The 57,671-nt window shown below is 63.9% G+C and carries 47 protein-coding genes, 2 tRNA genes and 1 pseudogene (1 of these 50 running past the window's edge); 23 read left to right on the top strand and 27 right to left on the bottom strand.

Going from position 1 to position 57,671, the window contains the following annotated elements:
* Positions 1 to 651: 651 nt before the first annotated feature.
* The 12 genes from ABQJ54_RS18885 to ABQJ54_RS18830 all read right to left on the bottom strand — a co-directional run bounded on the left by ABQJ54_RS18885 (position 652) and on the right by ABQJ54_RS18830 (position 15,664).
* Entirely contained in the window at positions 652 to 1,899 is a 1,248-nt protein-coding gene (locus tag ABQJ54_RS18885; protein WP_367855878.1) for a two-partner secretion domain-containing protein, read from the bottom strand.
* A 297-nt stretch (positions 1,900 to 2,196) separates the two neighbouring features.
* Positions 2,197 to 3,339: an acyl-CoA dehydrogenase family protein gene (locus tag ABQJ54_RS18880; protein WP_367855877.1), complete on the bottom strand. Its 1,143-nt coding sequence runs from the start codon at positions 3,337 to 3,339 to the stop codon at positions 2,197 to 2,199.
* 117 nt (positions 3,340 to 3,456) lie between these two features.
* Positions 3,457 to 5,811 (bottom strand): TonB-dependent receptor, encoded by a 2,355-nt coding sequence (locus tag ABQJ54_RS18875; RefSeq protein WP_367855876.1) that lies wholly within the window; start codon positions 5,809 to 5,811, stop codon positions 3,457 to 3,459.
* Between the two features lie 110 nt (positions 5,812 to 5,921).
* Complete coding sequence (locus tag ABQJ54_RS18870) at positions 5,922 to 7,112, bottom strand: lipid-transfer protein (protein ID WP_367855875.1); 1,191 nt, start codon at positions 7,110 to 7,112, stop codon at positions 5,922 to 5,924.
* Positions 7,113 to 7,179: 67 nt separating this feature from the next.
* Positions 7,180 to 8,013 carry an SDR family NAD(P)-dependent oxidoreductase gene (locus ABQJ54_RS18865; RefSeq protein ID WP_367855874.1) on the bottom strand — a complete coding sequence of 278 codons (834 nt, stop codon included), beginning with the start codon at positions 8,011 to 8,013 and terminating at the stop codon, positions 7,180 to 7,182.
* A gap of 31 nt (positions 8,014 to 8,044) precedes the next feature.
* Complete coding sequence (locus ABQJ54_RS18860) at positions 8,045 to 8,464, bottom strand: MaoC/PaaZ C-terminal domain-containing protein (RefSeq protein ID WP_367855873.1); 420 nt, start codon at positions 8,462 to 8,464, stop codon at positions 8,045 to 8,047.
* A 23-nt stretch (positions 8,465 to 8,487) separates the two neighbouring features.
* Complete coding sequence (locus ABQJ54_RS18855) at positions 8,488 to 8,928, bottom strand: MaoC family dehydratase N-terminal domain-containing protein (protein ID WP_367855872.1); 441 nt, start codon at positions 8,926 to 8,928, stop codon at positions 8,488 to 8,490.
* A 52-nt stretch (positions 8,929 to 8,980) separates the two neighbouring features.
* Positions 8,981 to 10,453 carry an AMP-binding protein gene (locus ABQJ54_RS18850; RefSeq protein WP_367855871.1) on the bottom strand — a complete coding sequence of 491 codons (1,473 nt, stop codon included), beginning with the start codon at positions 10,451 to 10,453 and terminating at the stop codon, positions 8,981 to 8,983.
* Between the two features lie 30 nt (positions 10,454 to 10,483).
* Positions 10,484 to 11,740: an MFS transporter gene (locus ABQJ54_RS18845; RefSeq protein ID WP_367855870.1), complete on the bottom strand. Its 1,257-nt coding sequence runs from the start codon at positions 11,738 to 11,740 to the stop codon at positions 10,484 to 10,486.
* A 4-nt stretch (positions 11,741 to 11,744) separates the two neighbouring features.
* Positions 11,745 to 13,349: a serine hydrolase domain-containing protein gene (locus tag ABQJ54_RS18840; RefSeq protein ID WP_367855869.1), complete on the bottom strand. Its 1,605-nt coding sequence runs from the start codon at positions 13,347 to 13,349 to the stop codon at positions 11,745 to 11,747.
* A 189-nt stretch (positions 13,350 to 13,538) separates the two neighbouring features.
* Positions 13,539 to 14,966 carry an amidase gene (locus ABQJ54_RS18835; RefSeq protein ID WP_367855868.1) on the bottom strand — a complete coding sequence of 476 codons (1,428 nt, stop codon included), beginning with the start codon at positions 14,964 to 14,966 and terminating at the stop codon, positions 13,539 to 13,541.
* Positions 14,963 to 15,664, bottom strand: a complete 702-nt coding sequence (locus ABQJ54_RS18830) for a TetR/AcrR family transcriptional regulator (RefSeq protein ID WP_367855867.1) — start codon at positions 15,662 to 15,664, stop codon at positions 14,963 to 14,965. The genes ABQJ54_RS18835 and ABQJ54_RS18830 overlap by 4 nt, the downstream gene beginning before the upstream one ends.
* Positions 15,665 to 15,827: 163 nt before the next feature.
* Between ABQJ54_RS18830 and ABQJ54_RS18825 the strand changes: the two genes are divergently transcribed.
* From ABQJ54_RS18825 to ABQJ54_RS18815, 3 genes and pseudogenes are all read left to right on the top strand, one after another.
* A complete protein-coding gene (locus tag ABQJ54_RS18825) occupies positions 15,828 to 16,826 on the top strand; it encodes a dipeptide epimerase (RefSeq protein WP_367855866.1) in 999 nt (332 codons plus the stop codon).
* The gene (locus ABQJ54_RS18820) at positions 16,823 to 17,737 is read left to right on the top strand and encodes an alpha/beta fold hydrolase (protein ID WP_367855865.1); all 915 of its coding nucleotides are present in this window, start codon (positions 16,823 to 16,825) and stop codon (positions 17,735 to 17,737) included. Before ABQJ54_RS18825 ends, ABQJ54_RS18820 begins: the two co-directional genes overlap by 4 nt.
* 219 nt (positions 17,738 to 17,956) lie before the next feature.
* Positions 17,957 to 18,153: pseudogene (locus ABQJ54_RS18815) on the top strand (hypothetical protein); the annotation flags it as partial.
* Positions 18,154 to 18,768: 615 nt separating this feature from the next.
* On the opposite strand, the gene ABQJ54_RS18810 reads toward ABQJ54_RS18815, so the two are convergent.
* The 6 genes from ABQJ54_RS18810 to ABQJ54_RS18785 form a co-directional block, all read right to left on the bottom strand.
* Positions 18,769 to 20,799 carry an RHS repeat-associated core domain-containing protein gene (locus ABQJ54_RS18810; protein ID WP_367855864.1) on the bottom strand — a complete coding sequence of 677 codons (2,031 nt, stop codon included), beginning with the start codon at positions 20,797 to 20,799 and terminating at the stop codon, positions 18,769 to 18,771.
* A gap of 83 nt (positions 20,800 to 20,882) precedes the next feature.
* The gene (locus ABQJ54_RS18805) at positions 20,883 to 24,362 is read right to left on the bottom strand and encodes a DUF6531 domain-containing protein (protein ID WP_367855863.1); all 3,480 of its coding nucleotides are present in this window, start codon (positions 24,360 to 24,362) and stop codon (positions 20,883 to 20,885) included.
* Between the two features lie 699 nt (positions 24,363 to 25,061).
* Positions 25,062 to 25,817 carry a cold-shock protein gene (locus ABQJ54_RS18800; RefSeq protein ID WP_367855862.1) on the bottom strand — a complete coding sequence of 252 codons (756 nt, stop codon included), beginning with the start codon at positions 25,815 to 25,817 and terminating at the stop codon, positions 25,062 to 25,064.
* Positions 25,818 to 25,830: 13 nt separating this feature from the next.
* Positions 25,831 to 26,241, bottom strand: coding sequence for a hypothetical protein (locus tag ABQJ54_RS18795; protein WP_367855861.1), 411 nt, complete (start codon positions 26,239 to 26,241; stop codon positions 25,831 to 25,833).
* A 76-nt stretch (positions 26,242 to 26,317) separates the two neighbouring features.
* Entirely contained in the window at positions 26,318 to 26,554 is a 237-nt protein-coding gene (locus tag ABQJ54_RS18790; RefSeq protein WP_367855860.1) for a hypothetical protein, read from the bottom strand.
* Between the two features lie 525 nt (positions 26,555 to 27,079).
* Entirely contained in the window at positions 27,080 to 27,379 is a 300-nt protein-coding gene (locus ABQJ54_RS18785) for a hypothetical protein (protein ID WP_367855859.1), read from the bottom strand.
* A gap of 841 nt (positions 27,380 to 28,220) precedes the next feature.
* Here ABQJ54_RS18785 and ABQJ54_RS18780 point away from each other — a divergent pair.
* The 5 genes from ABQJ54_RS18780 to ABQJ54_RS18760 all read left to right on the top strand — a co-directional run bounded on the left by ABQJ54_RS18780 (position 28,221) and on the right by ABQJ54_RS18760 (position 30,846).
* Positions 28,221 to 28,589 carry a hypothetical protein gene (locus ABQJ54_RS18780; protein WP_367855858.1) on the top strand — a complete coding sequence of 123 codons (369 nt, stop codon included), beginning with the start codon at positions 28,221 to 28,223 and terminating at the stop codon, positions 28,587 to 28,589.
* Between the two features lie 46 nt (positions 28,590 to 28,635).
* Positions 28,636 to 28,935: a hypothetical protein gene (locus ABQJ54_RS18775; protein ID WP_367855857.1), complete on the top strand. Its 300-nt coding sequence runs from the start codon at positions 28,636 to 28,638 to the stop codon at positions 28,933 to 28,935.
* Positions 28,936 to 28,956: 21 nt separating this feature from the next.
* A complete protein-coding gene (locus ABQJ54_RS18770; protein WP_367855856.1) occupies positions 28,957 to 29,148 on the top strand; it encodes a hypothetical protein in 192 nt (63 codons plus the stop codon).
* A gap of 325 nt (positions 29,149 to 29,473) precedes the next feature.
* Entirely contained in the window at positions 29,474 to 29,809 is a 336-nt protein-coding gene (locus ABQJ54_RS18765) for a helix-turn-helix domain-containing protein (RefSeq protein ID WP_367855855.1), read from the top strand.
* Positions 29,810 to 29,850: 41 nt separating this feature from the next.
* Positions 29,851 to 30,846, top strand: a complete 996-nt coding sequence (locus tag ABQJ54_RS18760; protein WP_367855883.1) for a tyrosine-type recombinase/integrase — start codon at positions 29,851 to 29,853, stop codon at positions 30,844 to 30,846.
* On the opposite strand, the gene ABQJ54_RS18755 is transcribed toward ABQJ54_RS18760, so the two are convergent.
* Together ABQJ54_RS18755 and uvrB are read right to left on the bottom strand one after the other, a co-directional pair.
* Positions 30,797 to 30,871 (bottom strand) — tRNA-Val (locus tag ABQJ54_RS18755). The two genes, ABQJ54_RS18760 and ABQJ54_RS18755, sit on opposite strands and share 50 nt — an antisense overlap.
* 83 nt (positions 30,872 to 30,954) lie before the next feature.
* Complete coding sequence (gene uvrB / locus ABQJ54_RS18750) at positions 30,955 to 32,973, bottom strand: excinuclease ABC subunit UvrB (protein WP_367855854.1); 2,019 nt, start codon at positions 32,971 to 32,973, stop codon at positions 30,955 to 30,957.
* A 122-nt stretch (positions 32,974 to 33,095) separates the two neighbouring features.
* On the opposite strand from uvrB, the gene ABQJ54_RS18745 reads away from it, so the two are divergent.
* Positions 33,096 to 33,683, top strand: coding sequence for a GspH/FimT family pseudopilin (locus ABQJ54_RS18745; protein ID WP_367855853.1), 588 nt, complete (start codon positions 33,096 to 33,098; stop codon positions 33,681 to 33,683).
* A 62-nt stretch (positions 33,684 to 33,745) separates the two neighbouring features.
* Here the strand turns inward: ABQJ54_RS18745 and ABQJ54_RS18740 are convergent.
* The 7 genes from ABQJ54_RS18740 to grxD form a co-directional block, all read right to left on the bottom strand.
* Positions 33,746 to 33,822: transfer RNA gene (locus ABQJ54_RS18740), tRNA-Asn, on the bottom strand.
* 68 nt (positions 33,823 to 33,890) lie between these two features.
* On the bottom strand, positions 33,891 to 35,291 hold the full coding sequence (gene ppnN / locus ABQJ54_RS18735) for a nucleotide 5'-monophosphate nucleosidase PpnN (protein ID WP_367855852.1): 1,401 nt from the start codon (positions 35,289 to 35,291) through the stop codon (positions 33,891 to 33,893).
* Positions 35,292 to 35,466: 175 nt separating this feature from the next.
* Positions 35,467 to 38,829, bottom strand: coding sequence for a TonB-dependent receptor (locus ABQJ54_RS18730; RefSeq protein ID WP_367855851.1), 3,363 nt, complete (start codon positions 38,827 to 38,829; stop codon positions 35,467 to 35,469).
* A gap of 332 nt (positions 38,830 to 39,161) precedes the next feature.
* The gene (locus ABQJ54_RS18725) at positions 39,162 to 41,606 is read right to left on the bottom strand and encodes a TonB-dependent receptor (protein ID WP_367855850.1); all 2,445 of its coding nucleotides are present in this window, start codon (positions 41,604 to 41,606) and stop codon (positions 39,162 to 39,164) included.
* Between the two features lie 670 nt (positions 41,607 to 42,276).
* Positions 42,277 to 42,876: a YhgN family NAAT transporter gene (locus tag ABQJ54_RS18720; RefSeq protein WP_367855882.1), complete on the bottom strand. Its 600-nt coding sequence runs from the start codon at positions 42,874 to 42,876 to the stop codon at positions 42,277 to 42,279.
* 43 nt (positions 42,877 to 42,919) lie between these two features.
* Positions 42,920 to 43,690 (bottom strand): SDR family NAD(P)-dependent oxidoreductase, encoded by a 771-nt coding sequence (locus tag ABQJ54_RS18715; RefSeq protein WP_367855849.1) that lies wholly within the window; start codon positions 43,688 to 43,690, stop codon positions 42,920 to 42,922.
* The gene (grxD, locus tag ABQJ54_RS18710) at positions 43,687 to 44,013 is read right to left on the bottom strand and encodes a Grx4 family monothiol glutaredoxin (RefSeq protein ID WP_367844413.1); all 327 of its coding nucleotides are present in this window, start codon (positions 44,011 to 44,013) and stop codon (positions 43,687 to 43,689) included. The genes ABQJ54_RS18715 and grxD overlap by 4 nt, the downstream gene beginning before the upstream one ends.
* Positions 44,014 to 44,122: 109 nt before the next feature.
* Between grxD and sodB the strand changes: the two genes are divergently transcribed.
* The 14 genes from sodB to rnhB form a co-directional block, all read left to right on the top strand.
* Positions 44,123 to 44,701 (top strand): superoxide dismutase [Fe], encoded by a 579-nt coding sequence (gene sodB / locus ABQJ54_RS18705; protein ID WP_367855848.1) that lies wholly within the window; start codon positions 44,123 to 44,125, stop codon positions 44,699 to 44,701.
* A 134-nt stretch (positions 44,702 to 44,835) separates the two neighbouring features.
* Positions 44,836 to 45,555, top strand: a complete 720-nt coding sequence (gene pyrH / locus ABQJ54_RS18700) for a UMP kinase (protein ID WP_367855847.1) — start codon at positions 44,836 to 44,838, stop codon at positions 45,553 to 45,555.
* An 89-nt stretch (positions 45,556 to 45,644) separates the two neighbouring features.
* Positions 45,645 to 46,202, top strand: coding sequence for a ribosome recycling factor (frr, locus tag ABQJ54_RS18695; RefSeq protein WP_367855846.1), 558 nt, complete (start codon positions 45,645 to 45,647; stop codon positions 46,200 to 46,202).
* Between the two features lie 189 nt (positions 46,203 to 46,391).
* The gene (uppS, locus tag ABQJ54_RS18690; protein WP_367855845.1) at positions 46,392 to 47,129 is read left to right on the top strand and encodes a polyprenyl diphosphate synthase; all 738 of its coding nucleotides are present in this window, start codon (positions 46,392 to 46,394) and stop codon (positions 47,127 to 47,129) included.
* A 2-nt stretch (positions 47,130 to 47,131) separates the two neighbouring features.
* Positions 47,132 to 47,950, top strand: coding sequence for a phosphatidate cytidylyltransferase (locus tag ABQJ54_RS18685; protein WP_367855844.1), 819 nt, complete (start codon positions 47,132 to 47,134; stop codon positions 47,948 to 47,950).
* A gap of 15 nt (positions 47,951 to 47,965) precedes the next feature.
* Positions 47,966 to 49,141 carry a 1-deoxy-D-xylulose-5-phosphate reductoisomerase gene (locus ABQJ54_RS18680; protein ID WP_367855843.1) on the top strand — a complete coding sequence of 392 codons (1,176 nt, stop codon included), beginning with the start codon at positions 47,966 to 47,968 and terminating at the stop codon, positions 49,139 to 49,141.
* A 36-nt stretch (positions 49,142 to 49,177) separates the two neighbouring features.
* On the top strand, positions 49,178 to 50,524 hold the full coding sequence (rseP, locus tag ABQJ54_RS18675; RefSeq protein ID WP_367855842.1) for an RIP metalloprotease RseP: 1,347 nt from the start codon (positions 49,178 to 49,180) through the stop codon (positions 50,522 to 50,524).
* A 5-nt stretch (positions 50,525 to 50,529) separates the two neighbouring features.
* On the top strand, positions 50,530 to 50,685 hold the full coding sequence (locus ABQJ54_RS18670; protein ID WP_367855841.1) for a hypothetical protein: 156 nt from the start codon (positions 50,530 to 50,532) through the stop codon (positions 50,683 to 50,685).
* Positions 50,686 to 50,710: 25 nt separating this feature from the next.
* The gene (bamA, locus tag ABQJ54_RS18665) at positions 50,711 to 53,149 is read left to right on the top strand and encodes an outer membrane protein assembly factor BamA (RefSeq protein ID WP_367855840.1); all 2,439 of its coding nucleotides are present in this window, start codon (positions 50,711 to 50,713) and stop codon (positions 53,147 to 53,149) included.
* Between the two features lie 99 nt (positions 53,150 to 53,248).
* Positions 53,249 to 54,280, top strand: coding sequence for a UDP-3-O-(3-hydroxymyristoyl)glucosamine N-acyltransferase (gene lpxD / locus ABQJ54_RS18660; RefSeq protein ID WP_367855839.1), 1,032 nt, complete (start codon positions 53,249 to 53,251; stop codon positions 54,278 to 54,280).
* Complete coding sequence (fabZ, locus tag ABQJ54_RS18655) at positions 54,273 to 54,746, top strand: 3-hydroxyacyl-ACP dehydratase FabZ (protein ID WP_367855838.1); 474 nt, start codon at positions 54,273 to 54,275, stop codon at positions 54,744 to 54,746. Before lpxD ends, fabZ begins: the two co-directional genes overlap by 8 nt.
* Positions 54,743 to 55,516 carry an acyl-ACP--UDP-N-acetylglucosamine O-acyltransferase gene (gene lpxA, locus ABQJ54_RS18650; protein WP_367855837.1) on the top strand — a complete coding sequence of 258 codons (774 nt, stop codon included), beginning with the start codon at positions 54,743 to 54,745 and terminating at the stop codon, positions 55,514 to 55,516. Before fabZ ends, lpxA begins: the two co-directional genes overlap by 4 nt.
* Before the next feature lie 130 nt (positions 55,517 to 55,646).
* A complete protein-coding gene (gene lpxB / locus ABQJ54_RS18645) occupies positions 55,647 to 56,882 on the top strand; it encodes a lipid-A-disaccharide synthase (RefSeq protein ID WP_367855836.1) in 1,236 nt (411 codons plus the stop codon).
* Positions 56,883 to 57,102: 220 nt separating this feature from the next.
* A protein-coding gene (rnhB, locus tag ABQJ54_RS18640; protein ID WP_367855835.1) for a ribonuclease HII crosses the window boundary here: on the top strand, positions 57,103 to 57,671 show its 5' portion. The gene runs 40 nt beyond the window's last position; 569 of the gene's 609 nt are visible here — the first part of the coding sequence; the start codon lies at positions 57,103 to 57,105; its stop codon lies off the right edge, out of view.

Genomic DNA, 57,671 nt, shown 5'->3' with positions numbered 1-57,671 from the left:
AATTCGTTCTTATAGCGCATGACTCCGAGTGAGCTGCTCGATTGACCGCCTTAACAGGGTTGAATCAGGAGCCCTGACACTTGCTCTTCGCGGAGGTGACTTGCTGGTGACAAGTCCCCAGAGGGACAAGATATTCAAGAGATACGGTGACCACCCGCCCCTACGTCAATGGGGAATCTCAGGTCATCTGCTGATTCCAATTAACCATTATTCCCAGAACGGCTATAGATCTTCGCGATATTCCATTCCTGACGGCCAGCATATTCGTGCTCTGTTTCTCTAAACGATTGTGCATCCTGCAAGCATCCGCCTACTGGCTGCTTTGCAGCGTTTGCGTGGCTTCCAATGCGGCAGACATGCCTGATGGCTTCTCGAAAATCCGATTTGAGGGGAGGATTGTCGACCCGACATGCACCATCACGTCCTCGGCCGTCGCCGAGAACAAGATGAGCTTGCGGTGTGGGGCCGAGCATGGCGACGGGATGGCAAGCCTGACTGGTGCCCATGTCAGAGTCACGGCTATCGATGTGGGAACCCAAGATCGGGTGCTGCAGTATTTTTATGCGTATACAACAAAGGCTGTGCCCGGGAGCACACCGAAACTCGTTACGATCGACTACCCATGAGCGCTGCTCACGAAATGCAGTATCGTCATCTCATCCGTTCCATCCTCATTATCCCCTCACTGCCAAGCTTCACTAGCGTGAGCAAACCCGACGCGTTGACCGTCCCGTAGCCGGTGGTGGCCGATGACGCGGTGGTCTGGAGCGTGACGTTGTTGGTGAGAAGCCCGTTCTCGAGCGCCTGGGCGCCCGTGGTGTCCACCGTTAGGTCGTACGGATCGAGCAACCAGGTACCGGTCGCACCGTGCGCCGCCGTGATATCGGCCTTCGCACCGGAGAAGTCGAGCACGTCGCCCGAGGTTTCGATCAAGCCGCCATCACCGCCCAGCGCACCGCCCTTGGCCAGCGCCGTGCCGTGGAAGCTGGTGTTCGCGCTGTCGACGAGAATGTGGCCGCCGCTGCCGAAGCCGGTCCCGAAGGCGTCCGGCGTCACGCCGGGGGCCACGTTCACCGCTCCGCCCGGTGCGGTCAGGAAGATCTTCCCACCCTGGTTCGAGACCTGCGTCGCCTTGATCACCGACGCGGTGTCGCCGGCCAGCGCGTAGATATTCCCGCCGTTGGCGCGCAGCTCCGCCGCCGCCGAGATCACGCCCTGGTTGATGACCGAGGCCCCTGCTCCGCCGAAATCGACCGTGAACAAGCCGTCCTTGTCGGCCAAGTCCTTCATCGTGACTGTGTAGCCCGCGAGCAGACCCACGTCGCCGTTGGGTGCCTGCAGGAAGCCAGCGTTCTTCACCACCGCTGCGGCCAGCACCACGTCGCCACCCAGCGCCTCGACCTTGCCGAGGTTGACCACCGACGCCTTCGATGGGCCCGAGAAGGTCAACGAGCCGCCGTTCAGGAAAGCCGAATCGTCGACGTCCAGCGTCGAGGCCGCGAAGGTTCCACCGACCTTCACCACCTCGTTCTTGCCAATGATCACTCCCGACAGGTTGATTAGATAGACCGAACCCGTGGCGGACAGCAGGCCGTTGATGCTGGAGATCGGCCCGCCCGACAGCACCCGGTTCAGAGTCGCGCCCGAGCCGTTGTTGAACTGTACCGCGCCGCCTTGGCCGAGCGAGAAGCCCGACCAGTCGATGATGGCGGCCTTGGAAGACTGGCTGATGGTGAGCGCGCCCGACCCGGATGCTGCAATGCTCGCCTGCCCCGACCGCACGACACCGCCCGTCGGCAGGGTTGCGGATGCCGCCAAGGCGTTGTGGGGTGCGGCCAAGGCGATGGCGACCGAACAAAACAAAATGTTTCGCGCATGGCGACGTCGCGGTGTGTTCATGCATGCGCTGCACGCAAAGCATGTACCAGCGCGTGTGGACGAGCGCTTATGTGGAAGCTTATGAACAATCACTCATAAAAATGGTTCTTGCTGCGCGCGACCATCAATTTGACACGAGATATCCAAACGTCACTATGTTTTGTGAAGCAACGATATGTCTCAGAACCCTTCCAGTGTGGCGTCATTGAAGCGTCTAAATAGGTCGAGCCTTGGTGCGTTCCCCGGCAGGCCTGGGATTCACCTCACGCTGAGTTAAATGGATAGCAACATACGGTGAGCCCACTGCGGACCACGGTGTTACATGGAGCGGGCCACGACCTCGCGCATGATTTCGTTGGTGCCGGCATAGATGCGCTGCGCGCGCATATCGGTGTAAATGCGGGCAATCGGATATTCAAGCATGTATCCGTAACCACCGTGCAGTTGCAGGCACTCGTCGGTGACACGGCCCTGCATTTCGGTGACCCAGAGCTTGGCCGCAGCGGCAACGTCCTCACCGAGCTGGTCGCCGAGCACAAGCTCGAGACAGCGGTCGACGAACACGCGACCGATCGCGATCTCGGTACGCATTTCGGCGAGCTTGAAGCGGTTGTACTGGTAGCTCCCCACTGGTTTGCCGAAGACCTTGCGCTGGTCCGTATAGTTCTTGGCGAGCTGCCAGCTCAACTCGGCAGCGGACTGCGAGAGGATGGCGACGATCATCCGCTCCCAGGCCAACTCCTTCATCAACATGCGGAAGCCTTGGCCCTCGACTTCACCCAGCAGGTTCGAGCGCGGCACACGCATGTCCTCAAAAAACAGTTCGCAGGTGTCCTGCCCTTTCATGCCAATCTTCTTGAGCGGCTTGCCCTTGCTGAAGCCGGCGCGGTTCGCCTCAACCAAGAGCAGCGAGATGTCCTGTGCACCGTTCCCGCTGCTGCCGGTCTTCGCCACCACGATCACGAGGTCGCTGAGGTAGCCATTGGTGATGAAGATCTTGCTGCCGTTGATGATGTAGTCGTCGCCGTCGACGACTGCCGTGGTCTTCACTGCCTGCAGGTCCGAACCCGTGCCCGGCTCGGTCATCGCAATGGCGCCGATGGTTTCGCCGATCGCCAGCTTCGGCAGCCAGTGGCGCTTCTGCGACTCGGTGCCGAAGTTGAGGACATAGGACGCGACGATGTCCGAATGCAGCGCAAAGCCAAGACTGCTCTCGGCGGCATATGCTGCCTCCTCGATCATGATCGTCGAATGCAGGCGGTCGCCACCCATGCCGCCGTACTCTGCGGGAATCGCCGTGCACAGGAAGCCCAGTTCGCCGGCGCGGGCCCAGATGGAGCGGTCCACATGCTGCTGTTCTTCCCAGCGCTCGCGGTAGGGCGTCACCTCTTGCGCCATGAAGCGGCGGACTTGCGTCCGGAAGACTTCGTGCTCGGGACTGAACAGGGTGCGGGGAATCATGCAATGTCTCCGTGGAGTACGAGCCGCGGGCGTGCTGCCTGGTCCGCTCGCGGATGTCATGACGGCGCCAGCGGTGAAGCTAGCGCCGTCAGACGTCCGGCGTTTCAATGGAATGACTTAGAAAAAGACGCTGGCAGACACGCCGACCGTGCGTGGCGTCTGGTACGTGGCTTCGAAGGGTCCGCCAACAGGGTTTATCGTCTCCGGGCTGATCGAACTGATGCCCTGCTTGTTCGCCAGGTTCTTGACGAAGACATTGAGGGTCCAGTCGCCGTAATTGACGCCTGCGTGCAGATCGATGCTGTTGTAGCCCGGGAGGCGGATGCGAGGGGCGGGCACCGTATTGAAGTCGGCATCGCGTGCGCCTATGTAACTGATACTGCCGCCCACGAAGCCCGACCAGCCGCTCTTGCCAAGCGGAAAGTCATAATCCGCACCGACGTTCGCACTGCGCTTCGGCACGTAAGGCAAGGGATCGCCCTTGTAACCGACGATACTGCCAGGAGGAGTGTTCGCTGCCAACTGGGCATCCGTGTACGTGCCGTTCGCCCAGAGCACGAGTCCAGCCAGCGGGGTGTAGCGCCAACTGATCTCGGCACCTTTGCTGGTGGCCTTGCCGCCATTGCCCAGGAAGCTGAGTCCGTCGCGCGCGGTCGTCAGCTGCATCGAGGTCCAGTTGATGTAGAACACATCGGCGTTGACGCTCATGCGGTTGTCGAGCAGCAGCGACTTCAATCCAAGCTCGTAGTTCACCAACTTGTCCGGACCGAAGGTCAGCGGCGCGCCCAGGCCCGGCGGTACACCGATGTTCGGGCCGCCCGGACGAAAACCCGAGGCAACGCGCACATAGGCCATCAGGTCATCGTTGAACTTGTAGCTGGGGCCGAACAGATAGGTCACCGGATGGTCGCTGCCATGCGTGGTGAAACTGCTCGAACCGCCGAGGAGCAACCCGCTTCCCGTTTGCGTGTAGCTGGTGCTGTCACTGCTGTAGCGGGCGCCAACCAGGACGCTCAGTTGGGAGGTGGCATGCCAAGTGAGATCACCGTATCCCGCCCACTCGCTAAAAATCGCCGGTCCGATGGTCGCATCGAGCAGTGTCGGCAACGGGATGGGACTGCCCGTCGCGTAATCGGTGGTCAAGAGATCCTGCGTGCTGGTGCTGTGTTCATGCGTGTAGAACAGGCCCACGCGCCACTCCCACGTTTGATCCTCCGGCGATTGCAGGCGAATTTCCTGGGTCACCTTGTTCAGTGCGAGGGGAACCGACAACGGGTAGCCGACACCGGTCAGGCCGAAGAGCGGATCCAGCTCCGGTCCATAGAGCGCCGAGTCGTCCCTGTTCAAGTTCGCACGCTGCGTGCTGTAGCTGGTGGTCGAGACGAGCTTGGCCCAGCCGAAATCCGCATTCACCGACAAGTCGTAGAGCCGGTACTTGAGCTTGAACATGCCCGTGTCTGCCGCCCGGGCCTGATCATTGGCACCGTAAATGGGCTGCAGTGTGGCCGGATCGACATCCACGCCACCGTTTCCCAGACCATCGCTGCTGAGATTCTGGGCCAGGGCCGAGAAGCGAACCGACACCTTGTCACTGGGTGTCCATAACAACTGCGCACGCGCACCGCTCACCTTGGCTTCGTTCACTTGCTTCTGCCCGGTCGTGACGTTGTTGATGTAGCCGGGATCGGTGCGGTCGTACAAGCTGGCGCGCAGCGCCAACGTATCGGCGACCAGCGGAATGTTGAACATGGCGTGCGTGCCGAACCCGGTGCCACCGCCCGCGACGCTGCTGCTGTTGACTCCTACACTGCCACTGGCCTGTGTCGTATCCGGCGGGGTGGTGACGAACTTGATCAGACCGCCCAGGGTATTCGATCCGTACAGCGTGCCTTGCGGGCCATTCAGCACCTCGATGCGCTGCAGGTCGCTGGGATCGATGTCCGGGGTGAGCAGGCTGCCGAAGGCATAGATGGTGCTCGACCCGAACGGCGCGTCGTCGATATACGTACCCACCGTCGCATTGTTCTGGCTGGTACCGGAGGTGATGCCACGCATCACCAGTTGGGTCTGCCCTTCACCGGACGAGATCATGTTGAGTCCCGGTACCTGGGTAGCATAGTCGGCGAAACTTACAGCGTTCTCACGATCGAGCTGCGTGCTGCTCAGCACCGATACGGCCATGGGCACATTCTGCAACGACTCGCTGCGCTTATTCGCAGTGACGATGACAGTGGGAAGCTGGAGGGACGAGTTGCTGACTGCCGCTCCCTGTGCATGGCTCGTGCCGGATGCGTTCTTTAGTTGCGGCGCACTGGCATTGCTGGTGCTGACAGGCGCGGGTTGGCCGCCGGTGTTGTCCCGGGGCTGCGCGGTGGCGCACAGCGGATACGCCAATGCCAGGGCAACGGCGATACCGATACGACTGCGAACGTGTAGCGAACCCAGTCCGCCCGCTGCTTTTTGACTTGCCATGCTGAATCCCCTCTCTCGTGTGTTCATTTCGAGTACGCTCCCCACGCTGAAATTGATAAGTGCATCGTTGGTCAGCAGGCAGTGCTGTGGTTGCGATGCGGTACTCCTGGCTACTTGGCTCTCCTGTACAGCGTCACCACGCAGGCGCCGCCCAGACCGAGGTTGTGCTGCAACGCGACGCGCGCACCTTCGACCTGCCGCACACCGGCGCCACCACGCAACTGGGTGACAAGTTCGGCGCACTGCGCCAGCCCGGTGGCGCCCAGGGGATGCCCCTTGGATAGCAACCCTCCGGAAGGGTTGGTGACGTATTTCCCGCCGTAGGTGTTGTCGCCGTCGGCGACAAACTTCTCGGCCCCGCCCGCCGGACACAGCCGTAGCGCCTCGTAGCTCAAGACCTCGTTCTGCGCGAAGCAGTCATGCAGCTCCACCACATCCACGTCTTCGGGGCCGATGCCGGCCTCGGCATAGACGCGGTCAGCGGCGGCGCGGGCCATATCCGCTCCGACCAACTTCATCATGCTGTGCTCGTCGAAGCTGTTGGACGTATCGGTGGTCATGGCCTGCCCCACGATTGACACGCACGCGTCAAGCCCCCGCTTGCGAGCGAAGCTCTCCGACACCAGCACGGCCGCCGCAGCGCCGCAGGTGGGCGCACAAGCCATCAGGCGGGTCAGCCTGGCGGCCGGAAACACCATCGGCGACTGCAGTACTTCCTCTTCGGTCACCACCTTCCGGAAGATGGCCAGCGGGTTGTGCTCGGCGTGGCGACTGGCCTTGGCGCGCACCTTGGCGAACAGCTCCGGGCTGGTGCCATAGGTGTCCATGTATTCCCTGCCCGCGCCGCCGAAGTAGCGCAGCGCCAGCGGAATCTCGGGATAGGGATTGATCTCGTCGCACAACGCGTCGAATCGGCGGAACGCCGATACGCGGTCATCCCACTGCGACTTCAGCGCACCCGGCTGCATCTGCTCGAAGCCCAGTGCCAGCGCGCAGTCGATGGCGCCGGAGGCGACCAGCTGCCGCACCAGGAACAACGCGGATGATCCGGTGGCGCAGTTGTTGTTGACGTTGAGCACCGGAATGCCGCTCATGCCGATCCGGTACAGCGCCGTCTGCCCGCAGGTGGAATCACCGTAGACATAACCCACCGCAGCCTGCTGGACGTCGGCGTAGTCGAGGCCCGCATCGCGCAGCGCCAGGCGCGCAGCCTCCGCCCCCATTTCGTCGTAAGACAGGCTCGCACCGGGCTTGTTGAAAGGGATCATCCCGACGCCCGCGACCACCACGTTCTGGCTCATCGTCTGTTCCTGCTGCGGAGTAAGCAAACACCCGGGCAACGGCATGCCCTTGACCGTCCATTCGGGTTCATATGCCGGTCAGCCCACCGGTGCACATCAGCGTCTGGCCGCTGATGTAGTCGCTCTCCGGAATGCAGAACAGGTACACCGCACCGGCCGCTTCCTCCGGTGTGCCGGCACGGCCCAGCGGGATGCTGCGCTCCATCATCGCCACGAGGTCCGGATTGATGCCGACCTTGATCTCGCGTCCGTCAATGCTTGCAGTGGCATCGGCGTCGGAGGTGGCGACCGTCAGGCGCGTCTTGATGACCCCATAGGCGACGCAGTTCACGGTGGTGTTGAGGCGTCCCCACTCCTTGGCCAGCGTCATGGTCATGCCGACGATGCCGGCCTTGGCAGTGGAGTAGTTGGCCTGCCCGGCGTTGCCGAAGAGACCCGCGACCGAAGAAATGTTCACGATCTTGCGCATGCAGCGCCGCCCGGCGTCGCCGTCGGCCTTGGACAGTGCGCGGATGACCGGCTGCGCCGCGCGCAGAATGCGGAACGGCGCGGTGAGATGGACGTCGAGCATGGCGAACCACTGCTCGTCGGTCATCTTCTGGATCACCGTGTCCCAGGTGTAGCCGGCGTTGTTGACGATGATGTCCAGGCCTTTGAATTTGTCGACGGCAGTGCCGATGAACCGCTCGGCGAAATCCGGCGTGCTCACACTGCCGAGGCAGACCTCGGCCTCGCCGCCCGCTGCACGGATCTCTGTAAGCACTTCCTCCGCCGGCCCCGCGTCCAGGTCGTTGATCACCACGCGCGCACCATCACTGGCGAGCTTGAGTGCAATCGAGCGACCGATGCCACGCCCCGACCCCGTGACCAGGGCGACTTTTCCTTCCAGTTTCTTTGACATGTGCTTGTTCCTTCCCGAACGTGAATACGCTTCAGGCAAGCGAGACCAGGGCTTCGCCGACGATCTTCAACTGCCCGAACTGATTGGAATTGCTCACCTGCACGCGAGCACAGCGCTCCCCGTCCACGTCGCAGATGTCCACGACTTCGCCGCGGCAGGTGATGGCGTTCCCCAGATGCGTGATGCCCTGGAAGCGCACGTCGAGGCGGCGCAAGCGGGACTGCGGCGCCCAGTTCGTCAGCAGGCGGCCAAGCCACGCCGCACCCAACATGCCCTGGGCAAAAACGTCCGGCATCCCCAGCCTGCGCGCGACGTCAATGTCGAGGTGGACAGGATTGAGATCACCCGATGCGCACCCGAACAGAGTCAGCATGGTTCGATTCACCGGCTCGAGCGCGAGTGCCGGCAACTGTTCGCCGATCGTGACGCCGGCTGGATCAAAGGACGTCATGAGACGATCTCCATCAATACTGTTCAATGCCGGCACACAAGTACGTTGCGCAATTCGGCGACCAGGTCGTCGTGCTGATTGCGGACCTCCGAAAGCGTCACCACGAACTCCAAGGCTCCACCCTTCTTGTCGTAAATCTCCGATATCCGCGTTCGCACGGTGACCGTGTCTCCGGCGCAGGCGGGTCGGTGATACGTGAAGCCCTGTTCGCCATGCAGAAGCTTGGCCAGGGAAATCCCCATCGCTTCGGCCATGGCCATCTGGGTGCCGCTGTCCAGTTCCGCGGCGAACAGGAACGTGGGGGGCGCGGGAAGATCCGGATAGCCCGCGGCACGGGCGGCTTCCACGTCGACATAAACAGGGTCCGGTTCTCCAACGGCTCGCGCGAAGGCGCGCAAGCGTCCACGCTCCAAGGGAAGCGTTGACACCGGAAGTTCGTAACCCATCCACTTCTTGTCGATCACTGAAATCTCCGATTGAACGTGCAGCCCATCAGTCCACCCCGATAACCCGGGATCAGCCGCCCCGTTCGTCGCGCAGCACGCTTTTGCGGATTTTTCCGGCCTCGTCGCGCGGCAACGCGGGAATGACTTCGTAGCTGCGCGGAACCTTGTAGCCGGCCAGCAGCTTGCGCATGTGCAGGTCCAGTTCCGACAGGACGGACACGTCGATGCCGACGGCGAGTTCGACAAGGGCATGTACGCGACGTCCCAAGTCGTCGTCCTTGAGGCCGATCACGGCGGCGTCACGTACCGCGGGATGCTGTGTCAGCACCGACTCCACTTCCGCGGGGACCACGTTGGCACCGCCGGTGATGATCAGGTCGACCCGGCGATCGGCGAGATACAGGTAGCCTTCGGCGTCGAGATAGCCCAGGTCGCCAACGCTGGTGAAATCGTCCTCGACGGTTTCCAGAGCCGGGGCGCCGAGATATCGGTACTGCGCCGGACCGCCCGCGAACCGGCTGAACACTTCGCCGACTTCGCCCGGCGGCAACGGGTGGCGCTCGGCATCGAGAATCCGGATCTCGGTATTCCAACCGCGGCCGACGCTACCGGGATGCTGAAGCCATTGCTCGCCATGGATGATGGTGACGCCGGAAAGTTCGGTGGCGGCCCACAGCTCGTTGACCCGGCTCGCGCCCAGCAAGTCGATCCAGCCTCGCTTCACCCACTCTGGACAGGGCGCAGCCAGGTGCCACATCGATCGAACACTGCTCAGATCGGCATTCGCCAAGCCCGGCGCGCGCAGCATGCGCGACATCATGGTCGGCACCAGGCTGAGCACGGTGGGTCGGTAACGATGGATTGTGGCCAGCGCCTGATCGGCATCGAACTTTTCGTTGAGGATCACGCTACCGCCCGCAAACAAGGCGACTTGAGCGAAGAGAAAGGCCTGGTTGTGATAAAGCGGTCCCGGCAAATACAGGCGATCGCCGGCGTTGAAACCAAGCACTAGGGCGAAAGGATGCTGAGCGGCCGGATAGCAGAACGCGCCGGGCGAGACGATGAGCTTGGGTTTGCCGGTGGAGCCGCCCGACGCAATGGCCTTGTAAGGCTGCGGTACGGCATCCCTCGGTGGCTGATCCGGATAGCCGCCCAGTGAATGCATGTCGCGGCGACTGATGCCGGCGAGTTCGCCAGCATCGCTGATGATGGTGGCCGGCGCCGCCAGCGCCAGCAGTGCATCGCGCTCGGCCTCCGGCATGCGGTGGCTGATCGGCATCGGGCATGCGCCGAGCTTGTATGCCGCAAGGGTGGCGACGACATGCTCGAGGCTGTTGGGAACATGGATGGCGACAAACGTCCGCGGGCCCACGCCGTCATGCGCCAACCGATGTGCCAATCGGTTCGACCACGCGTCAAGCTCCTTGCGGGTCAGGGTGGACGTGGTTCCGTCGATCTGCTGGACAAGGAGTGCGGGTTCATCCGGATTTTCCGCAGCCAACTGGCCAAGCCTGGCACCGGGCGTGAAGGTTTGTGCTGACATGATTTCTGGGATCCCCATGGCCAGGACGATCTAATAGCGATAGGCCTTGAGGCCGAACGGCATCAGTGCGCTGACAAGGAAGGTCAGGGCATTCAATGCGAGTAGCTGGTGGTAACTGCCGAAGTGGTCGTGCAGCAGCGCGGCGACCGCAGGTCCCGACGCCGCGCCGATGGTGACGACGATGACCAGCAATGCCATGACGGTGCCCAGGATCGCCGGAGCGAAAAGGCGCCCGCCCAGGTACATGAGAATCGTGCCTTCGCTGCCGACCGCGAGTCCGAGGCTGACTGCCATAACGTAGCCACTGGCCTGGCTGGGCCAGAGGGCCAGCATGACTATTCCGGCCAGAGGAAACAGAGCAAAAAGTGTCGCCAGTCGCGAGGCCCGGATGCGGTCGAGCAGGACGCCGGCCAGCAGATTGCCACTCAGTCCGCCCAAGCCGACAAGCCCTTGCGCCACGGCAGCCTTGGCCGCGGACAGACCATATTCCTCCAGCATCGGCACCAGATGAAAACTGATGCTGTTGAATGAATAACCGTAGAGCACCAGCCAGACCGCGACGATCAGGAATTCCTTCTGCCGGATCGCCTCCAACAGCGCCCTGCGCTGTCCTGCCACCGGCTTGTGCGGCACGATCTCCGCCACGGGCAGCGTCTGTTCCGGATTGACGCGTACCCAGAGCAGCGCGGCGCCCATGGCAAGGATCAACACCAAGGCGCCGAATGCTGCATAGGTGTGGCGCCAGCCAAGTTGGCCAATCATCGACAGCGCAGCCAGCGGTGCCACCATGGCCCCGGCATAGTTGAGCGAGAAAAGAACGCCGAGCGCCATGCCCCGCTTGTCGACGAACCAGCTGTTGATCACCTTGGTCAAGGGCACCGGTGTCACGCCCAGCACGGTGCCGAACATGAGGATGCACAGTGCGTAGTAGATGCCTATGCCGTGCCCCATCCGGCTCATGCCCAGGAAGACCAGCGCTTCCATCAGCACGGCTCCGATGATGATGCGCCGGGCATGCCCGCGATCCAGCAGCCATCCCACCAGCAGGGCGAAGACTGGGGTCGTCAAATAGCAGATGGTCACGCCGAGATAGATCTGCGTCTGGCTCCAGCCCAGATCGCGCTCGAGAGGCGCCAGGAAGATCCCCAGCGTCGAAGCCCACAGCGCGCCACCGCTGAGCATCATGATCACGCCGAATCCGCCCAGCACCTTCCACTCTGGCGAGACGGAAAGCGACCTCGACCCTGCGGCATTCCCCAACAGATTTCTGACAGCTTGAATTGGCATGGGATCAGATCCGGTCAAAGTGCAATGCCCAAGTACGGGGCGTGTTGATTTCCAGTGCCTGGACTGCTCCGCCGCGCACGATCAGGCGCATGGCGACCCAGCGCACCGGCGCCGGATCCAACGGCCGCAGCAGCCAGAATTCGGGAAGCTCTTCGTGCTCCTGTGCGCCGACATCCAGCGCCTCCAGCCGCCACAGGCTGCGGCCATAAGGACCACGCATCTCGAATTGCGCCGGACCTTCGGCATGAATGCGGACTTCCGTGTCCGTCTCGACGCTGGAATAGCGTCCGCTCATGCGTTGTAGGTAAGGCAGGCTGTCCACGGGATTCTTTCGATCGAATTGCAAGGCGCTGTCAGGTTGCTCAAGCAGCACGACTGCATCACTCCCTTCGCCCACCACTTTCAGGCGGGTCGTCTTGAAGCCGACCTGGTTCAGCACGAAGGCATCGCCATCGACGGTGAGCGGCGCATACTGGCTTTGGTGATCGAAGCACAGGCGCTCGTTGACGACCTCCAGGGCCATCGTGCGACCGCTCTCGGCATGGACATAGAACCCGGCTGCCGCAGCGGTCGCTCCGGTGGCAGTCGGCGCGGCTGGCATCAGCTTTTCGCCAAGCAAGGCATCAAGTACTTTCCAGCCCAGTTCAGTGGCACTGATGTCCGAACGGTTGACCAGAATCGCCAGACCCAGCTTGTGTTCCGGCACCACCAGCATTTGCGAGTTGGCGCCAACGACCGCGCCGGCGTGATGCAGCACCCGCGTACCGCGATGCAACTCGTCCACGAGGCCCAGCGCGTAGCTGCCATCCTTACCCTGCGGAAAGTGCGCCGGCGTGAGCATCTCGCGCCAGGTCGCGGCATTGCCGATATGCGGATGGCGCAAAAACGCCGTCCAGCGCATCAGGTCGTGCACGGTGGAAATGAGTCCACCTTCGCCGAGTACGGTGCTCGGCATCATGCCGCGGCGGAAACCCTGTCCAGTGGCGATGTGGGGGCAGGCCAGCGCCGGCAGCATCTCGTACTCGCTGGACGGCAGACAGGTGTCCCACATCCCCAACGGAGCAAAGATGCGCTCGCGCAAGAATGCTTCATAAGACTTGCCGCTGACCCGCTCGATCAGCAACGACAGCAGCCGCGCTCCGGTGTTGCTGTAGAGAAAACGACTGCCCGGTTCGAACTGCGCCCCACGCTGCCGCGCGATCAACGGCAACACCTCTGACTCGGGGAAATTCGCCAACATGCCACTGGTGATCATCAGCAGATCGACCCAGCAGCGCAGGCCGGCGGTATGGTTCATGACCTGCCGCACCGTAACCGGCGGCAGTTCCGGATGCAGTTCTGGAATCCACCGCCGCAACGGTGCATCCACATCAAGGAGGCCGTCTTCGGCCAGGAGCATCGCCGACAGGCAGGTGAATGGCTTGGTGGTCGATCCGATGCGACCGCGGGTCCGCGGGGTATTGGCCAGACCTGATTCCATCGATGCCAGGCCAAAACCGCGGCTGTAGACGACGTTGCCATCGATTTCCACGGCAACGGAACCGCCGGGGGCACTTCCGGAATCAAGCGGATCGAAAATGTTGTCCAAGACGGAGGCGAAGGCGTTCATTGACGCAACTCGAGTCCCGGACAAGAACGGAAATACCGCACGTCAGTGCCGCGCACCGATGGTGCCTTTGACAAGACCTGCTCTGACGTCGCCGGTGAACGGGTATCTCTGACAACTGATCGTTGATACATGGTTCTCCCCCTCCTCCTTGCCGCTTGTGAATGACCAAGATTCGAGCGCGTAGCCAGATCAGCCTTTGAAGATGGAATGCGACGGATGCCTGTTGCGCCAGGGCATCGCTGCTTCCCACTGCGAGGCCAGGCGCAACAGCGTTGCCTCGTCGCCGAGACGCGTGACGATCTGTACGCCAACAGGAAGATCGCTCACCGCACCGTGATGCAGAGGCACCGAGGCCGCCGGATGGCCGGTGACATTCAACAAGGGAGTGAACGCGGCGTAATCCGCAAAGGTGCGGTGCGCGTATTCGATGACTCCTTCCTTGCTCGCGGCCGGATCGAACTCCCCGATCCGCGGCGCAGGTGAAACGCCGGCGGGAGTGATCCATGCGTCGAAATCCAGGAAAAAGCGATCTACTGCCTGCCGTGCAATCTGAAAAACCGCGTCGGCCTTGAACAGATCAGGGACGGTCAAAGTCCTTGCGTAGTCGAGCGCGCGGAGCGTCATCGGCTCGAGCGTGTCGACTCCCGCCGTGCGGCCCGTGAGGGATTCCAGGGCTGCAATGCTGTGAGGCAGCACCGACATCATCGCCGGAAGAAACGCTCCCATGAGCACCTTCCAGTCCAAATCGGGAGAACCCTCCTCGACCGAATGGCCGAGATCTGCGCAAAGCTTGCCGGCCATATCGATGGCGGTCTGGCAGTCCGGATGAAGGCGTGTAAGCAGCGGGGAGGAGCGAAGGATGCCGATGCGCAGCTTGCCCGGGTCGGCGCCCACTTCCTGAGGGAAAGGACGATCGGGACGAGCCACCGAGTAGCGCGATCCAAGCGAAGCGCCCTGCAGAACGTCAAGAAAAGCTGCGGAATCGCGTACGCTCCGCGTGGTTACGTGGTAGCTGATGAACGGGAACAGCCCGCCATCGGTCTTGCCATCGAGGAGGTTGCGCGCGCGGCTGGGCTTGAGCCCAAAGGTGCCGGTGCAATGCGCAGGGCCGCGGATCGACCCGCCGCTGTCGCTGGAGCTCGCGACGGGAACCACGCCTGCAGCCACAACGGCGGAAGACCCACCGCTGGAGCCCCCCACTGAATGGCCCAGATTCCATGGATTGCGCGTGGCGCCGTGCAGTGTGGATTCGGTGGAGCAATAGAGCCCGAACTCGGGCGCCGTCGTCGCACCCAGCGGGGCTACGCCGGCGCGCTTGAGCCTGGCGACGAACTCGGAATCGGCGGACGCGCTGAGGTCGGCGGTCAATCGCGATCCCTGCATCATGGGCTGTCCCTTGCAGCCATGGCTTTCCTTGAAAAGGAAGGGCAGTCCGGCAAACGGGCCGCTGCCGTGTTCGCCCACGGCGGCCGGGCCCGACATGAAGTTCAGCGATGGATTCAGCTGCGCAATGGCCTGCATGGCGCACTGCTGCAACTCGGCGGGTGACGTTTCGCCGCGCTTGACCAGCTCCATCAGGCCGGTGGCGTCATGCGCCGCGTATTCACTGAGTTTCAAGGGGTCTTCGCCTTTGCGGTCTTGGGGGTTTTGGCCTTGAGTTCTGGCAGCATTCGATCGATCGTCAGATCCAGAATCTGGCGAAACCACTCATCGTGACTGAGCTTGAAGACCCCGGTCTTGACCGCCACCTGCAGTGCGTTGAGATCCTTGAACTTCGTGCGAATGTCGCTTTGTCTGGTGCGATCGACCCTGCGACCTGAAGCTGCATGGGATACCGCCAGACCGCTCAAGACGGACCAGGTGACGGTGGCGCGTTCGACATCGACGCCCGCATCGAGCATGGCCTGCAGCGTCGAATCAAATATGCGCATGATCTTCTTGTCGGCAAGCGCACCCACCATCTGCACGAAGTTCGGATGGCGCTCCACCACGTTCGCGTACGCAATCACCAACTCCATGAGCTGACGGCGGGTTTCCTGGACGTCATTCGCATCCACCAGCGGGATCTCGTCGAGCAAGGTGATTGCCAACGCATCGTTGAGCTCGGCCAGTGAGCCGAAATAGTTGTAGAGCGTTGCCACGCCGGTGCCCAGTTCCGCAGCGATGGCCCGCATCGACAAGGCCTCGTGGCCGTCACGTTCCACGAGATCCAGCGCGGCCCTGACGACCTGCTCCTTCTGAAACATGGGCTTTCGGCCGGGTACTGCGGTCGTTGCGTCGGACTTGTCAGGGAGGGCAACTGGGGTTTTCTTCATGTCCTTCGCTCCTGTGGCGGGCGTTGATATACGAACGACGTTCGTTTAACGTATACGAACATCGATCGCAAAAGCAAGTGATGGATGGAGCGAGCTGCAAAATTCCTCAATCCACGGCAGCGACGTACCCTAACAGCGGACCTCAACGGTGGCCCCCAATCTCATGAAAAAAGTCCTCAGCTTCCATGTCGAACGATGGGCCCTGCTCCAGCCGTTCCATATCGCCGGGCGTACCTTCGAGGGATTCGACTGCGTCGTGGCTGAGCTGGCCGAGGACGGAAACGTGGGGCGCGGCGAGGCGCTGGGCGTTTACTACACCGACGATCAGCTTCCGGCGGTCGTCGCACAACTGGAAAGCGTGCGGGCGGAGATCCAGGGCGGGATCAACCGTGAAGGCCTGCAGAACCTTTTGAAACCGGGCGGCGCCCGCCATTGCATCGACATGGCCATGTGGGATCTGGAATCCAGGCTTTCGGGTAAGTCGGCCTGGGCCCTGGCGGGTGTAGCCGCCACACCGATGGAAACCGTTTACACCATCGGCATCGAGCGTGAGCCGGAGGAGATGGCCGAAAAAGCGGCCAGGGCACCCCACCCTCTTCTGAAGGTCAAGCTCGATAGCAACCGACCGGTGGAACGAATCGAGGCCATCCGCAAGCGCCGTCCCGACGCGCGCCTGACGGTGGACGCCAACCAGGGCTGGAGCTTCGAGCAATTGAAAGAAGTCATGGCACCCATGCAAAAGCTGGGCGTAATCTTCATCGAGCAACCCCTGCCACGCGGCGAGGATGCGGCGCTCGAGGGCTACAAGGCGCCGCTGCCCTTGTGCGCCGACGAATCCTGTCTGCACCTAGGGGAACTGGAGGAGGCCTCCCGTCGCTATCAGATGATCAACATCAAGCTCGACAAATGCGGCGGCCTGACCGAGGGGCTGACGCTGGCCAAAGCGGCGCGGGCGAAGAACCTCGGCCTCATGGTGGGCTGCATGGGTGGCACCTCGTTATCGATGGCCCCGGCGCACGTGCTGGCGCAATTCTGCGATTTCGTGGACCTGGACAGCCCGCTGCTGCTCAGGAATGACCGCATGGGCGGGTTCAACTACCAATCCGGGCAAGTGATCGTCGGCCCGAACTTCTGCTGGGGCACCGGAGTTTCAACGACATGACCCACATGCCGCAGATATCGAATGACCACCGGCCTCCTAGACAGGAAGGCGATGCAGCTGTTCCAGGTGGCGTGCTGCACTATCAACTGACCGGCCCGGCGAACGCCGAGCATGTCGTGGTCTTCGAAAACGGTTGGAGTGCCTCGTTGTCATATGCAGTGTGGCTGGAGGAAGCACTGTCGCCGCACGTGCGCGTGCTTTCCTACGACCGCGCCGGTATTGGCGACAGCCGCAGCACTGCGCCGCTGACACCGACAGCCTTGACACAACAGTTGCTCGCGCTGCTTTCAACACTTGGCATCCAACAGCCCGTGGTGGTGGTCGGACATTCGTACGGCGGACTGATTGCAGCGCTGCATGCGGCCCAGGCACCAGCCATGGTCCGCGCCATTGTCCAGATTGATCCGACGTCCGAGTTCGACCACGAACTCATCGACCGGTCATTTCGGATCATGCCCTTGGTAGGCCGCTTCATGCAGCTGTGCGCGCTGCTGAAGATTGACGGTCCCATCTTCTTTCACACGGCCAAGGAACTGCCACCGGAGACCTTCGCGCGGATAAAGCGCACACCCGGGTGGCTGGTGCGCTCCTTGAGCGGTTCCATCGAAGAGTTCAGGTTGCTCGACGGTATGCGCCGGATCATCACGGCGTCCGAGGCTGCCACGCAATGTCCACGACTGGTCATCAGCTGCGCCCCCGAGCAACTGGTCAATTCCTGGCTGCGGAAGCTGCTCATGAGCGACGAAAAGACCGGGAGATACTGGAATGCCATCCACGGACTGCATCGGCGGCAGGCTTCGTTGAACGACGCCAGTCGCTGGATGAGCGTGCGGAACAACCACATCAGTCTGGTCACCAACCGTGCCAGCGCAGGCGAAATCGCTTCGAGCATTCTCGACTTCATTCGATAAGGGCGTATTCCACGAATACCCGTTCCCAGAACCAAGGCAATTTCCGGCTCCTCTGCCCGCCTTCGTGGACCTGATCGTGAGAGCGACATCCATTTGGTTGGTTTGCCGGGGCGTGAGTAGTCCAGCGCGTAGCCATGCCCGTAGATCCAATGGTCCAGCGTCAACGACATGCACAGAATTTTTGGACTGATCTGAAGCACTTCTGCTGTAAACGATGACGACTTCCACGGCGAAAAGCGCCGCAACGACACGCATGCTCAACCACCGATCCGGATGCCCGACTGATCCGCAAGAGCAAAGGCTAAGAGACGAAGCTCAGCTACCTGGCCAACAGCCTGATGGAGAACCGCCATGGCCTGGTGATCGGGGTGGATGTCCGCCATGCCAACGGCACTGGGGAACGCGACGGAGCGCTGGATCGGTTGACCCTCGCCGGAGTGAAGGAAGGAACCACGCTGGGGGCAGGTCACCAGGCCGTTGCTCGAGGTCCAGCTGGCCAGCGCGGCATTCATGGGCTGCCAGGTGACGCCGCTCGCCGCGGTGAGCGGCGTGCCGCCGATCGTGAACGTGAGGCCGGACACCACGCCGTTGCTGTAGCTGTAGACCGCCTGGTTGCCGTCGGGATAGGTCACGGTGGCGAGATGGCCCATGGCGGAATTGTCTCTGACACCATTTCCGCTCGCTACGTGGCGGAAAGTGAACCACCATTTTCGAGAGGAAAAATCAGATCTTCCATTTGGGAAACTATTGCTCTCCGCGACGCTGGAAATGTTTGCGTTGATATAAATCCATTACTACGGCGACAATGAAACAAGCCACGGATATATATATTAAATAAGTTAAGAGATGATCTTGATATGATGTAACATATACTAATGACCCGTGATCGTTAATTTCAATCGGATGCGTCAAAGTTGCTTTATCGCTTCCATATTTTGTGAATATACTGTAATAGTGCATATGTAAATAACCAGCTATTGCCCATATGGACACCAAAAACCACTTGATGATCGTTAATAGCTTATTGACGTTCACCATAAATGGCCTACTGGACCCAAAGTTGTTGTGGTTGGACCCATGAATGCATTTGCGCCAACACCACCGCCAAGAGTTAAACCACCGCCAATTACATTTTGGCACCCAGTGTGATCTTTCCCCCAAAATCCATCAAGGCTTCCACCCATCCCATCGCCACCAGAGGCTGCAATATTTGTAAATGGACCGGCGAGGTCGTATACGGTATCAGCATTCGACACCTCAACTTGAACGCCCGCAGACCCTCCATTTGTGCCAATGCTACCTCCTGGCCCGTTAGGTACGTAGAAATAAGGCGCGATCTGACCGTGGCTGTCAAATGCCGCTCCAATTCCTATCATTCCTGAAATTCCAATGCTCGTACCAGGAATCGTTAAGCTGTATTGAAGCGAGAATCCCAGCTGTAACGTCCACAACCCATAGGGATCGATGTTCGTCAGCGGATTCCCACCCACATAGGCATAGGTATTGACCCCGCCATTCAACCCCAGCGGATCACTCTCCACATACCGCCCCAGCGTCGAGTCGTAATCCCGGAACCCGTTGTTCCACAGCCCCGTCTCCACATCGTAGTACTGCCCCGGGAAGCCCAGGTTCAACGGCGCCGAGTTCGACACCGTCACGGCCTGCGTGAACGGCCAGTTCTGCGCGCTCCACACCACCACCTGCGATGCATTCGTCACCACCTGCGGCCGGCCCACCTGGTCGTCGCCGATCGCCTCCAGCTGACCGTTCACCTCCCGCCCGATCAGCCGGCCACCCAGCCACAGGTAGTCGATCCACGCGCCGCTGTCGTTCTCCGCCAGCAGCGGGCCACTGGCATCCGGTGCGAAGTAGGTCGTCCCCAGGCTCCCCGACTTGCGCAGCCGCTGCCCTTCCGGGTTCACGTAGTAGCTCATCCCGCCCGCCGCGCTCATCCGGTTGAAGGCGTCGTACTGGTAGACCGTGACACCACCCAGCGTGGTGATATTGCCCAGTGCGTCGTAGCCATAGGTCTGGGGATTGGTCCCGGTGGTGCTCACGATCCGGTTGCTGGTGGCACTGTAGCCCGTGCTGTTGCTGGTCCCGCCCTGCACGCTGGTGATGCGGTTGCCGTCGGCATCGTAGCCGTAGCTGGCCACCACACTCCCCGAGTACGCCGCCACCAGCCGCGACTGGTCGTCGTAGTCGAAGTCCTGGCTCATCGTGCCATCGAGCGCATTGTCGATCCCGGCCATGCGGTTGGCCGTGTCGTAGCTGAAGCCCAGGCTTTCCACGCCCGGCGTGTTGATCGCCGTGAGGCGGCCGTCGGCGTCGTAGCTCAGCGTGTTCGCCAGGCCGTTGCCCGAGGTCCAGCTGGCCAGCGCGGCATTCATCGGCTGCCAGGTGACGCCGCTCGCCGCGGTGAGCGGCGTGCCGCCGATCGTGAACGTGAGGCCGGACACCACGCCGTCGCTGTAGCTGTAGGCCGCCTGATCGCCGTCGGGATAGGTCACGGTGGCGAGATGGCCCATGGCGTCGTAGCCGTAGCCCAGCGAATAGGCGGTGCCGGCGATCGAGAAGCCGCGCCCCGCAATCCACCCTTCCGGGGTGTAGCTGTAGGCCGTGGAGCCGGCGGCGTCGCTGACGGTGCACAGGCGACCCACGCCGTGCGTACAGCTGTCGTAGGCGAAGGTCTGGGTCTGCCCGCCGGCGCTGATGGTCGTAAGCCGGTTGAGGGCGTCGTAGCCGTAGGTGGTCGTCACATTGTTGGCGCGGGTCAGGCTGCTGCGCCGCCCATATGCGTCGTAGCTGGCCGTGGTGGTGCCGGTATCCGGGCTGGACACGCCCCACAGCTGACCCAGGCCGTCATAGTTGTAGACGGTGATGAGACCGCGCGGGTCGGTCACCGTGGTGACATGGTCGCCGGCGTCGTAGGTATACGTCGTGACCGTGGTCGAGGCCATCGCCGGCAGGACGATGCCGGCGCTCCCGCAAGCGCACAGCACGGCCACGACCTTGGCCAGAACCCGCCTCTCGAGCATCGCGCCACGCACTGCCTTGTTCATGATCATATCCCGCAGACCCTTGCGCGCATCCCGCATCGTTCGGGATGCCCCCTGTCCACTTGCGCTCACCATGGCCGGCCGGATCATGGCGTACCTGCCTTGACTGCCGCCGACGCGGTGTCGGAAGGACACTTGATCACGAGGGGTTCCATGGCACCCGCCGTGGCTGCCGCGGCGCCGGCGGGGCAGTTCACGTACACCTTGACGGTGGTCGGCTGTGTCCAGCCCGAGCATCCCGCTGCGTTGCAGGCATTCACGGCATAGTCGTACTCGCCTGGTGGCAGGCCGCTGTTGATGTAGCTCGTTGCCGAGCCGCTGTAGATCGTCGATGGTCCGCCCGATGCGAGGTTGGTGCGCTGTAAGGTATAGCTGGTGGCTCCACTTGATGCGGCCCAGGAAATCTCCGCGGCGCCGGGGGACGGCACCTGGCCAGGGCCCGAGATACTGCCTGGCGGCGCCGGTACCAGCACCACCGTCCCGACGGCGCTCCATGGGCCGCACCCGCCGGCATTGCACGCTTGCACCTTGAACCCATAGGTCGCGCCCCAGGCGTTGCCGCTGGGTACGGTGCTGGTACCGCCGCCGCTGTACACCGTGCTCCAGCCGCCGCCATTGGTCTGCTTCTGGAGGGTGTAGCTGGTGGCGCCGCTCACAGCCCCCCAGCTCACCGTGTAGCTGCCGCTACCGTTGGTGGCCGGCACGCTGAGACTCGGTGCCGTGCTGGGCGGGATCGTGACCGTCACGCTGGTGCTCGTCGTGTACGCACTGCTGCAGCCGCCGGCATTGCAGGCCTGGACCCGGAAGGCATAGCTGCCGCTTGTCGTTTCTTTCTGGGTATACGCGAGGGCCGCACCGCTATAGATCTGGCTCCAGGCACCGCCATTGAGCGCTTGTTGCAGGATGTAGCTGCTGGCCGTGCTGGCGGCCGGCCAACTGACCGCGACCGAGCCGCTGCTGGTGGCCGGAACACTCAGGCTGGCCGGTGCCGGCGGCGGGAACAGCACGCTGATCGTCGCCGTGGCACTCCAGCTGCCGCAAGCGCCGGCATTGCAGGCCTGCACCTGGTACCCATAGCTGCCGTCGCCCTTGCCGCTGATGGCCATGGACGTGTTGCCGCCGGTGTAGATCGTGTTCCAGCCGCCGCCATTGACCTGTTCCTGCAGGGTGTAGCTGGTGGTGTCGCTCATGGCGCTCCAGCTCACGGTATAGCTGCCGTTGTTGCTGCTGGCAGGCAGACCAAGGGTGGGTACGCCCAGGCTGGCTCCGCCCGACTCCGTGACCGTTTTCACGCGATTGAGCGCGTCGTATTGGTAGGCGACCGTGTGACCGAGCGCGTTGGTCACCGAGGACACATTGCCGTCGAGGTCGTACTGGTAGGTCTGCTTCTGGCCATTGGCGCCGTCCTTTTCGAGCAGACGGCCCAGTTCGTCGTAGCGCATGCTCTCGGAAAGCGCCGTGACACTGCCACGGGTAATGACTTGGCTGGTCACGTCGCCGTTGGCGTCGTAGCCGATCGTCTCGGTGGACGTGCCGTCCTTTTCCGTATGGGTGATCGTGCGAACGCGCATGTCCGCATCGCGGTTCCACTGGGTCTCGACTCCGTCCGGTTCCGTTTGGCTTGCCAGCAGACCGAACCCGTCGTAGCCATAGGTCCAGGTGGCGGTGCCACCGTTGGGATGGGTGGTCCTGGTCTGTATCCGATCGCGTGCGTCGTAGGTGAAGTCGGTCTCGTCGCCGTTCGGGCCGATGATCTTCTGGGATTTGCCCAAGGCGGTGTAGTTGCTGTACGTGGTCGTCTGACCCAGCCCATTGGCCACCGAGGTCAGATGGCCCTGCGCATCGTACGTGTAGACGTCCGTATTGCTGTTGTTCGGCGAAGGGTGCACCACGGTCCGGGTCTGCACCAGGCCATTGCCGTACAGGGTGTTGGTATAGGTGGTGGCCAACGCCTGGTTCGCGGTGCCGTTGCCGGACAGGTTGGTGATGGTCACCGAGGCCAAGCGGCCGTGCGCGTCGTAGGCGTAGGCCGTCTTCGCATAGCCTTCGACGGTGGCCGACAAGGGCCGGACGGTGCCGGGGGTCGAGTCCCACACGATGTCCGTGGTGCGTTGCACGGCGCTGCCCCGGGCTTCGATCTTCTGCTGCAGCAGGCCCGCCGCGTCGTAGGTGTAGGCCGTGACGTTGCCGTTGTTGTCCGTGGACGACAGCATGTTGCCGTTGGCGTCGTAGCTGTCCTGGGCAAACGTCGCGGCGCAGTGCGTGGACGCATCGCCCGTCACCGACACCAGCAATCCACTGCTGTTGAACTGGTATACCGAGACGTGGCCCAGCGGATTGGTGACGGTGGCCGTCGGCCCCGTGCTGGTCGAACCGTAGACGATCGAGGTCTTCTCGTTGCCGTCGGCCAGGCTGCTCATGTTGGCGCGGCCGGCACTGTCGTACGTGGTGACGTCGTGGGCGACGCCGTTGTAGTCGACTTCCTCGAGCTGGGCATAGGTGCCCGTGCCCGGCGTGGTGTTGTCCGGGAAATATTGGTAACCGACAACCGTGCTGGGCGAGCCGGGCAGCGTCACCGAATCGATGACGCCGATCTGGCTCACCGGCTCGATCGTGGAATCGAGCACGCCGGTAGTGGACTGGTAGACATAGACGTTGCCCGCCGGATCGGTGACGTTGATCTGCTTGGCGGTGCCGTACGTGGTGGGCGAGCTGCTCCGATGCAGCGTGAACGACTGGCCGTTGGTATGCGTGACCACCACGGTGTTCGCATCGGGATAGGTCAGCGTCCAGCCGATGCCGGACGCATCCGTGATCGACAGGAGAGTGCCCTGTGCATTGAAGGTCAGATCGCGGGCGTCTTCATCGTGGACGGTGTAGGTACCGTTGCCGTTGTTGGTCAGCGTGGCCGTCCCCGCACCATTGAAGGGCCCGGGCAGGTCCTCGGTGGTGCCAGGCATGCCATAGAAGGCCGAGGTCGACGTGAAGGTCAGCACAGAGCCATCCGGCCGGTAGTAGTTGGCCGGCCCGCAAGGTGTAGGCATGCCGCCACCGGGCAATTGGTCCGGCGACATGGCATTCGTGGTGTTGGTCGTGGCTGGCGGCTGGGTGCAGCTCAGGAACAGCCGATAATCGAGATTGGTGGTCCAGGCGCCCATGCTCTCCATGCAGGTCGCGCTGCCGGCGCAGGTATAGCGGGAGTTGTAATAGCGGACAAACCTCAGACCCATCTCGCCAGGCAGTGCGAAGTCGGTGACTTCCTCGATCTTGCTGCCCGAACTGGTGTCGATGGGGTCGCCATCGGCGACCGCGCTCGTCGTATCACTGTGATCGCAACCGGTCTTCGGATTCTTGTCGTTGTTCAGGTTGGCCGTGGATTGTGTGTTGGTCGAGGTATGGACCGAACCACCACCACGGGGGCCAACCGCGGTCACAAAATAGCCGCTGCCGGAGCCAATTTCGTCGTAATTGATGGGGAAGCCACCACCATCATCCAGGACCCACGCGGTGACAGTGGAGCCAGCGAGGTTGGTAACGTCTGGCTTGGCGTCATCGCCCAGAACCATCGAAGAGAGCGCACACCCTGCAATCAATGCGATAAGGGCGAGGTTCCATCTTGGCCTGCCTGCTGTCGTGGATTGGTACCGCGCTGCGTGACGCATTCCCGGGCGCCAACTGCGCCGTGTTTCCACCATCGAGCCTGCTTCGGCAGGCGAATCCACTGGTTCGCCGAGCGGCGATAGCACATCGTCTTGGGCTGACCTTGCAGGTCTTCCGTCAGGGGCTACCGACTGACCAGGACGCCAGTCAAACAGCACTTTCACTGCCCCCAGGCAGCTCCCTTGCCAACGTGCACGCATCGTATTGTCCCCTGAGACCGCGCGGTGCGCACGGTGCTTTTTAGAACTAACGCTGCGTAGACCCGTGTGTCAACGAGCAGGTTTTTGCGACACGATTACTCGTGGCCAAGCGTCAGCACGATGGTCAAATCACCGACCCGATCCGCCAAATGATGGTGCACGGCGCAGTGAAAGTGGATCAGGTTTTCATGCTGGCGATGACCGGCTACAACTTGGTGTTGATGAGAGCCTTGGGCAGTTGCGCCTGCCGTCTGGAAAACCAGCATGGAAGCACGGCGGAAGGTGGCAGAACCGACGAAAATGCATCGGAGATCGAGACGGCGCCTCTCCATCTCGGCTCGATCATCATGGGCCGATTCCAGCCAATGCTACGAGCACCCCAAATGGGCGTTTTTCAGCAACCAGCTAGTCGTCCAATGCGAGCCAACTGTCGTGATCCTTGGCGATCGCCGACCAGGCCATTATGGAAACAATGGCCGCGAACAAGAACACAAACAAACCAATGATGCCGCCCACCACAAGGCCCATGGAACCGGCCACCGCAAGCATGCAGGCAGCGACAAGCGTTGCAGTAACCCGAGACTGCCGCGTCTTGCCCACCAGCTCCCTCTTGAGCTTCGCCGCCTGCCCATCCAAGCCCATCAACGCGCCCAGGGGATGGGTGCCATGGACGCTGGGCTTGCCAATCACCACCGGACGCCCATCGAAATGATGGATGGTGAAGTAATGCGTGCCGTGCCCGGTACCCGGCTCCGACCCTCGCGTCTTGCTGTATTCGACCTCCAGCACCGCCGTGGCCCCAATGCGATGCGCTCGGTCTCGAAGCATGCGCATGGCCGCCTCGGGCGAATCACGCGATGAGCCAGCCACCAACCAGTGGCTCCGTACCAGCACCTCCCAGCCCTTGATGGTCGCGCTGCGCGACGTCAACACCCCCCCGGGTAAGACGTAGCGTGCCGCGCCGGTCAGCGCCACCGGGCGCACGCAGCGTGCGCGATATCCCTTGGGCGTGGTCGATTCCTCGAAGGCCACGCGCTGGCCTTCGACGACGGCCTGCGCTTCGGCGATGTCGTTGCAATGAAGGAAATAATCCCGTCCATCGTCGCCACGCAGGAAGCCGTAGCCCTTGCTGGGCAGGAAACTGCTGATCGTGCCTTCCATGCGACACCTCCGATCAATGCAACGGGGCCGGATGCGGCGCCGTAGAAGCCGTCGGTGCCGGGGAGGCATCGTGGTGTTCCGGCGCCAGCGGCCCGGCATAGATGCAGGTCACACCACCGTTGGTGAGCGCCACGGCATAGCGCAGGTCGCAATTGACCGCCGCGAACAGGATGGGGAGCTGCTCGTTGCCCCAACTGTCCGGCAGGAACACCACCTTCTGGCCGGCCGTGCAGGCCGCCGCAGTGACGTCCTTTTGCCACTTGTTCACTTCGCAGATACGCGTCTGGTCAGGAGCCACTGTGGTCATCGATATGGTACCGGCCGACGGCGTGGCGCCCCGCGGCGCGACGCCGTTCGCGTTGCATCCAAGCAGCCACACCGGCATCAGCGCGGATACTGTCAAACGAACCAACCCGTGCTTCATAGCCGTGTCTCCTCGTGAAAGTGCACCCACCCGCAAACAGGTGCTGCAGGGAAAATTTACGTCGTACGACCTATCGTCAAAGCTGGCGCCCTTCGCCCCATGGCTCAAGCCTCCTGCGCGCCTCGTCGTCGCCATGGCAGAGGCGATCCTCCAGCGAGACGAGGAAGATCACGGCCAAGTGACCCGCAACCTCGTCGCCATACAGGTCGCCGAAAACTGCCCAAAGGCAAAGCGCGAGATCTTCGAATTCCGTAAATGGGCCCCTACGGGCTTTACAGGTATCGAAGCTCCGCATCGCGGTGATGGCATCCATCTCCCGTGTGGGCCATCCCGTGCGATGCACCCAGTTCAATGCCTCGAACAACTCGGTAGCCGTGTTGCTGAATGCCAAGCGGCAGTTACACATAACGACCCCATGGGTGTGGACTGCCCTTACCCCAACACATTCGCTCGATCACGCAAGCACCCTCTTGCCATGGAGTCAGCGGCTCGCCAACCTGCAACTGGGACGTTCTCTTTTCCGATCGACGTAAAAGTGCAGGGCGGCGCTTGACTTCCGATTTGCCATGCGCAAGAGTCACTCCATCGACCGTCGACGGCGCAGCCTCCGGTGCGGCATACCAGCCGATTGACATTCCCCAGAGCAGAAAATTTTGGATCGTACGATCCAAAAAAGCTTCTGCGCGTTTGAATTTCTTTCGGTCGTACGCCCGAATTATTTTTCCGTCGTACGACCCATGGCGTTGCGTCCGCTAGAAACTTCCGGACTGTCAACGTCGCCGTCCAACTGCCATGCCGCATCCTGCAGCCATCATCGACCGTACGATGACGGGATGGCTTATGCGATGAGAGTCGCCCGAGCCTGGCGATGCTTGGCAAGGATCGGACTTGGCGGCGGATTTCGTGCGACCGGCGTACCTTCTGCTTCCCACTGCTTCTCCAACGCCTGACGCAGGCGTACCTGCAAGGGCATCAGCGGGCGGAGCCCGGCTTGTATCAGGGCACAAGCGTCGTACTGGCCAACGCGATTGAGTGCGGCTTCCGGGTCGCGCGCGAACTCCTCGACGGTGACACCCAGTTCTTCGAGGTACGCGGCCTTGTAGACGCCAGGAAAAGGATTGGTGACGGTGGTGGTCATGGCGAATTCCACATCCTCCGGGATGGCTTACCACCTCGATACCATGATCGGTCGTACGCGCAAGCCCTACTGGAAGCACCTCTCTACCGACAGCACCTCTGGCCTGTTGTGGCTCTACTTGCGCACCTATTATCTACATAGATAGGTGCGCAAGTAGACCCGCGCACACCACTTGCGCACCTATCTTCTCGCGCGCCCAGTCAGCTCGCTGATCATGCTGCATCCACCTGCTCATCGAGCCTCGGTCCAGTGGTACGTTTGATCCGGCGTACGGACACCTATGAGCTTCCGCGGGATATGTCGGTCGCGTGAGGAAGGCGGGGGGACTTCGCTGCCTTCAGGCATGCTTGCCGATCTCCAACCGGATCACGAAGACGTGCCGCCGCATGCGGGTGAGCAAATCGACATCGGCAGGAAGGCTGACCCGTCTCTAGTTTCAACGTGTCCGAAAAGTGGAACGACGTCAACGCCCCGTTGGCGCATGAGGAGTTCCAGATTGCGGAGTGGATACCGGCCTACCACGGAAGCCCGATTGCGCCCCCGCCTCCCTGATACCCGCCAGCGTTCGTGCCGGACACGGTAGGCGCTATCACTGTCCGCCCCGGACGGGGGATCTCACATCTTTGTCCGCCCCGGACAGACTCGTGACCTGCTGATATGTCCCGGCGTCCCGCGCGGACGCAGACCCTGCGAGCCCAGGAAATACGTTCGTCCTGTCTTCGTACGCCAACCCCATAGCGCCGCCTGTTGAAGCGGCGTCCGCGGGCTTGCGCAATTCGGCTTTAGTGCTTTCGTAGCTTCCACACCCCAGGCCGCTGGGAAACCCGCAACGTTGAAGTGCATGGCGAACACTTCGTCCACCACCGAGATCACATCCATGTCCCATGATCAACCTTCCGAAGCCGGCGACGAAATGGACGACGGCATCGAAGACACTCAATCCTCCAGCGAACTGCGCTTGTTCATCGGTCTACCTGTCCTGGCCGTATTTCTTTTCCTGGCCGATTGGATCGTCTGGGCCATCGCCGGCAAACCACCCGAGCTTGCACCGATCCTTTGGCTCAATCGGGTAGGGACGACATGTGCACTGATTTTCCTTGGCCTGATTCTTCTCGGGTCTACCGTAGCGGTGCTCTGGGGCCTTGGCCTCGTCGCGATGACGCTGGGGGGCATCCTCATCAAGTCATGCCGCCGCCAGCTCAATCGCTGAAACCAACGACTTCCCTGTTCCGTCCCCATTGCATGAGGAGTCACCCGTGTCGAACAACGACCTGACCAACCAAGCTCCCGCCTGGCTTCGCCTGACCCTTGGCGTACCTCTCCTGTGCATGCTCGTAGGCCTGTTTGCCTGGGTCGAATGGGCGGTCCAAGGGTTCACTCCTGAACTGTCGCCACGCCATTGGTTCGACTATGGCGGCATGCTACTGGCGGACATGAGCTTCGCTGGTGGTATCGCCACCCTGCTAATCGCAGGAGTTCTCTGGATACTGGGGATCGTGGCCATGGAACTCGGCGAGAGATCCCTCCAGGCATTGCATCGTTGGCGCAGTCGCTGATGCAGCCGCACGCCGAAAGCCATGAACGAAACCGACCGACCGAAATTGCAGCTCATACCAGGTGACCGTGAAGCACTGGAGCGTCAACTCGTCTACCTATGCCTCTATGGCACCACGGATGAGTTCCGCATCGCTTGCGAAGCCTTGGCGCCCCGCGGCCAGCTTACGCTGGTCGTAACCTCCAACACGGCTCCGCCAGATGACAAGCCATGAATACGTCACCTTCGCAGAGGCCATCACCGCGCTTGTCGGTGCGAAACAAAAATACGTTAAGCAAGCGCCCTCTCGCACGCCCATCTACGGGACTCGCGCATTCAATAAAGTGTGCTGGATTGGAAACCTCTGACAATCTGAACTCTCCATGGCTGATTCATCAACACGGAAAGTGATGCAGCCACCTTCACAAGGTTGGCACCGGAAGCGCACCAGAGGCTAAACGGCCCACATGGTCGACATACGGCCCATTCAATGAGGGGTTTTGCGCCCTACCGACCGGGATGTGTGTAGCACGATCTCCACACCTCAAGTGGAGATCGTGATGAATGCCACCCCCCTCCCCCGCCTGTACACCGAGACCGAAGCCGCCGAATACCTTGGCAAATCGGTCATCACCCTTCGACGCTGGCGAAGGCAAGGACGGCTGGAGAGCATCAAGATCGGCCAGTCCACACGCTTCACCGAAACTCATTTGTTAGCCTGCCTGAAGGTGTGTACATGTCCCGCGTCATCTATCGCATCACCGACGAGTACGCCATCGTCGCACGCAAGGGTACGACCAAGCTCTACCTCGAGTGGCGGGAGCGCGGACGAAAAGTCTGCCGCGCTACGGGCTGTAGCAGCCTTGAAGATGCCCAGCGGAAAGCAAGAGAGCTGATCCTCGAGCTGGCCGATATTCGCGATGCGGACCCGTCCGACATGCCGATCGTGGCGTGCATCGACCGGTACTGGCTGCAACGCGGGCAGTTCTTGCCAAGCCGCGACACAGCCAAGCGCTCCATTACGCTCTGGCGCGAGTATTGGGGCGACACCAGGACGATTACCGATCTCACCGCCGGCGCACAAGAAGACTTCACAACTTGGCTGTCCAGCAAGGGCTACAGCGACGGCTACGTGCGGCGCGTCATCGGCGTGGGTCAGACTGCGCTCAACCGGTCATGGAAGCGCGGCGAGGTGCGTCAGGTTCCGTTCGTGCAACTGCCGCAGGGTGGTGAGGCTTACCCGCACCATGCCAGCCGCGCTCAACTCGTCACGCTGCTGAACACCCCCATGCCGAAACACATGCGGACGTACACCCTGATCCGGCTTTGCACAGGGTGCCGCGGGGATGCAGCACTGGATCTCCAGCCCTTCCAGGTGCAGTGGGACGACAAGCTAATCCACTTGAACCCGGCCGGGCGCCGCCAGACGAAGAAGTACCGCCCAGTGGTACCCCTCACCCGCGTGCTGGCAGCGCACCTCAAGACATGCAGCGCAGCTTCGCATTATGTCAACTGGTGCGGGCGCCCTGTAGGGTCGATCAGAACGACATGGAGGAAGATCAGGAAGGCTGCGGAGCTGCCTACGTGGTTTGCTCCCAAGGTGCTGCGGCACACGGTCGCCTCGGAATTGCGGCGCCGCGGCGTGCCCGGCTGGGAAGTTTCAGGGCTGATCGGCCACAAGAGGGGCGAGGCGGCAGCCACAACGGGGGGTTATGCCAAGTACGACCCGGCCTACCTCGGAAAGGCCCGCAAGGCGCTCGATGCATGGCTGACTGATCTCGCGAAAGACGTGCCTTGGCTCCGCGGGGTCAGTGCGGGGTCAGTCGACGCCGGAAACAGAAACGGCGCAAAGCCCGAAAGCCGCGCCGTTGCTGGTTCGAAGGTGGTGGGCGGTACAAGGATCGAACTTGTGACCCCTACCATGTCAAGGTAGTGCTCTACCGCTGAGCTAACCGCCCGATTCGCGTGGCGGCAGGCCGCGCGAGCCGCGCAGTATAGGCGACTCCCCGGCTGTCCACAAGTTCGGCCGGCCGGGGCCAGGTCAGCGCAGGATCTGCTCGCGCAGCTTGTGGATCTGGTCGCGCAGCTTCGCCGCGTCCTCGAACTCCAGGTTCTGGGCGTGCCTGTACATCTGCGCTTCCAGTTTCCTGATCGCGGCGGCGGCCTTGGCCGGGTCCATCGCCTCGTAGCTGGCCGCCGCCTCGGCCACGGCGCGCTGCCGGCCCTTGCTGCCGCGGCCGCGTGCCGGCGCCTCGCTGCGCGCGCCTTCCATGATGTCGGCGATGCGCCGCTGCACCGTCTTCGGGGTGATGCCGTGCGCCTCGTTGTAGGCCAGCTGCTTCTCGCGGCGGCGGCTGGTCTCGTCCATCGCCGCCTGCATCGAACGGGTCACCTCGTCGGCGTAGAGGATGGCCTTGCCGCGCACGTTGCGGGCGGCGCGGCCGATGGTCTGGATCAGCGAGCCGGTGGAACGCAGGAAGCCTTCCTTGTCGGCGTCGAGTACCGCCACCAGCGACACCTCCGGCATGTCCAGGCCCTCGCGCAGCAGGTTGATGCCCACCAGCACGTCAAACTCGCCGAGGCGCAGGTCGCGGATGATCTCGCTGCGCTCTACCGTCTCGATGTCCGAGTGCAGGTAGCGCACCTTCACGCCGTGCTCGGAGAGGTATTCGGTGAGGTTCTCAGCCATGCGCTTGGTCAGCGTGGTGACCAGCACGCGGTCGCCCATCGCGATGCGCTTGTTCGCCTCGCCCAGCAGATCGTCCACCTGGGTGCGCACCGGGCGCACTTCCACCTCGGGATCGACCAGGCCGGTGGGACGCACCACCAACTCGACGATGGCATCGCCGGATTTCTGCAGTTCGTACTCGCGCGGCGTGGCGGAGACGTAGATCGCGCGCGGCACGCGCGCTTCCCACTCCTCGAAGCGCAATGGGCGGTTGTCCAGCGCGGACGGCAGGCGGAAGCCGAATTCCACCAGGGTCTCCTTGCGCGAACGGTCGCCCTTGTACATCGCACCGATCTGCGGCACGGTGACGTGCGACTCGTCCACCACCAGCAGGCCGTCGGCCGGCAGGTAATCGAACAGGGTCGGTGGCGGCTCGCCGGGTGCGCGCCGGGAAAGGTGGCGCGAGTAGTTCTCGATACCCTGGCAGTAGCCCACCTCGGCCATCATCTCCACGTCGTAGCGGGTGCGCTGGTCCAGCCGTTGCGCCTCGACCAGCTTGTTGTCGCGGTACAGCACCTCCAAACGCTCCTTCAGCTCGTCCTTGATGGTGTCGATCGCGTTGAGCACGCTCTCGCGCGTGGAGGCGTAATGCGTGCGCGGGTAAACCGTGTAGCGCGGCACCTTGCGGATCGTCTCGCCGGTGAGCGGGTCGAACAGCGAAAGCCCTTCCACCTCGCCGTCGAACAGCTCGATGCGCAGCGCCTCGGTTTCCGATTCGGCGGGAAACACGTCGATGATCTCGCCGCGCACGCGGTAGGTGCCGCGGCGCAGCTCCATCTCGTTGCGGGTGTACTGCAGCTCGGTGAGCTGGCGGATCAGCTGGCGCTGCTCGATGCGCTCGCCCTTGGCCAGGATCAGCCGCAGCGACAGGTAATCCTCGGGATTGCCGAGGCCGTAGATCGCCGACACCGTGGCCACGATGATCGCGTCGCGCCGCGACAGCAGCGCCTTGGTCGCCGCCAGCCGCATCTGCTCGATGTGCTCGTTGATCGAAGCATCCTTCTCGATGAAGGTGTCCGACGCCACCACGTAGGCTTCCGGCTGGTAGTAGTCGTAGTAGCTGACGAAGTACTCCACCGCGTTGTTCGGAAAGAATTCGCGGAACTCGCCATACAACTGCGCCGCCAGCGTCTTGTTCGGCGCCATCACGATGGTGGGCCGCTGCACCTGCTGGATCACGTTGGCAATGGTGTAGGTCTTGCCCGAACCGGTCACGCCCAGCAGGGTCTGCGCGGCCAGGCCCGCCTCGAAGCCTTCGCTCAGACGGCGGATGGCCTCGGGCTGGTCGCCGGCAGGCTGGTAGGGCGCGACGAGTTCGAATCTATCGGTCATGGCGGACGATATGCGGGCAGATGCCCGCATATTAAATCGCCGCTGCTGACAAGCCCTGTCAGCAGAAGCCGACGCCGCGGCCCTCCGGCGACCGGCTGGCCGCACGGACCGGCCTTCCTAGCATGACCCTCCCGCCCGTGCAGGAGCGCATCATGGCGATGCGGCAGGCTTGCGGCTTCCGTGAAAGACAGTCTGGCGTCACGCTGATCGAGCAGATCATGCTGGTGGCGATTCTCGGCGTGCTGGCCGCCATCGCCACGCCGTCGTTGACGCAGCTGTTCCGGCGCAACCAGGTGCAACTGGCGCAGACGGAATTCATCGCCGCCCTGCAGCACACGCGCAGCACCGCGGCTTTCAGCGGCAGGCCAACCCTGCTCTGCCCCAGCCGCGATGGTGCGCAGTGCAGCGGCGAGACACGTTGGGAATCCGGCTGGCTGATCGGTCACGATACGGCTCGCAAGGGTCAACCTGATGCCGCGCCACTGCGCACCGGGCCCGGTTACACGGGCGTCACCATTCTCGGCGACAGCGGACGCCGGTTCGTGCGCTTCCAGAACGACGGCAGCGCCAGTGGCATGACCAACACCTTGCGTATCTGCCGCCGCGGCCAGCCGGACCAGACGCTGGTGGTGGTGATCTCGAATTCCGGCCGCATCCGTGGCGCCAAGGCCAGCGCCGAACAGGCCGCCAGTTGCGCCGCAGCGCAGTGATTGTGGGCCTGGGTGGCACACATGCGAAAAGGCCGGCATTGCTGCCGGCCTTTTCATCTGTCTGGCGCCCGAAGTTGGACTCGAACCAACGACCCCCTGATTAACAGTCAAGTGCTCTAACCAGCTGAGCTATTCGGGCGGGAGCTGCGTAGTTTGTAGATTGGACGCCGGGCTGTCAAGTTGCCGGATCGTATCCGGCGCTTTCTTTCAGCCGGTGATCACGCGATAGCAGGGCACGTAGGCCGCGCCACCGGGCAGCTTCATGCGGTGCTGTTCCACGAAGGCCCGCAGCAGCTTGTCCAGCGCCTGCATGATGTCGCGGTCGCCATCGATGTCGAACGGGCCGTTCTGCTCGATCGCCTGCACGCCCTCCTCCTTCACATTGCCGGCCACGATGCCGGAAAACGCGCGACGCAGGTCCGCCGCCAGATCGTGCAGCGGGCGACCGTGGCGGAGCTGCAGGCCGCGCATCGCTTCATGGGTGGGGCGGAACGGGGTCTGGAATTCCAGCGGGATGCGCAGCGCCCAGTTGAAGAAGAACGCATCCTTCGTGTCCAGGCGGTTGTTGCGCACCTTGTCGATGCCCTTGGCCATCGCTTTCGCCACCGCGGTGGGGTCGTCCACGATGATCTGGTAGTGCTGCGCCACCGTGTCGCCCAGCACGAGCCGCAGAAACTTGTCGATTTGCTCGAAGTACGGTGCCGACTGCTTCGGCCCGGTGAGGATCAGCGGGAACGGCGCGCCCGCGTTGTCCGGGTGCAGCAGGATACCCAGCAGGTAGAGGATCTCCTCCGCCGTGCCCACGCCGCCGGGGAACACGATGATGCCGTGGCCCATGCGGACGAAGGCCTCGAGGCGCTTCTCGATGTCCGGCATGATGACCAGCTGGTTGACGATCGGATTCGGCGACTCGGCCGCGATGATGCCCGGTTCGGTGATGCCGATGTAGCGGTTGTTACGGCGCCGCTGCTTGGCATGCGCAATCGTGGCGCCCTTCATCGGCCCCTTCATCGCGCCCGGGCCGCAGCCGGTGCAGATGTCCATGCCGCGCAGGCCGAGCTGGTAACCCACCGCCTTGGTGTAGTCGTACTCCTCGCGCGAGATCGAATGGCCGCCCCAGCACACCACCAGGTTCGGGTCGATGAAAGGCTTGAGGATGCGCGCGTTGCGCAGGATCTCGAAGACCACCTGGGTCAGCGCGTCGGACGGTTCGAGGTCGCCGCCGATCTGCTCCAGCTGGGTGGACACGTAGACGATGTCGCGCACCACCGCCACCAGCAGCTCGTTGATGCCGCGGATGATCTGGCCGTCCACGAAGGCCTGCGCCGGCGCCTTGGTCAGCTCGATCTTGATGCCGCGGTCCTGCTGCAGCACCTGGATGTCGAAGTCCGGGTACTGCTCAAGGATCGCCCGCGGATCGTCGCTGATCGCACCCGAGGTGAGCACCGCCAGCGCGCAGCGGCGCAGCAGCGCATGCAGGCCCGAGTCGCTGGCGCCGCGCAGGCGCGCCACCTCGTGACGGGAAAGTATGTCCAGGCCACCGGCGGGCGAAATGCGCGCGCTCACGGTGGCGTTGCTGCCGGCAACGCCGGCACCTGCATCATTCATCAGTATCTCCACGCCACTGTCCCGTGGGCACACGCCCGCGCGGATGCGGCAACACCGAAGCTTCCTGCCTCGACCGCGGCGCCGTCAAGACGAAGCGGTGGCGCGATGTGCGTGCGAAAAAAGCCGGCGTCCTTGCGGGCGCCGGCTTTCGGTGACGCACCAGGGTGCAACCTGGTCAGAACGTATAGCGGACCGTCAGCATCGCCGACCAGCGCGACACCACGTTGGTCTTGGTGTAGGTGCCGGCGTCGTATACCGTCAGCTGTTCCGGCTGGTAGTTGCCGTACTTGTCCGTGTAGAGCTTGTAGATGTACTTGCCGTCGACACCCACACCGGCATAGTCGGCCAGGTTGCGCGTCTGGTAGAAGCCGAGGTCGCGCTCCTGCCCCCAGCGCTTGTTGACCAGGTTCAGCACGTTGTAGACGTCCAGGCGGACCTCGCCCTTGTTGCCCTTGAAGATGCCCGGTATTTCCTGGCGGAAGCTCAGGTCCAGATCGTTGACCCACGCAGCGGTGGCGGCGTTGCGGTTGGCAATCTGGCCCTGATGCTTGCTCAGGTACTTGTCGCTCTGGATGAAGCTGTAGAACTGCTGGATCTGCGCAGCCGTGGCCGGCTGGCCGTTCGGTTGCAGCAGGGTCACTTCGCCGTTGCGCGGGATATAGACCAGATCGGTACCCTGGCCGAAGCCGTCGCCGTTGGCGTCGTTGCCGAAGGTCCAGCTGTACGGCTGGCCGGTATGACCATCGTAGAACGCGCTGATGCTGGTGACATAGTCGCCGAAGAAGCGGTGCTGCCACGTGATCGACGCGTTGACCCGCTGACGCACCGCGCGATTGGAACGCGACACCGTCTCGTCGTTCGGGTTCACCCAGGCGCTGTTGGACAGGTTCGAGCTGGCCTGGCTGGAGGTGCCGGGGTTGACCTCGGTGGAATCGCCAAAGGTCACGCCCAGGCTGCCGAACCAGTTGTCGGAGAACGGCTTCTTCAACGACAGGGTCAGTGCGTCGGCATGGCCCTTGTGGGTATTGGTGAGATAGGTGGAGTTGTAGGTGAAGTTCTTGCTCGCGTTGGCCCGCGCATCGGCGCTGGCACCGGCCTCGCCCGGCGTCTTCCAGTACTGGTTGCGGCCATCGGGCATCGTGCCCGTGGGCGAGCCGAGGTTGAGCATCTGATACCAGATACCGTCACGCACCTTGATGTACTGGTACTCGGCCGAGAACACGGTACCCCACCACGGCAGCTCGCGATCGAGCGCCAGGCTGTACTTCCACACGGAAGGCAGCTTGAAGTTCCGGTCGATGGTGTCCACACCCATCTGGCTGCTCGTCGGCGGCGGCAGGTTCTGGCCGAACGGATTCGGGCTGAACACCGGCAGGCTGTTGCCCTGTCCCGGCTGGTCGCCGTAGTCGTTGTACACCTGATACACGGTGGTGGTGACGCCGTTGTTCTGGAACGGATTGGTCATCCACACCGTCGGCGGGTTGGACTGGAACAGGCCGAAGCCACCGCGCAACTGGGTCATCAGCTGGGTGTCGAATGCGTAGTTGAACGACAGGCGCGGCTCGATGATGCGCAAGCCGTCGATGGTGTTGTCGTTGCGCAGCGGGGTGACGTTGCTACCCGGCTGGTAGTTGGCCACGACCTGGCCATTCGCATCGATGCCGAACGTCTTGGTTACCGCCGGGTTGTAGACCGGGCGGTCGCTCGTGTTGGCCTGGTCGACGCGGATGCCGTACTGCACCGACAGGTTGTTGTTCACCTGCCAGGTGTCCTGCAGGAACAGGCTGGTCTGGCGCAACGTCCACTGCGCCGCCACGTCGTTGAGCGTATAGCCCGGCGAAGGCTGGTAGATGTTGTACGAGTCGTAGATGCCTTTCTCGAAATTGTCGATGCCGAAGAAAGTGTATGCACCGAACTCGGTGCGGCCGAACAGGTTGTAGATCTTGTTCTGCTGGAAGTCGACGCCACCCTTCAGGGTGTGGTCACCCAGGTACCATGTGGCCGCCTCGAACAGGCTCCAGGTCTTGATGTTCAGCACGTTGTAATGGCTGTACTGGTCCTCGCCCAGGTCGACGTAGGGGGTGGAACCGGTCTGCTTGCCGGTCTTCGGGTTCGTGCTGAAGCCCACATCGACGAACACCTGCGGCTGCTGCTCGGCCACGGTGCGCACCTGCGAGAACTGGCGATAGCCGAGCTTGGTTTCGGTGGAGAAATCCTGGCTCCAGTCGTCGAAGAACTGCAGCACCGCATTCTTGGTGTCGCTGTTCTTGGTGTACCAGTAGCTGGTCAAGCCGATCGAGTTGCTGGAATTGCCCTGCACGATGGGCTGGACCTCCTTGGTGCGCTGGTAGCTGAAGCTGGCGCGGTGATCGTTGGTGATGTTCCAGTCCAGCTTGGCCAGGTAGCGCTCGTCGAGCAGGTCCACATTGCCGCCGCTGAAGTTGCCCGGCTTCAGGCCCAGCGCGTTGGCGGCGTTGATGATGCGCTGCAGGTCGCCCGGCGACACCTTGTTGGAAGTGGACGCGCCATTGCCAAGCGTGGAGTCGAGGCCGTTGGCCGAGTCGGCGCCCAGGCCGACGGTCTTCTCCTTCTCGTAGTTGACGAAGAAGAACAGCTTGTCCTTGACGATGGGGCCGCCCAGCGTGGCGCCCGCGGTCCAGTCATGGTTGTAGCCGGCGTAGTCGTAACCCGGCTGCCCCTTGTCCAGCCAGCCCGCAGTGCCGACCAGCTTGTCCGCATTGCGGTAGGCGTAATACACCGAGCCGTGGAAGTCGTTGGTGCCGCTCTTGGTGACCGCATTGATGTTGGCGCCGACGGTATCGGAGGCGACGTCGAAGTTCGCCGTGGAGATGTTGTACTCCTCGATGGTGTCGGCCGAGATCGGCGAGCCGATGTACGGCATGCCGTTGGAATTCAGGCCGAACGGATCGCCCACGCCGGCGCCGTCCACGGTGATCGCGTTGTAGCGGTTGTTCATGCCCATCGTGGAGATCGCGCCTTCGCCGCGGTCCGAGATGCTCACGCGCGGATCGAGGCGGGCGATGTCGGCGATCGAGCGGCCCGGCGAAGGCGCCGCCTGCAGCTCGCGCTGCGAGACGTTGGTGGACATGCCCTTGTTGTCTGGCGTGAAGGTCTGCGCCAGGGCGCTGGCCGACACGGTGACGCCACTGAGGTTCTTCGCCTCCTTGATCTGCTCCGCGCCCATGGTCAGGTTGACCGCGGTGTCCTGCGCCAATTGCAGATAGACGTTCTTCTGCTCGCTCTGGGCCATGCCGGCCTTGGACACGGTAACGTCGAACGGACCGCCCACGCGCAGACCCTGCGCCGTATAGCGGCCGTTGGTATCGGTGGTGGTGATCTTGGTAGTGCCCGACGGCTCATGCACGATCTGCACGGTAGCGCCGGTGACCGGCTGACCGCTGGCGTCGAGCACGCGGCCGCTGATCGAGGAGGAGGTGTCCTGGGCCAGCACGGGCGCGGCGGCCAGCAACGTGGCGATGGCCACTGGCAGGAGCTTGGTGCGCAAACTGTTGTTCATCGAGATTCGACCCCTGAGAGATTCGCAAGAAAAGCACTGGACCAGCGCAGAGGGGCCACCCCTCTTGCCGTTCTAAGAAACTGATTCCACTGGAATAACTTGATGATCCCGGAGTGCGCGGCGCGGCGGCCGGCCCGGACCCATCACGACGAATGTAGTCGCATCATATTACAGAATCGTAACTTTTTAGCGTAAATGACGCATTCACTTGCGATTCGCGAGGCGGGATCGCAAGGAAAGCCGCCCTTGCGGCGACACGGGGCCAAAAAAAAGCCGCCTCCCGGGGGAGGCGGCTTCGGGAACACCGCTTTCGCGGCGTCCTGGTTCGCTTGTCAGAAGAACGAGGCGCCGAACGTGATCATGTAGGTGCGGTCCTCGAGCAGCGAGTAGTACGGCGCGGAAGCGTACAGCGTGTTGCCGTCCTGGTCCTTGATCTTGTCCGGGTTGCTGGCCAGGAAGGCGCCGATGTTGTTGGCGTTGGTCAGCGCATGGCGATCGGCCAGGTTGAAGATGTTGAGCTTGATATACGGCTTCCGGAGCCAGCTGGCGAAGTCCGGCAGGCGTACGCCCGAGCTGAAGTTGAGCACCGTGTAGCCGCCCACCTTCTCGGTGTTGGACCAGTCGCCCCAGATGGGGCCGCGGTACTTGGCATCCAGGTTGGCCCAGAACATGCCATGGTCATAACCGAGGCGGATATAGCCGGAATTCTTCGGCGTGTTGAGGAAGGTCTTGCCCTTGGTGTTGTAGATACCGTCGCCAAAGCTGTCGAGGTCAGCTTCCAGGGTTGCCTTCTGGTAGGAGTAGTTGGCATACACCGTCCAGTCGTCGGTGAGCTTGTAGCTGCCCTCCGCGCTCAGACCGCGCATCTTCATCTTGGGCAGGGTGAGGTAGACCGTCTCGTTGGTGTTCTCGTCATAGCCGGACACCTGCTTGTTGTTCAGATGCGATTCGTATGCATCCACGTTGCCCGAGAACCGGTCGCCGTAGTAGCGCCAGCCCAGATCCAGCGTGGTGGCCGTCTCGGGCTTGTTGTTGTAGGCGCCCGCGGCGGCGTTGGCCGCATTCTTGGGGTTCTCCGCCACCGCCGCGTTCTGCAGCAGCGCGCCATTGATGGGCGCACGGAAGGTCTGGCCGGCACCGAGATACAGCTGGTTGCGGTCGTCGATCTGATACTTGACGCCGACCGTCGGGCTGACCTTGTGGTAGGTCTTGCCGAAATAGCCGCCGTACTGCGCGTACTCGGGGTTGCTGTCCTCGCTGCCCCAGTTCTCGAAGTCGTAGCCACGACGCTGCTCCCACAGGTAAGCGGCGCCGGCGGTGATGGTCCACTGGTCGTTCGGGGTCCAGGTATTGGTGGCGAAGACCTTGCGCGTATCGGAGACGGTGTATTCGCGGTAGAGCCGCTGCACCACGCCATTGGAATAACGGATCAGATCCGTGGTGCCCCAGAAATCGGAAGGCACGCCGTCGGCGGTCGGCGTGAACACCTCCTGCTGCTGCTGGCGCGGACGCTCGTACCAGAAGCCGTATTCCAGGCTGTCGTTCTCGCCGAAGTCCTGATTCAGCTTGGCGATGATGCCGGGACGGAAGGTGAAGGTCTGGGAAACATCGTAGGCCAGGGCCGAGCCGCCGATCTTGCCGTCGTTGTTCACGTCGGCATCGGCATAGCCGAGGCTGTTCTGGATCTTGGTCGATTCGGTGAAGATGTAGCCGCCGCCGCCGCCGCCATTGCCGTACCAGAAGTACGGCACGACCGAGAGATGCAGGTTGTCGCTGAGCTTGAACTCCCCGTCCATGCTGGCCATCCAGCTGACGAACGGATTGGTGTGCAGCATCCAGTAGTTCTTGTCGGTCGGGCTGGTCAGCTGCGGGTCATAGCTCTGGAAGTAGTTCTGCTGGGCCTGGGCCTTGGTCAGGCTGTCGTAGGAATAACCGCGCTCGCGGTTGTACTGGAACGAGGCCGAGATGGAGTTGTCGTCGTCGATCGTCCACAACGACTTGCCGTCCACCTTGGTCACGTTCGAATTGCCGGGACCGCGCCAGAAGTCGGCCGTGTTGTTCGAATACGACAGCCATGAACGCACCGGACCCGTATCGCCGGTATTGAAGCGCAGGAAGGTACGGCGGTAGTCGTTGCTGCCGAGAGTCTGGCTGAAGTCCACGCCCGCGGTATGCGACGGATCGATGGTGGCCCAGGCGATCGAACCGCCGGCCGCGCCGGAGATCGGGGTATCCACGTCGGGGTACCCCTGCAGCACGGTGATGTCGCCATAGTTCTCGGCATCGCCGTACTCGGTCGAATAAACCTTGTAGTTGCCACTGTCATTGACCGGCGCGCCGTTCACGGTGGTGCCGATTTCGTCGCTGGTGAAACCGCGGATCTGGTAGTTGCCGTTGGCCAGGCCGGTGTAGTCGTCGGTGGACGCGTTCACCCCAGGAATGCTGTCGATCACCTGCACGAAGGTACCGCCCGGTGCCGCCTTGACGATCGCGTCACGGGTGATCGTGGAGACCGCCTTCGGCGCGGTCTGCACCTCCATCAGGCCGCCGCCCAGTGCGAGGCTCTGGGCCTGCACCGTGACCCCGGAGAGCTGTTGTACACGGCGCGTATCGTTCGAGGTCGTGGTGTTCGACGTGCTCGATACGCTGGTGCGCTGCTGCTTGGGCGGGTTGGTCGTGCCCGTGCCGGCCTGGCTTGCCGTGGTCTGTGCCAGCGCCAGGCCCGAGGCCATGCAACAGGCGAGCGCAATGGCCAGGGAAAGATGATTTCGTTTCATTACGTCAGAACCCCATGGTTGGATTTTCATTCGGATTCGACCTGCAGACCCGGAGGAACCAAACGGCAACGCGAAGGCCGCCATGCCGATCCTCGCGGTCCCCTGCTGGCGCTCCCCGCTTGGTCATGCAATCCATGCGGATCACACGCACGCACTCCGCGGGGAAGCACGTCAGTCACTGCAGGGCCTCATCGCATCCACCAATTTCTTGCTGTTCATGCAAGAAAAAACGATTTCTTCGGGCGCAAAAAAACCCGACCGTCAGGTCAGGTGGATGAATGTGGCTATTGCCCTTGCGGCCTTGTGGGGAAAATCCCGCCTCGACCGCCAAACCTCTGGATTCGCCCGTGGAATCCCTACGCCAATGTTAGCATTTTGGCGAGCTTGTCTGACAGCATTTTTACAATTGCCATCACCCGCACGCAAGTGTCATCGACCTGGTGCACCGCACCGGACACATGGCACCAGCCATTGGCAAATCAAAATCCCGCAGGACCATGTCGCACGATGGCGCGATTGGCCGTCGCCTGCAGCGGGCGATCCGCCGGAATGCATCGCACGATCCCGCCGTTTGACAGCCACTCGCTGCAAGCCGGGCATGCCCACCACTCGTGCCCACCAGTAGCGGACGCGGCAAGAAGTTCTCTGTCGCGATCGGCAGCCCAACTGGTCAGAGCCGCAGGTGCAGATAGGCTGCCACGCCGCCCAAGAACATCTGCACGGACAGGGCGATCAGCAGCATGCCCATCACGCGTTCCAGCGCGGTCAGCATGCTCTCGCCCAGCCAGCGGAACAGATAGGTGGAGCACAGCAGGATCACCGCCGTGGCCAGCCAGGCGCCGATCAGTGCGATCGCCCAGTCGGCAGTGCGCCCCGGCTGGGTGTTGGTGAGCAGCAGCAGCGCCGCCATCGCCGAGGGACCGGCCACGCCGGGGATCGCCATCGGCACGATGAAGGGTTCGCCGCCGCCGGACTTGCCGAAGATGCCGCCGCCGTCCGCCGGCGGGAACACCATGCGGATGCCGATCAGGAACAGCACGATGCCGCCGGCGATGCTGATCGAATCGGACTTCAGCTGCAGCAGGTTCAACAACCCCTGCCCGCCTATCAGGAAGCCCAGCAGCACGCCCAGCGCGATCAGCAGTTCGCGCACCATCACGCGGCGGCGGCGCCTGGGTGGCACGTCCTTGAGCAGGCTGAGGAAGATCGGGATGTTGCCCAGCGGGTCCATGATCAGGAACAGCATGATTCCCGCCGCCAAGGTGGTCATCTGCGTTTCCATCAGTGCGCCCCTGTCCGGCGGTGGCAGCTCGTCATGCCGCCTCCCGCAGATCGAGCACGCGGCCGCGCGCGGCCATCCCCTGCGCGCCGAGCAGCCAGACCACGGCTTCCGCCGCCGCATCCGGCAACGGGTGCCGCATGGTGTCCTCGCCGAAATAAGCCTGCCGGCGCAGCCGGGTGCGCATCGGCGCGGGCAGCAGCGCGTGCACGCGCAGCGGGCTCTCGTCGGTTTCCTCGTGCAGGATGGCTGTGAAACGCTCCAGCGCCGCCTTCGAGGCGCCATACGCCCCCCAGTGCGCACGCGCCAGCCGTGCCGGATCGTCCAGCACGAAGACCACCGCGCTGTCGGCTGCCTCCTGCAGCAGCGGCAGGCAGGCCTGGGTCAGTGCGAACGGCGCATTGACGTTGACGTGCATCGCGCGCAGCCAGTCGTCGGGCTTGTGCATGGCGATCGGCGTGAGCCCGGCGAAACTGGCAGCGCAGTGCACGATGCCATCCAGCCGGCCGAAATCGTGGCGCAGCCCATCGGCCAGCGCGGCGTATTCGCGCGGCGTGGCGGTTTCCATGTCGAGTGGATGGATCACCGGCTCGGCGAGACCCTCGGCCAGCATCGCATCGTACAACTGCTCCAGCTGGCGCTTGCGCTTGCCGCTGACCACCACGGTGGCGCCGGCGCGTGCCGCCGCACGCGCCACCGCACCGCCCAGGCCGCCATACGCGCCGGTGACCAGCACCACGCGACTGGCCAGCGTATCGCATGCAGGCGTCCAGCCCGCGGGAAGACGCGCGGTCGGCAGCGTCATTCCTGCGCCGCCCCGGTCACGTCGCCGGCCATGCGCGCCAACTCGCCGGAAGCCTGCAGGTCCACCACGATGTCGCAGCCGCCGATCAGCTCGCCCTCGATGAACAGCTGCGGGAAGGTCGGCCAGTTCGCGTAGTGCGGCAGCGCGGCGCGGATCTCCGGATCGGCCAGCACGTTCACTGCATGGAACGGCGCGCCGGCCTGCTGCAGCGCCTGCGCGGCGCGGCTGGAAAAACCGCACATCGGGAACTCCGGCGTGCCCTTCATGAAGAGCACGATCGGGTGCGCGGCGAGCAGCGACTTGATTCGCTCGTTTACGTCCATGGCTGGATACTTCATCTTTACAATGCAGGCGAACCGGTATTGTATCAGCCGTTCAACGGCAACCGATGCCGCCGCGCCTCTTCTCCCAGCCACCCTCAAGGAGCCACTCATGGCGATCGAACTCCCCCCGCTGCCCTACGAAAAGAACGCGCTCGAACCGCACATCTCCGCCGAGACGCTGGAGTACCACTACGGCAAGCACCACCAGGCCTATGTGACCAATCTCAACAACCTGATCAAGGGTACCGAGTTTGAGGGCGCCGCCCTGGAAGACATCATCAGGAAGTCCTCCGGCGGCGTGTTCAACAACGCCGCGCAGATCTGGAACCACACCTTCTACTGGAACTCGCTGAGCCCGAAGGGCGGCAAGGAGCCCACCGGCAAGCTGGCCGACGCGATCGACAAGGCGTTCGGCTCGTTCGAGAAGTTCAAGGAGGAGTTCACCAAGTCCGCCGCCGGCAACTTCGGCTCGGGCTGGACCTGGCTGGTGCAGCGACCGGATGGCGCGCTGGGCATCGTCAACACCTCCAACGCGGCCACGCCGATCACCGGCAGCGACAAGCCGCTGCTCACCGTGGACGTGTGGGAACACGCCTACTACATCGACTACCGCAACGCCCGCCCGAAGTACCTGGAAGCGTTCTGGAACCTGGTCAACTGGGAATTCGCGGCGAAGAACCTCGCCTGATCCAGTCATCGGCACGAAAAAGGCGGAGCCGTCCCGGCTCCGCCTTTTTCGTGCCCGGCATTTGCGCAAACTCGCCGCAGGAAGCTGCAATCGCTACAATGCGCCGGTTTGCGCCAACACAATCCGGAGATTCCATGAGCGACCAGCCCCAGTACCGCCGCATCCTGCTCAAGCTCTCCGGCGAAGCGCTGATGGGCGAGGCCGACTACGGCATCGACCCGAAGGTGATCGGCCGGCTGGCCGACGAGATCATCGCGGTGCGCAAGGCTGACGTGGAAGTCGGTGTGGTGATCGGCGGCGGCAACATCTTCCGCGGCGAGGGCCTGGCCGCCTCCGGCATGGACCGCGTCACCGGCGACCACATGGGCATGCTGGCCACCGTGATGAACGCGCTGGCGATGGCCGACGCGATCGAGAAGCGCGGCGGCTACGCCCGCGTGATGAGCGCGATCCAGATCCACGACGTGGCCGAGGACTTCATCCGCCGCCGCGCGATCCGCCACATCGAGAAGGGCCGCATCGCGCTGTTCGCGGCCGGCACCGGCAACCCGTTCTTCACCACCGACTCGGCCGCCGCCCTGCGCGCGGTGGAGATCGGTGCGGACCTCCTGCTCAAGGCCACCAAGGTCGACGGCGTCTACACCGCCGACCCTGCCCGCCACCCAGATGCCACGCGCTACGACGAGCTGAGCTACGACGAGGTGATCCAGCGCAACCTCAAGGTGATGGACACCGCCGCGATCGCGCTGTGCCGCGACCACGACATGCCGCTGCGCATCTACGACATGACGGTGCCGGGCAACCTGATGCGCATCATGCGCGGCGAACCGGTGGGCACTCTGGTCCGCAACTGACCATCCCGCGGCCGGCCACCGCCCACGCCCGGCCGCGGCGGCTTGCGCTGCTATACTCGCCGGCTGTCCAGTTCCACCGGGAAACGCCCATGATCAACGACATCAAGACCGATGCCCAGACCCGCATGGGCAAGAGCATCGACGCGCTCAGGCACGAACTCACCCGCCTGCGCACTGGCCGCGCCAGCACCGCGCTGGTGGACGGCATCAAGGTGCCTGCCTACGGCTCGGAAATGCCGTTGAACCAGGTGGCCTCGGTCGCCCTGGGCGACTCGCGCTCGATCATCATCACGCCGTTCGACAAGAGCCTGGTCGGCCCGGTCGAGAAGGCCATCCTGGCCTCGGACATCGGCATCACGCCCACCACCGCCGGCACCGTGATCCGCCTCAACATGCCGCCGCTCACCGAGGAGCGTCGCCGCGAGCTGGCCAAGCACGTGTCGCACGAGGGCGAGAGCGCGAAGATCGCGATCCGCAACGTGCGCCGCGACGCGATCCAGAAGGTGAAGGACCTGCTCAAGGACAAGCAGATCAGCGAGGACGAGGAGCGCCGCGCCGACGACGAGATCCAGAAGCTCACCGACCGCTTCGTGAAGGATGTCGACGGCGTGGTGAAAGCCAAGGAAGACGAGCTGATGTCCATGTGACGCAAGGCTTCGGCCAGATCGCGGCGCCGGGACACACCTGACGCCGCGGACCTGCACGGCACCATGCGTTTTCCTTTCTCACCGGGGAGAGGCCCGAGGGAGAGGGGCCCGCTTGCAACAACGCCGTGACCACCCGCCCCTCCGGGGCAGCTTTTTCCCGACCGGGGAAGGACCGGCCCAAGCCAAGCCATGACCTCCAGACCCGCCATACCCCGCCACATCGCCATCGTGATGGACGGCAACGGCCGCTGGGCGAAGGCGCGCCACCGGCCGCGCAGCTTCGGCCACAACGCTGGCCGCAAGGCGGTGCGCGAGGTGGTGGAAGGCTGCCTACGCGAAGGTGTCGAGGCACTGACCCTGTTCGCCTTCTCCAGCGAGAACTGGCGGCGTCCCGAGGAAGAAGTCGGTGCGCTGATGACACTGTTCGTGCGGGCGCTGGACAAGGAAACCGATGAACTGCACGCCCAGGGCGTGCGGCTGCGCTTCGTGGGTGACCTTGCCGCGTTCGACCAGCCGCTGCGCGAGCGCATGCAGGCCGCGATGACACGCACCACCGGCAACCGCAAACTGCACCTCAACATTGCCGTGAACTACGGCGGCCGCTGGGACATCGTGCAGGCCGCGCGCGACGCTGCCGCCGCGGTGGGACGCGGCGAACTGCGCGCCGAGGCGATCGACGAGGCCGTACTGGGTTCCCGGATGTGTCTGGCCGAGCTGCCGCCGCTGGACCTGTTCATCCGCACCGGCGGCGAATGCCGGCTCAGCAACTTCCTGTTGTGGCAGGCGGCCTATGCCGAACTGCATTTCACCGATACCCTGTGGCCGGACTTCGACCAGGCCAGCCTGCACCGGGCCATCGAGGACTACGGCCGGCGCGAACGCCGCTACGGCCGCACCGGCGATCAGGTCGCCACGGACAAGGGGTAAGCATGTTGCAACAGCGCGTCCTCACCGCTTTGCTGCTCGCGCCGCTGGCGATCGCCATCATCCTGCTGCTACCCACGCCGTGGCTCGCCCTGGCCGGCGCCGTGGTGTTCCTGGGCGCGCTGGAGGAATGGGCCCGCCTCGCTGGCGTGCAGAAGCCGGCCCCGCGCATCGCCCTGCTCGCGTTTGCCGCCGTGCTGTTCGTGCTGCTGTGGACGATGCACGCCGGCATGCTGACGCCGTTGCTGCTGGTACTGGGCGTGGCCTGGTGGCTGGCGGCCTGCGCATGGCTGCGCCATTTCGCCTTCGGCGCCGCGCCGACGCCGGAAAACCGCGCATTGAAGCTTGCGGCCGGCGCCTTCGTGATGTTCCCCGCGTGGATCGCGCTGATCGACCTGCACGGCCGCGAGCCGCATGGCCACTGGTGGATGCTGCTGGCGCTGGTGATCGTGTGGGCCGCCGACATCGGCGCATATTTCAGCGGCCGCACCTTCGGCAGGCGCAAGCTGGCCCCGCAGATCAGCCCCGGCAAGACCTGGGCCGGCGCTTATGGCGCGCTGGCCGCCGGCATGCTGGTGGCGCTGGCCGGCGGCTGGCTGCTGGCCGTGCGCGGCACGGCGCTGCTCGGCCTTGGCGTGCTGGCCTTGTTCGCGGTGAGCGTCTCTATCGTGGGCGACCTGCTGGAAAGCCTGATGAAGCGCCATGCCGGCATCAAGGATTCGGGCACCATCTTCCCCGGCCACGGCGGCCTGCTGGACCGGCTGGACAGCGTGTTCGCGGCGCTGCCGGTGTTCGCCCTGGGCCTGCGGCTGCTGGGGTTGTGAGATGAGGCGGCGGCCATGAACAAGGTTGCGGTTCTCGGCGCCACCGGCTCGATCGGCGCCAGCACGCTGGACGTGATCGCGCGGCATCCGGACCGCTTCCGCGCCAGCGTGCTGAGCGCGCATCGCAACGTGGGCGCGCTGGCCGGACTGTGCGAACGTTTCCGTCCCGAACTGGCGGTGATCGCCGATCCCGCGCTGGAAGGCGAGCTGGCACGCCGACTCGCCGTCGCAGGCGTGCGCTGCGAAGTGGCCAGCGACCACGATGCATTGACCACGGCCGTGGCCGGCAACCTGTGCGACACCGTGGTGGCCGCCATCGTCGGCGCCGCAGGACTGGCTTCCACCCTCGCCACCGCACGCGCCGGCAAGCGCCTGCTGCTGGCGAACAAGGAATCCATCGTGCTGGCCGGTCCATTGCTGCTGGAGGCGCTGCGCGTCGGCGGTGGCGAACTGGTACCGGTCGACTCCGAACACAACGCGATCTTCCAGTGCCTGCCCGGCGGCCGCCCTGGCCTGCGTGCCAGCGGCGTGCGCCGGCTGATCCTCACCGCCTCCGGCGGCCCGTTCCGCGGCCGCACGCGCGCCGACCTGGCGGCGGTGACGCCCGACCAGGCCTGCAAGCATCCCAAGTGGTCGATGGGCCGCAAGATCTCGGTGGATTCGGCCACCTTGATGAACAAGGGCCTGGAGGTGATCGAGGCGCACCACCTGTTCGGCGCGCCGGCCGACGCGATCGAGGTGCTGGTGCACCCGCAGAGCCTGGTGCACTCGCTGGTGGAATACGTGGACGGCTCGGTGCTGGCCCAGCTCGGCAACCCCGACATGCGCACCGCGATCGCCCATGCGCTGGCCTGGCCGGAACGCGTCGAAGCGGGCGTGACGCCGCTGGACCTCGCCACTGCCGGCGCGCTGCAGTTCGAGGCGCCGGACCTGGACACCTTCCGCTGCCTCGCCCTCGCCTTCCAGGCGCTGCGCGCGGGCGGCGACGCACCCGCGATCCTGAATGCGGCGAACGAGGTGGCGGTGGAAGCCTTCCTGGCCGGCACCGTGCCCTTCCTGGCGATCGCCGAGGTGGTGGAAGGCGTGCTTGCGGAACTGCCGCCGCAAGCCGTGGTCGATGTGGAGTCTCTGGTCGCGCGCGACAGCGAGGCGCGGGCTGCGGCCCGGCGTCAGCTGCGACGCGCTTGCTGATATCCTGTCACCGATAGATTCCTGCCACGGCGTTTGATGACTTCCTTTTTCGGCTCGGTGTTCTGGTTGCTGGTCACGCTCGGCGTGCTGGTGACCTTCCATGAGTTCGGCCACTACTGGGTCGCGCGCCGGTGCGGCGTCAAGGTGCTGCGCTTCTCGGTGGGCTTCGGCAAGGCGGTGTGGAAACGCATCGGCCGCGACGGCACCGAATACTGGATCGCCGCGATCCCGCTGGGCGGCTACGTGAAGATGCTGGACGCGCGCGAAGGCGTGGTGCCGCCGCAGCTGCAGGGCCAGGAGTTCACCGTTCAGCCGGTGTGGAAGCGCATCCTGATCGTGCTGGCCGGACCGGGCTTCAACCTGATCTTCACCGTGATCGCGCTGTGGCTGATGTTCATGCTGGGCCGGCCCGACGCGGCACCGATCGTCACCGCCAGGCCGCAGAGCATGGCGGCGGTGGCGGGGATCCAGCCGGGCGACCGCATCCTCAGCATCGACGGCCATAAAGTGAGCACCATGGGCGATTCGCTGGATGCGATCGGCAATGCCCTGCTGGGTCGCACCCCGCTGCCGTTGACCGTACGCGATCCCGACGGTGCGCAGCGGCAGGTGCTGCTGCCGCTGGACCAGCTGCCGCCCGGCCAGACCATCGATCAGTACCTCGTCACCCTGGGTTTGCAAGCAGCGCCTGCGCCCCCCGTGGCCGCCACCGTGCTGGACGGCCAACCCGCCGCGCTGGCCGGCATGCAGGGCGGCGACCGCATCCTCAGCGTGGACGGCAAGCCGGCTCCGGACTTCGAGACGCTCGGCAAGCTGGTGCAGCAGAGCGCGGCCGCGTCGCCGAAGCTGGCGATCGTGGTCGAGCGCAACGGCCGGACGATCCCGCTGGAAGTCGTGGCGAAGCGCGAGTCCCTGCAGGGCCAGCCTACCGACTGGATGATCGGCATCGGCGCGCCGCCGATGGAAGCCGCCACGCTGCGCTACGGCCCGCTGCGCGCGTTCGGTGCCGCACTGAAGGGCACCTGGCGCAACTTCACGCAGACCTTCAGTATGGTCGGCAAGATGCTGGGCGGCGAGGCCTCGCCCAAGAACCTGTCCAGCGTGATCGGCATCGCGCAGATGGCCAATGCCACCGCCCACATGGGCCTGGCCTGGTTCCTGCAGTTCCTCGCCATGGTCTCGTTGAGCCTGGCGGTGCTGAACCTGCTGCCCATCCCCGTCTTGGATGGCGGCCACCTGCTGTATTACCTTATCGAGTTGCTCAAGGGCAGCCCGCTCAGTGAACAGGCCATGGCGATCGGCCAGTACATCGGGCTGGTGCTGCTGTTCAGCCTGATGGGCCTGGTGTTCTACAACGACATCCATCGCCTGTTGCTGTCGTGACGTCGATGATCCGCACCCACGGTTCGTCGACGCCGCAAATGTTCGTGCCGGCCGCGCTGTCGCGCGGTGGCTTGCTGCATCCGGTGCCCCTTGCGGGCACCTGCTCTTTCTCGCGGCAGGGGCTTGCCCTGTCGCGTGCCTTGATCGGGCCGGCGGCCTGATCGAAACCATCCACCGGAACCGACGATGAAGCGTATCGCCGCCCTGCTCCTGCTTGCCTCCCTCTCCGCCAAGGCGTTCGCCTTCGATCCGTTCGTGATCTCGGACATCCGCATCGACGGCCTCACCCGCATCTCCGCCGGCACGGTGTTCAACTACCTGCCGGTCAGCCGCGGCGACCGCATGACCGACGCCATGGCGCAACGGGCGATCCGCGCGCTGTACCAGACCAAGTTCTTCAGCGACGTGGAAATGGAGCGCGACGGCAACATCCTGGTGATCAAGGTGGTGGAACGCCCCTCGATCGCCAAGCTCACCATCCGCGGCAACAAGGACATCAAGACCGACGATCTGATGAAGGGCCTGAAGTCGATCGGCCTGGCCGAGGGCGAGACCTTCGACCGGCTGGCGCTGGACAACGTGCAGCAGGAACTGATCCGCCAGTACTACAACCGCGGCAAGTACAGCGTCACGGTGATCCCGCACGTGGTGAAGCTGGAACGCAACCGCGTGGCGATCGACATCGAGATCCGCGAAGGCCAGGTGGCGAAGATCAAGGAGATCAGCATCGCCGGCAACCACGCATTCACCGACAAGGCGATCCGCGACGATTTCGAGCTGGGTACGCCGAACTGGATGTCGTGGTATTCGAAAAACGACCAGTATTCGCAGGACAAGCTCAAGGGCGACCTGGAAAAGCTGCAGTCCTACTACATGAACCGCGGTTACGCCGACTTCGGCATCGATTCCACCCAGGTGACGATCGCGCCGGACAAGCAGTCGATGTACATCGCCGCCGACGTGAAGGAAGGCGAGGTCTACAAGATTGCCGACGTGAAGCTGCTCGGCACCCTGGTGCTGCCGGAAGCCACGCTGCGCCAGCTGGTGTTCGTCAAGCCCGGCGAGGTGTTCAACCGCGGCGCGATCGAAGCCAGCACCAAGGCGATCAAGGCGCTGCTGGCCAATATCGGCTATGCCTACGCCAAGGTCACGCCGTATCCGAAACTGGACAAGGAAAAGCGCACGGTCGACCTCACGCTATACATCGAGCCGGGCCAGCGCGTGTATGTGCGTCGGGTGATCTTCCAGGGCAACACGCTCACCGAGGACAACGTGATGCGGCGCGAGATGCGCCAGCTCGAGGGTTCCTGGTACTCGCAGGCGCTGATCGACCGCTCCAAGATCCGCCTGCAGCAGCTGGGCTACTTCAAGAAGGTCGACATCGACAAGAAGCGGGTGCCGGGCTCCGACGACCAGGTGGACGTCACCGTGAAGGTCGAGGAACAATCCGCCGGCAGCCTGCAGTTCGGCGTGGGCTACTCGCAGTACTCGGGGATCATCCTGTCCGCCTCGGTGTCGGAGCGCAACCTGTTCGGCAGCGGCGACACGGTGTCGGTGGGCGGCGAACGCAGCGCCTACTACACCCGCTACAACGCCACCTACTACAACCCCTACCTCACCGACAACGGCGTAGGCATCGGTTACAACCTCACCTACTCCAAGACCGACTACAACGACGTGGACAACGGCGAGTTCGCCGACTACTCCACCAGCCAGCGCGCGTTCTCCACCTACCTCGGCATCCCGATCACCGACTTCCAGAGCCTGCGCGCCGGCATCGGCCTCAGCAGCAACAAGGTCAACTCCATCCCCGGCTACACGCCGCAGCAGCTGATCGACTACCAGGACGAAATCGGCCACGACACCGTCCACTCGGTGATCGGCACCTTCGGCTGGAGCATGGACACCCGCAACGGCTACTGGGCGCCCACCCGCGGCGGCCAGTTGTCAGTGAGCTCCGAAGTGGCGCTGCCCAGTTCCACCGTGAAGTACTGGAAACTGACCACCCAGGCGAACCATTACTGGCCGATCGGCCACGGCTTCGTGCTCTACCTCAACGGCGTGGTCCAGTACGGCCAGACCTACGGCCAGAACGGCATCAGCGATGATCAGCTCGAGGCGCTGCAGAAGGCCAGCCTCGCGGCCGACCCCAACCACGTCATCACCGACATGCGCAATGATTTCCCGTTCTGGGAGAACTTCTACTCCGGCGGCGTGACCGACGTGCGCGGCTTCCAGGACAACACCCTGGGTCCGCGCCTCTGCGGCGGCACCGGCACGGTTGCCCCGAACAGCGGCAGCTACTGCAACAACAGCTACTACAACTACGCCCAGCCGATCGGCGGCGCGCTCAAGGTGCTGGGCACGGCCGAGCTGTACCTGCCACTGCCCTTCCTCAAGGACGTCAACACCGCGCGCGTCTCCTGGTTCGTGGACACGGGCAACGCTTACGCGAACTGGGACAGCTTCACTCCCAAGACGCTGCGCGCCTCCACCGGCCTGTCGCTGCACTGGCAGTCGCCGATGGGCCCGATGATCATCAACTTCGCGCTGCCGTTCCGCACCCAGCCGGGCGACGGCTACTACGAGGAGCGCATCCAGTTCACCTTCGGCTCCACGTTCTGATCGAAGGGGAACTTGTCGCACGGCGAAAAGCGCGGCAAGCCGCGCTTTTCGCGTTTTGGCGCATGGCCGATACAATGGCCGTCCCCCGAGGAGCACCCCTTGAGCCAGCAACTCAGCCACACTCTCGCCGAACTGGCCGAACGCTTCGACCTGCGCCTGCGTGGCGAGGGCAGTCGCCGCATCGAGGGTGTCGCCACGCTCGCCAATGCCGGCGCCGGCCAGCTGACCTTCCTTTCCAACGGCAAGTATGCCGCGCAACTGGCCGCCACCGGCGCCGGTGCGGTGATCCTGCGCGAGGAACACCTCGCCGATTGTCCGGTCGACGCCCTCGTCGCCGCCGATCCCTACGTGGCCTACGCGAAAGTCGCCGCGCTGTTCGAACGCCTGCCCGCCGCTGCGCCCGGCACCCATCCCTCCGCCGTGGTGGACGGCACCGCGACGGTCGGCGCAGGCGCCAGCATCGGCCCCTGCTGCGTGGTCGCCGCCGGCGCGGTGATCGGCGAGGGCGCCGTGCTCGGTCCGCACTGCATCGTGGGCGAGGACTGCACGGTGGGTGCGCAGTCGCGCCTGGTGGCGCGGGTCACCCTGGTGGCGCGGGTCACCCTGGGCAAGCGCGTACTGGTGCACCCTGGTGCGGTGATCGGTTCGGATGGCTTCGGCCTCGCCTTCGAGCGCGACCATTGGGTGAAGATCCCTCAGCTCGGCGGCGTGCGCATCGGCGACGACTGCGAGATCGGCGCGAATACCACCATCGACCGCGGCGCGCTTGACGACACCGTGCTGGAAGAGGATGTGCGGCTGGACAACCAGATCCAGATCGCGCACAACGTGCACGTGGGCGCGCACACCGCCATGGCCGGCTGCGCCGCAGTGGCGGGCAGCGCGAAGATCGGCCGCTACTGCATGATCGGCGGCAATGCCGGCGTGCTGGGCCATCTGGAACTCGCCGACCGGGTTACCATTACCGCCAAGAGCCTGGTCACGCACTCGATACGCGAGCCGGGCGAGTATTCCTCCGGCACCCCGCTGCAGGACAACCGCCAGTGGCGCAAGAGTGCCGCCCGCTTCAAGCACCTGGATGATTTCGCGCGCCGTCTCGCGGCGCTGGAGAAGGACAAGAACGATGAGTGACAACGCCGCGACCGTGACCCTGCCGGTGAACGTGGAACAGATCCAGCAGCTGCTGCCGCACCGCTATCCGTTCCTGCTGGTCGACCGGGTGATCGAGATCGTGCCCGACCAGAGCGTGGTGGCGCTGAAGAACGTCACCATCAACGAGCCGTTCTTCAACGGCCACTTTCCGGGCCACCCGGTGATGCCGGGCGTGCTGATCGTGGAGGCGATGGCGCAGGCCGCCGGCCTGCTCACCCAGCTCAGCAACCGCATGAAGGGCAACAACGCCAGCCCGCTGTTCTACCTGGTCAAGGTGGACAACGCGCGCTTCAACGCGCCAGTGGTGCCGGGCGACCAGCTGCGGCTGGAGGTGTCGGTGAAGCGCGTGATGCGCGGCATGGGCCTGTTCGCCGCGCGCACGCTGGTGGACGGCAAGGAAGTGGCCAGCTGCGAGCTGATGTGCGCGGCGAGGTCGGACAAATGATCCACGCCACTGCGCAGATCGACCCGACGGCGAAGATCGGCGCCAACGTCAGCATCGGCGCTTACAGCGTGGTGGGGGCCGACGTGGAAATCGGCGACGGCACGGTGATTGGCCCGCACGTGGTGATCGAGGGACCGACCCGGATCGGCCGCGACAACCGCATCGCCCAATTCGCCTCCATCGGCGGCGATCCGCAGGACAAGAAGTGGCGCGGCGAGCGCACCGAACTGGTGATCGGCGACCGCAACCTGATCCGCGAGTTCGTCACCATCAACCGTGGTACCGGCGACGGCGGTGGCGTCACCCGCATCGGTGACGACAACTGGCTGCTGGCCTATGTGCACATCGCGCATGACTGCCAGATCGGCAACCACGTGGTGTTCTCCAACTACTCGGCGCTGGCCGGACACGTGGAAATCGGCGACTGGGTCATCATCTCCGGCTACGCCGGCGTGCACCAGTTCGGCAAGGTGGGCGCGCACGCCTTCATCGCGATGGGCTGCCTGGTCGGCTCCGACGTGCCGCCGTTCCTGATGATGGCGAACGAACAGCACGGCCGCCCACGCGGCATCAACAGCGAAGGCCTGAAGCGCCGCGGCTTCGAAAGCCCGCGCATCGCCGCGATCAAGCGCGCCTACCGCACCCTGTACATGGCCGGCCTGTCGCTGCCCGAGGCCCGCGAGCAGCTTGCCCAGCTGGCACAGGACAGCGCCGACGTGCGCGCGATGCTCGACTTCATCGACCGCAGCGAGAGGGCGCTCGCTCGATAAGCGTCGCCGATATGCGTCCCGCATATCGGCAAATCAGGCACGCGCTCTGGCTCGTCGAGCCATGGCTCGGGATCGGGCAAAGCGTTTCGCTCGCCCGCAAGTTCATAAGCCAGGCACTACACTTGCGCGCATGAGCAGCGTCGCGTCGACCGAATCCCCCCTCATCGCCCTCCTCGCCGGCGAAGACTCCGGCGACCAGCTCGGCGCCGACCTGCTCGTCGCGCTGCGCAAGCGCTATCCGGATGCGCGCTTCGTCGGCATCGGCGGCAGGCGCATGCAGGCGCAAGGCTTCGAGTCCTGGTACGACATCCGCGAGCTGTCGTTGTTCGGCTTTGCCGAGGTGGTGTCGCACCTGCCGCGCCTGCTCAGGCTGCGCAAGGAACTGGTCGCGCGCCTGCTCGCCGCGAAACCGGCCGCGGTGATCGGCATCGACGCACCGGATTTCAATCTTGGCGTGGAGCAGCGGCTCAAACAGGCCGGCCTGCGCACCGTGCACTACGTCAGCCCTTCGGTGTGGGCCTGGCGCGAGCACCGCGCCGAAAAGATCGGTCGCTCGGCCGACCGCGTGCTGTGCCTGTTCCCGATGGAGCCGGCGATCTACGCGCGACACGGCGTCGATGCGCGCTTCACTGGCCATCCGCTGGCCGACCGCTTCCCGCTGGTGTCCGACCGCGCCGCCGCCCGCGAAGCACTGCAGCTGCCGCAGGACGCACCGGTGCTGGCCGTGCTGCCGGGCAGCCGCGTCAGCGAGCTGGCCCGGCTGGGCGAGCCCTTCCTCGACGCCGCGCGCCGCGTCGCCAGCGCCCTGCCCGGTCTGCGCGTGGTGGTTCCCGCCGCCAACCCGCGCATGCTGGAACAGTTGCGCGCCCTGCTCGCCAGGTTTCCGCAGGATGCCGTCGCGCCGCTGCTGCTGTACGGCCATGCCCACGAGGCCATGCAGGCCGCCGACGTGGTGCTGCTGGCCTCCGGCACCGCCACATTGGAGGCGATGCTGGCCAAGCGGCCGATGGTGGTGGGCTACCGCGTCTCACCCGCCAGTTACCGCGTCGCGAAACTGCTGCGCATGCTGAAGACCGACGTCTACGCGCTGCCGAACATCCTCGCCCGTGCCTGCGGCATGGGCGAGCGTGTGATGCTGGTGCCCGAGCTGATGCAGGACGACTGCACCGCCGCAAAACTCGCGGACGCGACCCTGGCGCTGTTCAACGACAGCGAGCGCCGCGGCGCCATCGTGGCGGCGTTCGAGCAGTTGCATCGAGCCTTGCGTGCGGATCTGGATGGCAGCGCGGCGGATGCGGCGGCTGGGGCGATCGGGGAGCTGATGCAGCACGAATCATCTCCCCCTTCCTTGGGGGGAGAGGCATAGCTTTTCTCCTTCTCCTCGGAAGAAAGAGGAGGCGCATGATTTTCTCCCTCTCCCCTCCGGGGAGAGAGCTGGGGTGAGGGACACGTTGCAATCGGGTTGGGTCAAAGCACGCTCTGATCCAATCCATCGCAAGCCCGGCCCCTCTCCTCAATCCTCTCCCCGGAGGGGAGAGGAGGCGAACGTGCCGTGCGGGTCTGCACTTATCGACATTTTGGTGAGCATGAATACCCCGACTTCGGTCAACACGGTTTTTTTAAGAGCGGGGGTGGACGAGGCCGGCCGCGGCCCGCTGGCCGGCCCCGTGGTGGTGGCCGCGGTGATCCTCGACCCCATACGCCCCATCGCCGGCCTGGACGACTCCAAGAAACTCAGTGAGAAGCGGCGCGAGGCGCTGTACCCGCAAATCATCGAACGCGCGCTGACGCATTGCGTGGTGATAGTGGAGGCCGGGGAGATCGACCGCCTCAACATCTTCCAGGCCACCATGGCCGGAATGAGTCGCGCCGTGGCCGGCCTCGCGCCCGCCGCACAGGAGGCGCTGGTGGACGGCAACAAGCTGCCGAAGGATCTGCCCTGCTCCGGCCGGGCCATCGTGGGCGGCGACGCGCTGGAGCCGGCGATCAGCGCCGCCTCCATCCTCGCCAAGGTGACCCGCGACCGGTTGATGGTGGCACTCGACGTCACCCATCCCGGCTACGGCTTCGCGGTGCACAAGGGTTACCCCACGCCCGCCCACCTGGCTGCGCTGCAACGGCTCGGGCCCTGCGTGCAGCACCGGCGCAGCTTCGC

This window comes from Rhodanobacter lycopersici, from assembly GCF_040812335.1.
GTDB lineage: Bacteria > Pseudomonadota > Gammaproteobacteria > Xanthomonadales > Rhodanobacteraceae > Rhodanobacter_A > Rhodanobacter_A lycopersici.
The sequence above is the reverse complement of the archived record's forward strand: the minus strand, read 5'-3'. Positions and strand labels throughout refer to the sequence as shown.

Bases quoted from the DNA above. Each gene is read 5' to 3' on its own strand.
- ABQJ54_RS18885 (WP_367855878.1), bottom strand. From the start codon at position 1,899: ATGAACACACCGCGACGTCGCCATGCGCGAAACATTTTGTTTTGTTCG.
- ABQJ54_RS18880 (WP_367855877.1), bottom strand. From the start codon at position 3,339: ATGATTCCCCGCACCCTGTTCAGTCCCGAGCACGAAGTCTTCCGGACG.
- ABQJ54_RS18875 (WP_367855876.1), bottom strand. From the start codon at position 5,811: ATGGCAAGTCAAAAAGCAGCGGGCGGACTGGGTTCGCTACACGTTCGC.
- ABQJ54_RS18870 (WP_367855875.1), bottom strand. From the start codon at position 7,112: ATGAGCCAGAACGTGGTGGTCGCGGGCGTCGGGATGATCCCTTTCAAC.
- ABQJ54_RS18865 (WP_367855874.1), bottom strand. From the start codon at position 8,013: ATGTCAAAGAAACTGGAAGGAAAAGTCGCCCTGGTCACGGGGTCGGGG.
- ABQJ54_RS18860 (WP_367855873.1), bottom strand. From the start codon at position 8,464: ATGACGTCCTTTGATCCAGCCGGCGTCACGATCGGCGAACAGTTGCCG.
- ABQJ54_RS18850 (WP_367855871.1), bottom strand. From the start codon at position 10,453: ATGTCAGCACAAACCTTCACGCCCGGTGCCAGGCTTGGCCAGTTGGCT.
- ABQJ54_RS18845 (WP_367855870.1), bottom strand. From the start codon at position 11,740: ATGCCAATTCAAGCTGTCAGAAATCTGTTGGGGAATGCCGCAGGGTCG.
- ABQJ54_RS18840 (WP_367855869.1), bottom strand. From the start codon at position 13,349: ATGAACGCCTTCGCCTCCGTCTTGGACAACATTTTCGATCCGCTTGAT.
- ABQJ54_RS18830 (WP_367855867.1), bottom strand. From the start codon at position 15,664: ATGAAGAAAACCCCAGTTGCCCTCCCTGACAAGTCCGACGCAACGACC.
- ABQJ54_RS18825 (WP_367855866.1), top strand. From the start codon at position 15,828: ATGAAAAAAGTCCTCAGCTTCCATGTCGAACGATGGGCCCTGCTCCAG.
- ABQJ54_RS18820 (WP_367855865.1), top strand. From the start codon at position 16,823: ATGACCCACATGCCGCAGATATCGAATGACCACCGGCCTCCTAGACAG.
- ABQJ54_RS18810 (WP_367855864.1), bottom strand. From the start codon at position 20,799: ATGAACAAGGCAGTGCGTGGCGCGATGCTCGAGAGGCGGGTTCTGGCC.
- ABQJ54_RS18805 (WP_367855863.1), bottom strand. From the start codon at position 24,362: ATGGTTCTGGGCGATGACGCCAAGCCAGACGTTACCAACCTCGCTGGC.
- ABQJ54_RS18800 (WP_367855862.1), bottom strand. From the start codon at position 25,817: ATGGAAGGCACGATCAGCAGTTTCCTGCCCAGCAAGGGCTACGGCTTC.
- ABQJ54_RS18795 (WP_367855861.1), bottom strand. From the start codon at position 26,241: ATGAAGCACGGGTTGGTTCGTTTGACAGTATCCGCGCTGATGCCGGTG.
- ABQJ54_RS18790 (WP_367855860.1), bottom strand. From the start codon at position 26,554: ATGGATGCCATCACCGCGATGCGGAGCTTCGATACCTGTAAAGCCCGT.
- ABQJ54_RS18785 (WP_367855859.1), bottom strand. From the start codon at position 27,379: ATGACCACCACCGTCACCAATCCTTTTCCTGGCGTCTACAAGGCCGCG.
- ABQJ54_RS18780 (WP_367855858.1), top strand. From the start codon at position 28,221: ATGGCGAACACTTCGTCCACCACCGAGATCACATCCATGTCCCATGAT.
- ABQJ54_RS18770 (WP_367855856.1), top strand. From the start codon at position 28,957: ATGAACGAAACCGACCGACCGAAATTGCAGCTCATACCAGGTGACCGT.
- ABQJ54_RS18765 (WP_367855855.1), top strand. From the start codon at position 29,474: ATGAATGCCACCCCCCTCCCCCGCCTGTACACCGAGACCGAAGCCGCC.
- ABQJ54_RS18760 (WP_367855883.1), top strand. From the start codon at position 29,851: ATGCCGATCGTGGCGTGCATCGACCGGTACTGGCTGCAACGCGGGCAG.
- uvrB (WP_367855854.1), bottom strand. From the start codon at position 32,973: ATGACCGATAGATTCGAACTCGTCGCGCCCTACCAGCCTGCCGGCGAC.
- ABQJ54_RS18745 (WP_367855853.1), top strand. From the start codon at position 33,096: ATGACCCTCCCGCCCGTGCAGGAGCGCATCATGGCGATGCGGCAGGCT.
- ppnN (WP_367855852.1), bottom strand. From the start codon at position 35,291: ATGAATGATGCAGGTGCCGGCGTTGCCGGCAGCAACGCCACCGTGAGC.
- ABQJ54_RS18730 (WP_367855851.1), bottom strand. From the start codon at position 38,829: ATGAACAACAGTTTGCGCACCAAGCTCCTGCCAGTGGCCATCGCCACG.
- ABQJ54_RS18725 (WP_367855850.1), bottom strand. From the start codon at position 41,606: ATGAAACGAAATCATCTTTCCCTGGCCATTGCGCTCGCCTGTTGCATG.
- ABQJ54_RS18720 (WP_367855882.1), bottom strand. From the start codon at position 42,876: ATGACCACCTTGGCGGCGGGAATCATGCTGTTCCTGATCATGGACCCG.
- ABQJ54_RS18715 (WP_367855849.1), bottom strand. From the start codon at position 43,690: ATGACGCTGCCGACCGCGCGTCTTCCCGCGGGCTGGACGCCTGCATGC.
- grxD (WP_367844413.1), bottom strand. From the start codon at position 44,013: ATGGACGTAAACGAGCGAATCAAGTCGCTGCTCGCCGCGCACCCGATC.
- sodB (WP_367855848.1), top strand. From the start codon at position 44,123: ATGGCGATCGAACTCCCCCCGCTGCCCTACGAAAAGAACGCGCTCGAA.
- pyrH (WP_367855847.1), top strand. From the start codon at position 44,836: ATGAGCGACCAGCCCCAGTACCGCCGCATCCTGCTCAAGCTCTCCGGC.
- frr (WP_367855846.1), top strand. From the start codon at position 45,645: ATGATCAACGACATCAAGACCGATGCCCAGACCCGCATGGGCAAGAGC.
- uppS (WP_367855845.1), top strand. From the start codon at position 46,392: ATGACCTCCAGACCCGCCATACCCCGCCACATCGCCATCGTGATGGAC.
- ABQJ54_RS18685 (WP_367855844.1), top strand. From the start codon at position 47,132: ATGTTGCAACAGCGCGTCCTCACCGCTTTGCTGCTCGCGCCGCTGGCG.
- ABQJ54_RS18680 (WP_367855843.1), top strand. From the start codon at position 47,966: ATGAACAAGGTTGCGGTTCTCGGCGCCACCGGCTCGATCGGCGCCAGC.
- rseP (WP_367855842.1), top strand. From the start codon at position 49,178: ATGACTTCCTTTTTCGGCTCGGTGTTCTGGTTGCTGGTCACGCTCGGC.
- ABQJ54_RS18670 (WP_367855841.1), top strand. From the start codon at position 50,530: ATGATCCGCACCCACGGTTCGTCGACGCCGCAAATGTTCGTGCCGGCC.
- bamA (WP_367855840.1), top strand. From the start codon at position 50,711: ATGAAGCGTATCGCCGCCCTGCTCCTGCTTGCCTCCCTCTCCGCCAAG.
- fabZ (WP_367855838.1), top strand. From the start codon at position 54,273: ATGAGTGACAACGCCGCGACCGTGACCCTGCCGGTGAACGTGGAACAG.
- lpxA (WP_367855837.1), top strand. From the start codon at position 54,743: ATGATCCACGCCACTGCGCAGATCGACCCGACGGCGAAGATCGGCGCC.
- lpxB (WP_367855836.1), top strand. From the start codon at position 55,647: ATGAGCAGCGTCGCGTCGACCGAATCCCCCCTCATCGCCCTCCTCGCC.